The sequence below is a fragment of the Streptococcus fryi genome, from assembly GCF_053206505.1.
The window spans coordinates 1-57,671 of record NZ_JBRUGW010000006.1 but is presented as its reverse complement, the minus strand read 5'-3'; the positions used below and the strand labels follow the sequence as shown (position 1 = coordinate 57,671).

Sequence of the window (57,671 nt, the reverse complement as noted above, 5' to 3'; positions counted from 1 at the left end):
TGAAACAGTTCCTGTAGCTGGTGCAACAGCAGAAGACTTAGCAGAGATGATGGTTGGTCGTTCGGTGTCCTTCAAGACAGAGAAACAACCTCCAAATCCGAAAGATGTTGTCTTATCAATAAAGGACTTGGTTGTTAATGAGAATCGTGGTGTCCCAGCCGTTAAAAATCTATCACTCGATGTTCGTGGTGGTGAAATTGTTGGTATAGCAGGTATTGATGGCAATGGTCAGAGTGAGCTCATTCAAGCGATTACTGGTCTGCGTAAGATTAAATCTGGTACGGTCACGATTAAAGGTGTTGATGTTACTAACTTTAGTTCACGTAAGATCACTGAGTTGAGTGTCGGACATGTTCCAGAAGATAGACATCGTGATGGTCTTGTATTAAATATGACCTTGGCAGAGAATATGGCTTTGCAAACTTACTATAAAGAGCCTTTAAGTAAAAATGGTGTTCTTAATTATCAGAATATCAATGCTTATGCTCGTCAATTGATGGCTGAATTTGATGTGCGCGGTGCTAACGAATTAGTACCATCCAAAGGTTTTTCTGGAGGAAATCAGCAGAAGGCGATTATTGCCCGTGAAGTTGATCGCAATCCAGATCTCCTAATTGTTAGTCAGCCAACTCGCGGATTAGACGTTGGTGCGATTGAATACATCCATAAACGTTTAATTGAAGAACGTGACAAAGGGAAGGCTGTCTTAGTCGTTAGTTTTGAATTAGATGAAATTCTTAATCTTTCAGATAGAATTGCTGTTATCCATGATGGCAAGATTCAAGGTATTGTACTTCCAGAAGAAACCAATAAACAAGAACTCGGTATTCTTATGGCTGGTGGTTCAATTGACAAAGGAGGTAACTAATGTCTAAGAAAACACAGCAAATTGCTGTCCCTTTAATAGCGGTTTTCCTGGGACTTATCCTTGGGGCCATTGTAATGTTTATTTTTGGCTATGACCCTATTTGGGGTTATGAAGGCCTATTTGGCACTGCATTTGGTAGTGTTAAAAATTTAGGTGAAATTTTTAGGGCGATGGGGCCACTTGTCTTGATCGGTCTTGGTTTTACTGTTGCTAGTCGTGCGGGATTCTTTAATGTTGGTTTACCAGGTCAAGCCTATGCGGGATGGATTGCGGCAGGTTGGTTCGCATTAGAACACCCTGAAATGCCTAGACCTTTATTGATTGTGGTTACCGTGCTTATTGCGATGATTGCAGGTGGTATTGCTGGAGCGATTCCAGGCTTCTTACGTGCCTATTTAGGAACTAGTGAAGTTATCGTAACAATCATGATGAACTATATTATCTTGTACGCAGGAAATGCAATCATTCATCATGCTTTCTCAGATGAAGTTATGCGTAGTGTAGATTCTAGTATTCAGGTTAGTGCAAATGCTACTTATCGTACACCTTGGTTATCTGCCTTGACAGACAATTCCCGTATGAATATTGGTATCTTCTTTGCTATTATTGCGATTGTTGTGATTTGGTTCTTGTTAAACAAAACAACACTTGGTTTTGAAATTCGCTCAGTTGGACTAAATAAATACGCTAGTGAGTATGCAGGTATGTCATCTAAACGGACAATTATTTTATCTATGGTGATTTCAGGAGCTCTTGCTGGTCTTGGGGGCGTTGTAGAAGGACTTGGTACTTTTGAAAATGTCTTCGTACAAGCAAGCTCACTATCTATTGGTTTTGATGGTATGGCAGTTAGTTTGTTGGCTGCCAACAACCCAATCGGTATTTTCTTTGCTGCCTTGTTATTTGGAATTTTGACTGTTGGGGCACCAGGTATGAATGTTGCAGGTATTCCACCTGAAGTAGTTAAAGTTGTAACTGCGTCTATCATATTCTTTATCGGAGTATCTTACATTATCGAGCATGTTATCAAACCACGTCAAGCGTCTAAGAAAGGAGGCCAATAATCATGTCATTAGATGTCGTCACAATTCTATCATTGTTGGTTTCATCAATGTTGATTTATGCCACACCATTAATATTTACAAGTATTGGCGGTACTTTCTCTGAGAGATCTGGTATGGTTAACATCGGTCTGGAAGGTATTATGGTTATGGGGGCATTTTCGGGTATTGTTTTCAATCTAGAATTTGCTGAAACTCTTGGTAAGGCAACACCTTGGATTGCTGTTTTAGTTGGTGGAGTAGTAGGTTTATTGTTTTCTTTAATCCATGCAGTAGCTACTGTTAATTTTCGTGCAGACCATGTTGTTAGTGGAACAGTACTTAACCTATTAGCACCAGCCTTATCAATTTTCCTTGTTAAAGCTTTTTATGGTAAGGGACAGACAGATAACATTCAACAATCATTTGGTAAATTTGATTTCCCTATCTTGTCGGATATTCCAGTTATTGGCGATATTTTCTTTAAAAATACTGCTTTGGTTGGCTATATCGCTGTTTTATTCTCATTTGTAGCTTGGTATATCCTTTACAAAACACGTTTTGGCTTACGCTTGAGATCAGTTGGTGAACACCCACAAGCTGCGGATACACTTGGTATCAATGTTTACCAAATGAGATACTTTGGAATCATGATATCTGGTTTTTTAGGTGGTATTGGCGGAGCTATTTATGCCCAACTCATTTCAGTTAACTTCGCAGCAACGACCATTTTAGGACCTGGCTTTATTGCTCTTGCTGCAATGATTTTTGGTAAATGGAACCCAATTGGTGCTATGTTAGCCAGTCTCTTCTTTGGTATTTCTCAAAGTTTAGCTGTTATTGGTAGCCAACTTCCTTTATTATCAAAAATACCAACAGTATATCTTCAAATGGCACCTTATGCTTTAACCGTTGTTGTATTAGCTGTATTCTTTGGGCAAGCAGTGGGACCAAAAGCAAATGGTCAAAATTATATTAAGTCTAAATAATATTAAGAACACCTCTAGGCTTTGCTAGGGTGTTTTTAGTATGGGCAAGTTCGTGAAATATTTCTTTATAAGTCGTTCATCTTGTAAGCGTTTGTTATATATGGTATAATAGAGTAGTAAATTATTACATATTTAGTGAAAAGAGGAATTGATATAATGAGTAAAATCGTTGTTGTTGGTGCAAACCATGCAGGTACATCTGCTATTAACACCATTTTAAATAACTATGGTTCAGAAAACGAAGTTGTTGTGTTCGACCAAAACTCTAACATCTCATTCTTAGGATGTGGTATGGCGCTTTGGATCGGTAAACAAATCTCAGGACCAGAAGGACTTTTCTATTCTGATAAAGAGAAACTTGAAGCAGCTGGTGCAAAAGTTTATATGGAATCTCCAGTTGAATCTATCGACTACGATAAAAAAGAAGTAACAGCAATTGTTAACGGCCAAAAACACGTTGAAAGCTATGATAAATTGATTTTGGCTACTGGTTCACAACCAATCTTGCCACCAATCAAAGGAGCTGAAATTCAAGAAGGTTCACGTGAATTCAAGGCAACTCTTGAAAATCTTCAATTTGTTAAATTGTATCAAAACTCAGCTGAAGTGATTGAAAAACTTAACAACCCAGATATTAAGCGTGTTGCCGTTGTTGGTGCTGGTTATATTGGTGTTGAGCTTGCAGAAGCTTTCGAGCGTTTGAATAAAGAAGTTATTCTTGTTGATATTGCTGAAACATCACTTGGTGGATACTACGATCCTGAATTTACTGATTTGATGAACAAAAACCTTGAAGACCATGGTATTAAATTAGCATTTGGTCAAACGGTAACAGCAGTAGAAGGAAATGGTAAAGTAGAACGTCTTGTAACTGATAAAGAGACATTTGATGTTGACATGGTTATCCTTGCTGTTGGATTCCGTCCAAATACTGCTCTTGGTGATGGCAAACTTGAACTCTTCCGTAACGGTGCTTTCCTTGTTAACAAAAAAGGTGAAACAAGCATGAAAGACGTTTACGCTATCGGAGATTGTGCAACAGTTTACGATAACTCACTTCAAGATACTAATTACATTGCTCTTGCTTCAAATGCTGTTCGTACAGCTATTGTTGCGGCACATAATGTGTGTGGTACAGAACTTGAAACAGCTGGTGTGCAAGGTTCAAACGGTATTTCAATCTATGACCTCAAGATGGTATCAACTGGTTTGACACTTGAGAAAGCAAAACGCTTTGGATACAATGCCGTTGCAACTGATTTCTCTGATCTCCAAAAACCAGAATTCATGGAGCATGATAACCATGAAGTAAAACTTCGTATCGTTTATGACAAAGATACTCGAGTTGTTTTAGGTGCTCAAATGGCTTCTAAAGAAGATATCTCAATGGGTATGCACATGTTCTCATTAGCTATTCAAGAACAAGTGACTATCGAGAAATTAGCTTTGCTTGATATTCTCTTCTTGCCACACTTCAATAAGCCATACAACTACATTACAATGGCAGCTTTAACAGCTAAAGACTAATACCTTTAAAAGCAAACTTCAAATGAGGTTTGCTTTTTATGTGTCTAATGGGAGAGCTGATCAGTTTTTAAAACAGCATTTTAGCTTAATTTTACAAATTGGGAACATTCCTAATTATGCTGATGTGAAGAAGATTGTAAGCTTATGAATAATAAAAACTTCTAGACGCTTATCTAGAAGTTTTTATAGTGCTAGTTATAATATTAGTTTTTTGATGCAGAAGCAAACTCTTCTTTTGCAAATGCTTCTTCAATAATATCTTTTAATTGTTTTGCTGAAGCTTGCATTTTTTGGAGTTCAGCATCGTTAAGGGGAATATTGACTGGACGAACGACACCATGTGCTCCAACAATGGCAGGTTGTCCAATAAAGACATCTTCAACTCCGTCATATTGTCCGTTTTGGAAGACAGATAATGGCAAAACTGCTTTTTCATCGTCAAGAATAGCTTTAGTAATACGAGCTAATGCTACGGCGATACCATAGTAGGTAGCACCTTTTTTGTTGATGATAGAGTAAGCCGCATCACGAACTGAGATAAAGAGATCAACAAGACCTTGCTCATCAATATCACGGTTATATTGTAACCATTCATACAATTTTACCCCGGCTACATTGGCATGTGACCAGACAGCAAACTCTGAGTCTCCGTGTTCACCCATGATATAAGCGTGGACTGAACGCGCATCAATACCAATTTTATCTGCAAGTGCCTGACGGAAACGTGCTGAGTCTAAAGAAGTTCCTGAACCAATAACGCGTTCTTTAGGGAATCCAGAGAATTTCCATGTAGAGTATGTTAACACATCAACGGGGTTAGCAGCAACTAAGAAAATACCATTGAAACCAGAAGCAACAATTTGTGAAACCACTTCTTTGTTGATACGAAGATTTTTTTCGACCAAATCAAGACGAGTCTCACCTGGTTTTTGAGGTGCACCAGCTGTCAACACAACAAGGTCTGCATCATGTGCGTCAGAGTAATCAGCAGCATAGATTTTTTTAGGTGATGTAAAAGCAAGAGCGTGGCTTAAATCCTCAGCATCACCTTGTGTTTTTTCTTTGAAAATATCAATAATACCAAGTTCTTGTGCGATACCTTGTGTAACAAGAGCAAAAGCGTAAGAAGAACCTACTGCACCATCACCGACAAGGATTACTTTTTTATGTTGTTTAGTTAATGACATGTTCTAAACTTCTCCTTTAATTTTTTAGGGAGTATTCCCCACACAGCTATATTTTAGCATGTTACATTGAAAATGTCACGGTTAAATAGAAAAAAATGAAAATTGTTTACAGACAACGCTTACAAAAGTGAAAAAAGCTACTTTTTATGCTATAATAAAGGGAGTTATATCATGAAAGAGGCACGGAATGCAGGACAGAAATTTAGTTGATGTAAATCTGACAACTGAGATGAAAACGAGTTTCATCGATTATGCCATGAGTGTTATTGTGGCACGCGCATTGCCAGATGTTAGAGATGGGTTAAAGCCTGTACATCGCCGTATTTTATATGGGATGAATGAACTGGGTGTAACACCAGATAAGCCACATAAAAAATCAGCCCGTATCACAGGTGATGTTATGGGTAAATACCATCCTCATGGTGATTCATCTATTTATGAAGCCATGGTTCGTATGGCGCAGTGGTGGAGCTATCGCTACATGCTCGTTGATGGCCATGGTAACTTTGGCTCGATGGATGGTGATGGTGCAGCCGCTCAGCGTTACACAGAAGCTCGAATGAGTAAAATTGCACTAGAGATGCTTCGTGACATCAATAAAAATACTGTTGATTTTGCGGATAACTATGATGGTAGTGAACGTGAACCTCTTGTGTTGCCTGCTCGCTTCCCGAACCTTTTGGTGAATGGGGCAACGGGTATTGCTGTAGGTATGGCGACTAATATTCCTCCCCATAATTTGGGTGAAACCATTGACGCTGTTAAGTTGGTGATGGATAATCCTGACGTGACGACACGTGTTCTCATGGAAGTTTTACCAGGTCCAGATTTCCCGACTGGTGCTATGGTCATGGGCAAATCAGGGATACACAAGGCTTATGAAACAGGAAAAGGCTCTATTGTACTTCGATCTCGAACTGAGATTGAGACGACATCATCTGGTCGTGAACGAATCGTCGTAACAGAATTTCCTTACATGGTCAACAAAACCAAGGTGCATGAGCATATTGTCAAGTTGGCACAGGAAAAACGAATTGATGGTATAACAGCCGTCCGTGATGAATCCAATCGTGAGGGTGTTCGTTTTGTCATTGAAGTTCGTCGTGATGCTAGTGCCAGCGTTATCTTAAATAACTTGTTTAAGCTGACAAGCTTGCAAACTAATTTCAGTTTTAATATGTTGGCGATTGAACAAGGCGTACCTAAAATATTGTCGCTCCGCCAGATATTAGATAATTATATCGCCCATCAAAAAGAGGTTATTGTCAGACGTACTGAATTTGACAAGGCAAAGGCTGAAAATCGCGCTCATATTTTAGAAGGTTTGCTCATTGCACTAGACCATATTGACGAAGTCATTCGTATCATTCGTGCTAGTGAGACCGATGAAGCGGCTCAAAAGGAATTGATGGCGAAGTTTGACCTGTCAGAGCGTCAAAGTCAAGCGATTTTGGATATGCGTCTCCGTCGTTTGACAGGATTGGAACGTGATAAAATCCAATCAGAGTATGACGAGTTATTAGCTTTGATTGCTGATTTAACCGATATTCTTGCCAAGCCGGAACGAGTTGTAGCGATTATCAAGGAAGAATTGGATGAGGTTAAGCGTAAGTATAATGACGACCGTCGGACAGAATTGATGGTGGGTGAAGTCTTGTCCATTGAAGATGAAGACCTTATCGAAGAGTCTGATGTGCTTATCACACTTTCTAATAAAGGTTACATCAAGCGTTTAGCCCAAGACGAATTTAGAGCTCAGAAGCGTGGTGGTCGTGGTGTTCAAGGGATTGGAGTTAATGAAGATGATTTTGTCCGTGAACTCTTATCCATGAACACACATGATTATCTGTACTTCTTTACCAATATGGGACGCGTTTATCGTTTGAAAGGGTATGAAGTTCCTGAGTATGGCCGATCTGCTAAAGGACTACCAGTAGTTAATCTATTGAAACTTGATGAAGGAGAAAGTATCCAGACCTTGATTCGTATGGATAGGCAGCTGGATAACGATAAGTACCTCTTCTTTACGACACGTTATGGCGTGGTGAAGCGAACATCGGTTGCTGAATTTGCCAATATCCGTCAAAATGGTCTGAAAGCTCTCAATCTACGTGACGGAGATGCTTTGATTAACGTTCTCCTAACCGATGGTCAAGAAGACATAATCATTGGGACACGATTTGGTTACTCGGTACGTTTTCCAGAGGAATCTGTACGTAGTATGAGCCGTAGTGCCACAGGTGTTAATGGTGTCAAACTCCGTGAGGGCGATAGTGTCGTAGGCGCTGCACGTATCACTGATGATCAAGAAGTGCTTATCATCACTGAAAAAGGTTATGGTAAGCGTACGAGTGCTAGTGAGTATCCAACGAAGGGTAGAGCTACAAAAGGCATCAAGACTGCTAATATCACAGAGAAGAATGGTTACTTGGCAGGTCTAGTAACTGTCTCTGGAGATGAGGATATCATGATTATTACGGATACAGGTGTTATTATCAGGACAACTATCATGACTATCTCACAAACAGGTCGATCTACTCAAGGCGTGAAAGTCATGAGATTAGATGACAATGCTAAAATTGTAACCTTTACAATGGTTGCACCAGAAGATGAAGAAGAGGAATAATATGTCTCGTAAGCTGAAAAATAGCTTAAGAATCAGTTTAATGGTTCTTTTGATGATTATCGGTATAGCTTTAATTTTTAATAGATCTATCCGAAATAGTATCATTGCTAATAATTCAAACAAATATCAAGTCGTAAATGTTAGTAAGGATAAATTAGAGGAAAATAAAACAGTTGAAACAACTTTTGATTTTGAACAAGTTGAATCAGTAAGTACGGAAAGTGTTTTAAAAGCACAGATGGACGCACAAGAGTTACCAGTTATTGGTGGTATTGCTATTCCTGAGTTAGGTATTAACTTACCGATTTTCAAGGGAATGGGAAATACAGAGCTGTTTTATGGTGCTGGTACCATGAAACCAGAACAGGAAATGGGAAAAGGTAACTATGCTCTAGCTAGCCATCATATGTTTGGCACACTAGGTGCTTCACAAATGCTCTTTTCGCCTTTAGAACGTGCTGAAAATGGGATGATAATCTACTTGACTGATAAAGACAAAGTGTATAGCTATGTGATCGATAATGTGTTTACGGTCACACCAGAGCATGTTGAGGTTATTGATGATGTTCCAGGTAAAACACAAGTGACGTTGGTGACTTGTGATGACTTTGAGGCTACAGGGCGTATCATTGTTCACGCAACGTTTAAGGAAGAATTTTCATTTGATAAATCTTCTAAAGAAGTTGTTGACGCCTTCAGTATGACTTATAATCAAGTCAATATCTAAGAAAAAGCTGTCTTTCAGAGTGAAATTCTGTAAGACAGCTTTTTATAATTCTTATGTTAGTTATGTTCGATATATGAGATAAGGCTTTCGACGTCCGTAGTTGGTAATATTCTAACTCTTTTTAAGGTTAGTAATCCATCTGATCTAGAAGCTATTCCTTCATTAGTCGTTAGACCTAGTTTATAAAATTGTTCTGAAATCGTAAGCGTACTATCATTATAGCGTCCTGATGGGTAGGTGATAGCGATACTTATTTGGTCTAACTGGTTATCAAGGTACTGTTTAGATTGCTCTAGTTGGTAGTATTGACTTTGAACGTCTGTTTGTGATAAATCAGGATGAGTAACGGTATGGCTTTCAAAGCTCATGCCGTTGGATTTCATTTCTTTTATTTGTTCTAAGGTTAGGTGACCAATCTGAGCATTTTCTGTAAAGCCAGTGATAACATTATTAGTCGCTTTAACCTCATACTGTTTCATGATAGGATAAGCAATTTGATAGAAATCCCATAGGCTATCATCAAAAGTTAACCAAACAACTTTATCACTCGGAAGACTGTTTTCTGTCAAGGCTCTATACGCTTCATCCGGAGTTAAAAAGTAATAACCAGCTTCTTTGAGCCCTTTGATGTGGCTTTCAAAAACCTCTGGGGCGACGATTAGGTTGGCATTAGGTGCTTCTTCTGGGCCCATGTGATGAATGGCATGATACATCAAAATAGGAATTTTAACGGGTGTATCCTGAGGTTGCCAATCAGTGTTATTATCGTCTATATTGGTTGAAACAGTAGGTGGTGTTTCTTTTTGACTTGTTTTTTTCATCACGCTTTTTGTAATTGTCTGTTCTGGCTTTAAAATCTGTTTGATTGGTTTATAGACAAAATAAGACAATACTGGAAGAAGTAACACGAGAATGATAATAAGTGGCCTTAGGTGTTTTTTAGAATATTTACTGGTTCGTGATTGCATATGCTACGATATCCTCCTTGATTACTACTAGCCATTATAACACGTTTAAGGGGTGTTTTTAACTCCTTTTTACTGTATTTGAAGAAATGTTATACGTGAGGTAAGATGATGACAGCAAAGATTCCCTTGTTAAGTTTTAAGAAAGTTGCTAGTGAGGTGTCCTTTTACTGAAGGAGACTGTGGAGAAAAACTTGACAGTGATAACATTACTGATTACCATTTCAAAAATAGTAGTTTTAATTCAAATAGATAAGGAGCGGTTACTTGTTGAAGGTCATGATTATGAGTTTGTGGTGTCTATTGAGGATAGCTTGTCAGAGGTCAGTATTTCTATTGTTTCTGCCTTGTTTGATGAGACAGACAAATCCTGCTGAAATGTATATCAAGTGAGCATTAAAGACCGATAACCATATAGTATCAGCTAATAAGGAGTTCTAGGATGAGAGCCTTTAACCTGATCAGAGCAAAATGGTGTTTCGTTTTATTATGAAGGAACAGTTGATGACTGGATCTAAGATTTTGTCGAACAAAGAGATACCCTAGTTAGTTAACATTATAGAAATATTATCATGTCAATTTCTATGAAATCACGATTTTTTATCGACATCTTTTCTTTTTTTGTTCGTTAAAAAGTGGTATACTGATAAAAAAACAAGTGGAGGTTTAGGATGAAGCATTCTCGTTGGCATGATTTAATCAAAAAAGAGTTGCCTGATGGTTACTATGCACAGATTAATCAATTTATGGATAAGGTTTACGCTCAAGCAAGGATTTATCCGCCTAGAGATAAGGTTTTTAATGCCATTCAAACGACTGATTTAGGTGATGTCAAAGTTGTGATATTAGGTCAAGATCCTTATCATGGCCCTAATCAAGCCCAAGGACTATCTTTTTCTGTTCCTAATCATATCCCTGCACCACCATCGCTTCAAAATATTTTAAAAGAATTGTCAGACGATATTGGTGTCAAGGCTAACCATGATTTAACAGCTTGGGCAGAACAAGGCGTGCTGTTGCTTAATGCTTGTCTCACCGTTCCAGAACATCAGCCCAATGGTCATGCTAATCTGATTTGGGAGCCTTTCACAGATGCCATCATTAAGGTTGTCAATCAGAAAGATAGCCCAGTTGTCTTTATTCTATGGGGCGGCTATGCTAGAAAGAAAAAGGGACTTATTACTAATCCTAGACACCTCATTATTGAAAGTGCCCACCCAAGTCCCTTATCGGCTTATCGAGGTTTCTTTGGTAGCAAGCCTTTTTCACAGGCGAATGCTTTCTTGAAACAGCATCGATTAGAAGAGATTAACTGGTTAGCTTAAAAAAGGGGAGGATAAAATGTTATTGATAACGAATGGTCGAGTGATTGATCCAAAATCCAATCGTGATGAGGTACTAGACGTTTTAGTAGTTGATGGTCAGATTAAGAAGATTGCCCCTCAGTTAATAGCAGAAGGAGCTCGAGTCATTGATGCTAAAGGTCTAGTTGTTGCACCAGGATTAGTAGATATTCATGTCCATTTTAGAGAACCTGGTCAGACACACAAAGAAGATATTCATACAGGCGCAAAAGCAGCTGCCGCAGGAGGTATCACAACGGTTGTGATGATGGCAAATACTAGCCCAGCCATTTCAACACCAGAGTTGGTTCAAGAAGTATTACAGTCTGCACAAAAAGAAGACATTAATATTCATACCGTTGCGACCATTACTAAGGATTTTGATGGAAAGACGTTGACAGATTTTAAGGGGATACTTGAAGCTGGTGCAATAGGGTTTTCAGATGATGGTATTCCTTTGACAGATAGTAATGTTCTAAAAAATGCCTTAGATTTAGCAAGAGAAAATGATTGCCTCATTAGTCTCCATGAGGAAGATCCAAAATTAAATGGTGTTCTTGGGTTAAACGAACATATTGCTCAATCACATTTTCATGTCTGTGGTGCAACAGGTGTTGCCGAATATAGCATGATTGCCCGTGATGTCATGATTGCATATGATCGTCAAGCTAGACTGCATATTCAGCATTTGTCAAAAGCAGAGAGTGTTAAGGTCGTCGCATTTGCTCAACAATTAGGTGCACAAATTACAGCAGAAGTGACTCCACAACATTTTTCTAAAACAGAAGAGCTTTTGCTCGAAAAAGGTGCTAATGCTAAAATGAATCCGCCTTTGAGATTAGAAAGGGATCGCCAAGCTATTATCGATGGTTTGAAAACAGGTGTTATCACTGTTATTGCTACCGACCATGCTCCTCATCATCCTAGTGAAAAAATGACAAAAGACATTACCAAAGCCCCATCTGGAATGACAGGACTTGAAATATCACTATCGTTAGGTTTAACGCATTTAGTAGCAACAGGAGAACTGACTTTAAGCGAGTTACTCGCTAAGATGACATATCATCCAGCAGAATTATATAGCCTTAATGCTGGTTATTTAGCTGAGGGAGGTCCAGCCGATATCGTTATTTTTGATCCTACAATTGAACGACTTATTTCATCAGATTTTCAATCCAAGTCAATCAATTCACCATTCATCGGAGAAAGATTAAAAGGAAAGATTCATTATACGATTTGTCGTGGGGAAATCATCTATTCTAATCAGAAATAGTCGTTTTTTAGTTCATTTATCATTATTGTTAACTAATATTATTTGTTTTTTATCTTTTTCGTGAACATTTTTCAAAAAAAGGTTCAAAAACATAAGGATAACTGTTATAATATGAGTGTAACATTAAATTAAATCTTTGGAGGAAAAGATGAAAAAGAAATCCTTAGTGATTCCAGCTCTTTCGAGCTTACTCTTGTCAACAGCTATTTTAGCAAGTACAACGGCTTATGCAGAAGAAACTACAGAGCCAGCTGTTGTTACATCTAACACGGGTGCAGAGCCGACAACATCCAACGCTGTTTCAACTGAGACAACAGTCAGCAATGATGTAACTGGTGAAGAATTACCGGTTTTTGATAAAGATGTTGTGATTTTACATACGAATGACATCCACGGTCGTATCGAAGAAAATGCTAAAGCCAGAACTCCTGTTATTGGCTTAGCTAAACTAGATGGTGTTGTCAAGGAAGAAAAAGCTAAGACTGATCAACTAACCTTATTGTTAGATGCAGGAGATGCCTTCCAAGGTTTGCCAATTTCTAATAGCAGTAAAGGTCTTGACATGTTGGAAATCATGAATAACATGGACTTTGATGCGATGGCAGTGGGTAACCATGAATTTGACTTCGATTTAACAACTGTTAATACTTATAAAGAAAAACTTAAATTCCCATTACTAAGTGTCAACACTTATGTTAATAATGTTCGCTTGTTTGAAGCAAGTACAATCATTGATAAGGATAAGACTGTTAAAGGAGATGAATTTGTTGTTATCGGTGTTACAACACCTGAAACTTATACAAAAACACACCCTAAAAATGTGGTAGGTGTAGAATTCAGAGATCCAATTACAGAAGTCAACAACGCTATAGCAGAGATTGAAGCCAAAGCTAAAGCAGAGAATGTTGTCTATAATAACTATGTTATTTTAGCTCATATGGGTATTGATGCAACAACACCTGAAGAATGGAAAGGTAGCACATTAGCCAAAGCTTTAGATGCCAACCCACTATTAGCAGATAAGAAAGTGATTTTAATTGACGGTCACTCTCACACAGTTCATACAGATAAATTTGGTCACGTCGTCTATAATCAAACAGGAAGTTACCTTGAAAACATCGGTAAAATTAGATTATCAAAAGACGGAGTAATTGATGCTCAAAACCTTAGCTATAAAGATGTTAAGGATGTTATTCCAACTGAGAAAATCAGTAAGATGGTAGCAAATGTTAAAGCTAAATTTGATGCCGATAATGCTGTCGTTGTGATTGAAAACAATCCAGTTAAGCTAGAAGGTAATAGAAATCACGTTCGTGTTCGCGAAACCAACCTAGGTAATGCAATTGCAGATTCTCTTTATGAATATGGGCAAACAGGATTTTCACATAAAACGGATATCGCTGTCACAAACGGTGGAGGTATTCGTGAAACGATTAAAGAAAATGCCCCAGTAACAAAAGGTGATATCATTGCTGTATTGCCGTTTGGTAATATTATTTCTCAAATCCAATTAACTGGTCAACAAGTTAAAGAGATGTTTATGAAATCATTCTCTTCACCCCTACAATTAAACAAAGAAACAGGGAAAACAGTTCTTGATGAGAGAGGTTTGCCACTCTTGGAACCAAACGGTCCATTCTTACATACAGCTGGTGTTAAAGTATTTTACGATACGACCAAAGATGCAAATGAGCGTGTGCTGTCTATTCAAGTATTGAATAAAGAAACAGGACAATATGAGCCCCTAGATCTTGAAAAAACTTACTATCTTGCAACTAATGACTTCCTTGCAGCAGGCGGCGATGGGTACAAGATGTTGAATGGCGCGCGTGAAGAAGGTCCGTCAATGGACGAAGTCTTTGCTGAATATCTCAAAAAGGTTGATTTATTGACTTATAAGGAAATCAATCCAAACAAACGTTTAGTAGCCATCAATGAAAAAGATTATAAGGCTCTTTACCCTAAACAGCAGGGAGATGTAAAACATGTAGAGGTTTCTAAAAATCCTCCAACATACGAATTACCAACATATGTGTTCCCACAACCAGAGGGTATCTTGTTAGAAGAACCTAAGGAAGTGGCAACTCCAGAAATGAAGGAAGAGAAAAAAGTAATGCCATTGTCAACGGCTAGTGTATCTAGTGCTTCTCAAGCTAAAGCTACACTTCCTAAGACAGGAGATGTAGGTAGTGTCTTTGCAGTAATTGGTGGCTTATTCAGCTTTATTGGTGCAGGATTTATCACTAAATCTAAAAAAGATTAAACGATTCCATATTAAAAAGGTTGCTTTAAACAACCTTTTTAATATGTCTTCAATTGCCTTTTACACAAATGACAAGTGACTAGCACAAAAATCGAAAGATTAATGCTTGACTTAACGGGGCTTTTGTTTGGTTAGATTTAACCCAAAAGGAACGAGATTTTCCTTCTTTTGTCGGATTCGGTCAATATTTTCCTTGTGTCTTAGAATAATAATCATTGCTAAGGTTAATACGATAAGCGTGAATAACCAATCAAAGCCGTGAATTAGGACATCGATTTGTGGAAAAAGAAAAACTCCGATAATAGCTAAGAAAGCTGAACTGATACTTGAAAAGGAGATCATACTGAACAGATATAGGCTGATCAAGAACCAACTTACCAGAAAAATCAGGAAACTCGGAGCAAAGCCCAATAAAACACCAGCGCTTGTTGCAACTGCCTTACCACCTTTAAATTGCGCGAAAATAGGAAAAGTATGGCCAATAACAGCAAATAAGCCAATGACAATGGGTGAGACCGTTGTAACCCCAAGCCAAATTGGTAAAACCGTTGCTAATGTCCCTTTTAAACTATCAACAATAAGCGTTATGATGCCAGCCTTGACACCTAAAATACGGAAGGTATTTGTGGTTCCAGTGTTACCACTACCGTATTCTCTTAAATTTTTGCCATAGATATATTTGCCAATCCAAAGTCCGGTTGGTATAGAACCGAGCAGGTAGGCTACTAAAAATAAACCCAATATTATCATGCCCTTATTATAGCATATTTTATAGATAATGATACTAATAGCACTTTTTTATAGCTTTTAAACAAAATAATTTTGCAAAAAAGAGGAAAAAACTGTAATATAAAAAAGATGATTATTCTGGAGGTTGGTTTTTGGCTAAGAAAGAGATAACAATTCATAATTATAATGATGATGCCATCCAAGTATTGGAAGGATTAGATGCTGTACGCAAACGTCCTGGAATGTATATTGGATCAACTGATGGAGCTGGTCTGCATCACTTGGTTTGGGAAATTGTCGATAATGCTGTTGATGAGGCCTTGTCGGGTTTTGGAGATAAGATTGAAGTGACCCTTCACAAAGACGGTTCGGTATCTGTATCTGATAGTGGTCGAGGTATGCCAGTCGGCATGCACGCGATGGGGATTCCAACCGTTGAAGTTATTTTTACGGTTCTCCATGCAGGTGGTAAATTTGGTCAGGGTGGCTATAAAACTTCCGGTGGTCTCCATGGGGTAGGCTCGTCAGTAGTTAATGCGCTATCTAGTTGGTTGGAGGTTGAAATCACGCGTGATGGTTCTGTCTATCAGCAACGCTTTGAAGATGGTGGTAAGCCAGTGACAACCTTGACCAAAATCGGCACAGCTCCAAAAACAAAATCAGGGACAAAAGTAACCTTCCTACCTGATGACCGTATTTTCTCGACCACTGATTTCAAATTCAATACTATTGCTGAACGCTTGAATGAGTCAGCTTTCTTATTGAAGACGGTTACTTTATCTTTGATTGACGAACGGAGTGGTGAAGAGGCCGTTTTCCATTATGAAAATGGGGTGCAAGACTTTGTTGCCTACCTCAACGAAGACAAGGAAACCTTAACGCCTGTGATTTATTTTGAAGGGCAAGAAAATGATTTCCAAGTAGAGATTGCTTTACAGTACAATGATGGCTTTTCAGATAATATTTTGTCCTTTGTTAACAATGTTCGCACTAAAGATGGTGGGACACACGAAACGGGATTGAAATCTGCCATTACCAAAGCCATGAACGATTACGCCCGTAAAACAGGGCTTTTGAAAGATAAAGATAAGAATTTAGAAGGCTCAGATTATCGTGAAGGCTTATCAGCAATTTTATCTATCTTGGTACCAGAAGAGCATTTGCAATTTGAAGGGCAGACCAAGGACAAGCTAGGCAGTCCTTTAGCCAGACCAATAGTTGATAGTATTGTTTCTGAGAAATTGACCTTTTTCCTTCTGGAAAATGGTGAATTAGCAGCCAATCTCATTCGTAAGGCCATTCGTGCTAGAGACGCGAGAGAAGCTGCTCGTAAGGCGCGTGATGATGCGAGAAGTGGCAAGAAAAACAAAAAAGATAAAGGGTTATTGTCAGGGAAATTAACCCCTGCTCAATCCAAAAATGCCCAGAAAAATGAGCTTTACTTGGTCGAAGGAGACTCTGCCGGTGGCTCTGCCAAGCAAGGACGTGACCGTAAATTCCAAGCCATCCTCCCACTACGTGGTAAGGTCTTGAATACGGAAAAAGCAAAGATGACCGATATCCTTAAAAATGAGGAAATCAATACCATGATTCATACGATTGGTGCTGGTGTCGGAGCTGATTTTAGTCTAGAAGATATCAACTATGACAAAATCATTATTATGACCGATGCGGATACCGATGGTGCTCACATTCAAACCCTTCTGTTGACCTTCTTTTACCGTTATATGAGACCACTTGTGGAAGCAGGACATGTCTATATCGCTCTCCCCCCCCTTTATAAGATGTCAAAAGGTAAGGGTAAAAAGGAGGAGATTGCTTATGCTTGGTCAGATAGCGAGTTGGAAAATCTTCGCCAGCAATTTGGCAAAGGTGCCTTATTACAACGTTACAAGGGGCTTGGTGAGATGAATGCTGACCAACTCTGGGAGACAACCATGAACCCAGACACGCGCACCCTAATCCGTGTTACGATTGAAGACCTCGCCAGAGCAGAACGTCGCGTCTCTGTTCTCATGGGAGACAAACCAGCCCCACGCCGAAAATGGATAGAAGATAATGTGACCTTTACACTTGAAGAAAATACTTTATTTTAGTCAATAAACTATAATTATGTTAAATAAGGAAGATAAAAATGTTTAAAAAAATGTCTGAAAAAGAGTCATTAAAAGCCCTCAAAAAAGAATTTAATAAATCAGAAGGACTCTTGAATAATAGAGATGAATTGGAAACACTTTTGCAACGAGTGGAAGAAAAGCTTAGTCTTATACCAACCATTGGGAAAAAATTAGCCATTATTCCAACTTTAATATCATTAATCAGAAATTATGTGAAGGGTGAGTATACCGATATTCCAATAGGTAGTATTATTTCAATAATCAGTGCCTTAATCTATTTCCTGTCTCCAATTGATTTTGTTCCTGATTTTATACCTGGAGCAGGTTTGTTGGATGACACTGTTGTTTTAATGACTTGTTTGAAAATGGTAGAGTCGGATGTGTATGAGTATCGTCAATGGCGAAAACGACTCAATAAAGATATCAAATAATCACTTAACACTAAACAATATTATTACGGTCAGGTTGAGTTTATACATTCTAACGAAAGGATATTGCAAAAGTTATTAACTTTTGTCCTGCTATTCTATGTCTAACATTCAAAACATGTCCTTAGAGGACATCATGGGAGAGCGTTTCGGACGTTACTCCAAATACATTATTCAAGAACGGGCTCTGCCAGACATTCGAGATGGCTTGAAGCCAGTGCAACGCCGTATCCTCTATTCGATGAATAAGGATGGTAATACCCACGACAAGGGGTATCGAAAGTCAGCTAAGTCGGTCGGTAATATCATGGGGAATTTCCACCCTCATGGCGATAGTTCTATTTACGATGCTATGGTGCGCATGAGTCAGGATTGGAAGAACCGTGAAATCTTAGTGGAGATGCACGGGAATAATGGTTCTATGGATGGTGACCCACCAGCTGCCATGCGTTATACTGAGGCTCGTTTATCCGAAATAGCCAGCTATTTGCTCGCCGATATTGATAAAAAAACTGTTCCATTTGCATGGAATTTTGACGATACCGAAAAAGAACCGACCGTTCTTCCAGCAGCCTTCCCAAATCTTTTAGTCAATGGGGCAACAGGTATTTCTGCAGGTTATGCCACAGACATTCCACCCCATAATCTTTCAGAGGTCATTGATGCTGTTATTTACATGATTGACCACCCAACTGCTAGCTTGGACAAATTAATGACACTTTTGCCCGGACCAGATTTTCCAACGGGTGGTATTATTCAGGGCAAGGACGAGATTAAAAAAGCCTACGAAACAGGTAAAGGCCGTATTGTCATCAGAAGTCAGACGACGATTGAAACCATCAAGGGAGGCAAGGAACAAATCATTGTGACCGAAATTCCTTACGACGTCAACAAGGCTGTTTTGGTCAAGAAAATTGATGATGTCCGTGTCAATAACAAGGTTCCAGGAATTGCCGAAGTGCGTGACGAATCAGACCGAACAGGACTTCGTATCGCCATTGAACTCAAAAAAGATGCTGATAGTCAGACCATTCTCAACTATCTGTTCAAATATACAGACTTGCAGATTAACTACAATTTTAATATGGTTGCCATTGACCACTTCACACCGAAACAAGTTGGTCTAAAAACCATTCTATCTAGCTATATTAGCCACCGTCAGTCCATTATCTTAGCCCGCTCTAAGTTTGAAAAAGAAAAAGCGGAAAAGCGACTGCATATTGTCGAGGGGTTGATTCGTGTTATCTCCATCTTAGACGAGGTTATTGCCCTTATTCGTGCATCGGAAAATAAAGCTGATGCTAAGGAAAACCTTAAGGTTTCCTATGAGTTTTCAGAAGAACAAGCTGAAGCTATTGTGACCTTACAACTTTATCGTTTGACTAACACAGACATTGTGACCTTGCAAAAAGAAGAATCTGATTTGCGTGATAAAATCATGACGCTTATGGCGATTATGAGTGATGACAAAACCTTGTTTAATGTGATGAAGCGTGAATTGCGTGAGGTCAAAAAAGCTTTTGCGACCAAGCGTCTCAGTGAGTTACAAGACCAAGCAGAAGTCATTGAGATTGACACGACTAGTTTGATTGCTGAAGAAGATACCTATGTTAGCGTGACCAAGGCAGGTTATCTCAAACGCACTAGCCCACGGTCATTCTCTGCATCAACCATTGAGGAGTTGGGTTGTCGTGATGATGATGAGCTAGTCTTCCTATCACAAGCCAAGACAACACAGCATCTCTTGCTCTTTACTAACCTTGGTAATGCCATCTATCGTCCTGTGCATGAGTTGGCTGATATCCGTTGGAAAGATATCGGTGAACACCTCAGCCAGACCTTGACCAATTTTGCTTCAAATGAAACCATTATTCATGTTGACTTAGTTGATACCTTTGAGACAGGGACCTATCTGGCTGTCACTCAAAAAGGTCAGATAAAACGCTTTGAGCGTCAAGAGCTAACGCCGTGGCGCACCTATCGTTCTAAGTCTACCAAATACGCTAAATTAAAAGATGAAGAAGATGCTGTTTTGACCCTCTCACCAATAACAGTGGAAGAGGTAATGTTGGTTACTGAAAAAGGTTATGCCCTAAGGTTCTCAAGTGCAGAAGTGCCTATCATTGGTGCCAAAGCAGCAGGAGTCAAGGCAATCAATTTAAAATCAGATGATAATCTCGTAGCAGCCTTCACACTGACCGGTCAGAGTATCTATATCTTGACACAACGAGGTAGCATCAAACGTATGAATATTGACCAGATACCTGTGACAAGCCGTGCCAATCGTGGTCTTCTTGTTTTAAGAGAGTTAAAAACCAAACCTCATCGTGTCTTTGCAGCGGGAACTGTCAAATCCCCACAAGATGACCTAGATTTATTCAATCTGGTCAGCGAGGTAAAAGAAGAGGTCTTAGAAATCACCTCTAAAACAGGTAAAACGTATCATATCAATTTAGCTAATCTCACAGAATCTGAAAGAACGCATAATGGAGCGTTTATCTCTGATACTATTTCAGATGAACAAGTCGCAAGAGCGACAATAAAGCGTTTTGAGTCATAAGATGAAAAAAACCAATCTAGTACTTGCTAGTTTTGGTTTTTTTGTGTAGAATCAATAAAGAGTAAGGATAGAGAGGTATTTAATATGAGTAAAAAAGACAAGAAGATTGAAATTCAACTGAGTGATCAAAAAGTAAAAGTGAATAATGTGTTTGTAGAAGGCTATCACTTAAGTTTAGGAAAAAAAGTCATTGGTGAGATTGCAGAAATCGATGGTAAATTTGCAGTAGTTAAAAATGAGAATGTTTTAGCCTTTTATAAGGATATTAATTTGGCAATTGAAAATATTATAGAAAGCTTTAATTTAAATCACTAATTATTGATTAAATGCTTTTTGTGGAATTAAACAGCTATTGTTGCAAATAACAGACTAAAAAACTTTACTAGAACTCGTTTCTTAGTAAAGTTTTTTAATCCCTTAGAAGATGGTATATAGCATTTATATGGAAATATGATCATAAAGATAGACTAATGTTTCGGGGTTATAAGATAAATAGTTGGTCGTTATTGTCATTGAAGATGTAACATTTCTTTTTTAGTTTTTTGTTTCACACCTATAGTCATTTTTCCCTACTGCTAAATTCCCAAACTAACTTCCACCGTCTGTTAAAGTGGAAGTTAATCTGATAAAACCTCTAACAACCAGTGGAAATCCGTGTCAGGGTAAGTTCCACTTGTTTTTATAATGGTTGATTTTATTGCATTTTTAGGCGAATTTAGGTTAAAAAAAGGGTACACAAAATCCCCTCATCTGAAAGCGTTTCAGATTAAGTTCCGTTATGGTGGAAGTTAGTGTGAGACGTTTGCGTGGCTTATATTAGGTTAGTTTTTAGAATTTATGTTGGAGTAATTTTGGGGACTGACAGACGTCTTCTGCGGGAATTAAGGAAATGCCAAGAAGTTTAGCCAGTTCTTCGTCATAGGTAAAGGTAAAGAGCTCATAAGCTGATTTCCCATTCAAAGCAGCGCGTTTCACGCTATTGACATGAGAACAGACAAGGTTGATATCGTCCTGAGTTAAGTTATCAAAAGAAGTTCCCTTTGGTAGAATATCGCGAATAAGGGAGTGGTTTTTCTCAATTTTTCCTTTCTGGTCAGAGCGATTAGGGTCACAAAAGAATGGTTTAATCTCACCTCTGATATCCATCTCGATGTCATCAACTCTGGCAAATTCTCCGCCATTATCTGTAAGAATGATAGGGAAAACGTCGAAGAAATTTCTATCAGCCTCATAAAGTGTGTTCTTGATGACATAGAGGTGTTTAGCGACCTCAAGAGCGGTTTTATTGTCCAGAAGTCTAGCGAAGATAAAGTTACAGAAAGACAAATTGAAGGTGAGTAATACTTTTCCGCCAACCCGTCCAAGAACAGTGTCCATTTCAAGCCAAGAGGTCAGCTGTCTATGTGTCAGGTAGTTTTGGAAGTCCTCATAAGAACGCCCTTTTTTAGCTTCTTTAGGGATAGAAGGCAGGTTAGATTTGCGCCTTTCTTTGAATTTTACAGCTCTAGCCAGATCAATAGGAGCGATAGAAAGGTATCCTTTACGGATGTGTCGATAGACGGTCGAGGAACTGACATCAAGGTTATGCGTTTTAAGGATGTGATAGATGTGTTGTCCCTTTTTCACACCATCAGAAATGACTTTATCCATATCCCAGAACGTTTGAGAGTTGAGAGGAGTTCCTTCTCGAGCCTCAACGAGGGTTTGTTCATATTGTTTTTGAGCCTGTTTAGCGAGGTAGAAGATTTTCTTGTAGCCACAATTTTGTCTTCTCTTAGGACATCCGTTACAGACAAATGGAGCTTTATCAAGGAGAGGGCAAGGAAGGCCATCACTGGTAGAGGTTCTGACCTGTCTGTTACGTTTGACCTCTTTGGAAACGGTAGTAGGATCTTTTAGGATAGTTTTTCCAATGGCTTTGAAGGTTTCTCCACGTTCTAAGCCAAGTTGGATGTCATTGCGGTCTGAGAGGGTAAGGTGTTTATATTTTGTCATAGTAAGAACTCATTTCTAACACAAACGTCTCAGACTTAATTCCACCATAAAAATCCGTTTTAGACTAACTTCCACTTCGAAAGATAAAGTGGAACTTACGTTGGGAAATTACCATTTTTCCCTACTAAACATTTTTACCTTGATAAAAAAAGTCTATTATGTTATAATCATGTACTGTAAGGGGTGTCATTTGATGCCCCGAAAATTCATTTTATTTTAAGAAGGAGAACCACTATGGCTTCTAAAGATTTCCACATTGTTGCAGAAACTGGTATTCATGCACGTCCAGCTACTTTGCTTGTTCAGACAGCTAGCAAATTCGCTTCAGATATCACTCTTGATTACAAAGGTAAAGCAGTAAACCTTAAATCTATCATGGGTGTTATGAGTCTTGGTGTTGGCCAAGGTGCTGATGTAACTATTTCTGCCGAAGGTGCAGATGCAGATGATGCTCTTGCTGCTATCGAAGAAACAATGACGAAAGAAGGATTGGCTTAAGACTATGACAGAAATGCTTAAAGGTATCGCAGCATCTGATGGTGTTGCAGTTGCTAAAGCATATCTACTAGTTCAACCGGATTTATCATTTGAAACAGTAACTGTTTCTGATACAAGTGCAGAAGAAGCTCGTTTGGATGCTGCTTTGGCGGCGTCACAAGACGAGCTTTCTCTTATCCGTGAGAAAGCAGTAGATAGCTTAGGTGAAGAAGCAGCAGCTGTGTTTGATGCGCATTTGATGGTTCTATCTGACCCAGAGATGGTTGGTCAAATCAAAGAAACAATTCGTGCTAAACAAGTGAATGCTGAGACTGGTTTGACTGAAGTCACAAATATGTTCGTTGCTATCTTTGAAGGTATGGAAGATAACCCATATATGCAAGAACGAGCTGCAGACATTCGTGACGTTGCGAAACGTGTTCTGTCACATTTGCTTGGCGTTAAATTACCAAACCCAGCTACAATCGATGAAGAGTCAATCGTGATTGCACATGACTTGACACCTTCTGATACAGCACAATTGAATAAAAACTTTGTAAAAGCCTTTGTTACAAACATTGGTGGTCGTACAAGTCACTCTGCTATTATGGCTCGTACTCTTGAAATCGCAGCTGTTTTGGGAACTAACAACATTACTGAATTGGTTAAAAATGGTGATGTACTTGCGGTTAACGGTATTACAGGTGAAGTTGTGATTAACCCATCTGAAGATAAAATCGCTGAGTTTAAAGCTGCAGGTGAAGCTTATGCTGCTCAAAAAGCTGAGTGGGCACTTCTTAAAGACGCAAAAACAGTAACAGCTGACGGTAAGCATTTTGAATTAGCTGCTAATATTGGTACGCCAAAAGATGTTGAAGGTGTTAACGAAAATGGTGCAGAAGCAGTAGGTCTTTACCGTACTGAGTTCTTGTATATGGACTCTCAAGACTTCCCTACTGAAGATGAACAATACGAAGCTTACAAAGCGGTACTTGAAGGTATGAATGGTAAGCCAGTTGTGGTTCGTACAATGGATATCGGTGGTGACAAAGAGTTACCTTATTTCGATCTTCCACATGAGATGAATCCATTCCTTGGTTTCCGTGCTTTGCGTATCTCTATTTCAGAAACTGGTAATCAAATGTTCCGTACACAGTTACGTGCTTTGTTACGTGCCTCTGTTCATGGACAACTTCGTATCATGTTCCCAATGGTTGCTTTAGTTAAAGAATTCAGAGCAGCAAAAGCTATTCTTGATGAAGAAAAAGCTAATTTATTGGCTGAGGGTGTAGCTGTATCGGATAATATTGAAGTTGGTATCATGATTGAAATTCCAGCGGCAGCTATGCTTGCTGATCAGTTCGCAAAAGAAGTTGATTTCTTCTCTATTGGTACTAATGACCTTATCCAATATACTATGGCTGCAGACCGTATGAATGAACAGGTATCTTACCTTTACCAACCATATAACCCGTCAATTCTTCGCTTGATTAACAACGTTATCAAAGCAGCGCATGCTGAAGGTAAATGGGCTGGTATGTGTGGTGAAATGGCTGGTGATCAACAAGCTGTTCCACTTCTTGTAGGTATGGGCTTAGATGAGTTCTCTATGTCAGCAACTTCTGTGTTACGTACTCGTAGCTTGATGAAGAAACTTGATACTACTAAGATGCAAGAATATGCTCATCGTGCATTGACAGAATGTTCAACTGCTGAAGAAGTACTTGAACTCCAAAAAGAGTATCTTTAATCACTTGTTTATCATATCATTTAATCAGTGAGGTTGAGATTGAAGAAATTGTTGTAAAGGCAGTTTTCTTCAATCTTTTTTATATTAATTATTTTATTATGAAGATAGAAAAAACATTTTTCTCATTATCTATTGGTGTTCAATTCACTGAGAAAAGTATGAAATTGCTGTTATGTTAGTGTAAAATAAATCTCGGAAATACTTTACCAAATGCAAAAAGTCCTATATCCTAAGACAAACACCACATTTACCTAGAAGGATATAGAACTTATGACTATTGTAACAAAGATTTCCGAGATTTTAAAGTCTAGCACACACTTATCCGAGATGGAAGAAGCCATAACTGCTGTTATGAGAGATATGACAAGTACTATTCTAAGTGATAGATTAGAAGCCTTAGACAAAGAGTTGATTCAGCCTTATCTTTCAGAAGGTTGGGCAATAGACCGTCGGGAAGAACGTCAGCTGACATTTACCTTTGGGACGGTTGTCTTCAAGCGCCGTAGACTGAGAAAGTCAGGTGAGAAGAGTTTCTTGCCCTTAGACAATGCTCTGGGTTTGACGCCTAGGGAGCACTTTAGTCCAGGTTTCAAAGAGAAGATTAGTGAGTTGGCAACGGGTATGACTTTTCGTCAGGCAAGTAAAACCCTAGACCTCTTGATCGATATTTCTGTGAGCCACCAGACAGTTCATCGTATGACGCAAGATGTGGCTGAACAGATAGCTCAGATCAGGTTATCAGGTTTACAGACCTTGAAGAAACCCAAAGTCCTCTACATAGAGGGAGATGGTGTCTGGGTGGGTTGTCAAGAAAAGCATAAACACCTTGAGTTCAAACGTGGTTTTATTCACGAAGGTATCTCCAGAAAAGGCAAACGAGGGAGTCTTATTAACCCAGTTTACTTTGGGACCTTTGGAACGAGTCGCGACTTATTTCAGATGATTTCGGACTATCTGACTGGGCACTATGACTTGAGCGAGACGCTTATCATTGCCAATAGTGATGGGGGAGCTGGTTACGAGTCGTTTCAATTTGAGTCTATTTTAGGTCGTCATCGTCAGTTTGAGTATTGTTTGGATAGTTATCATATCATGCGCCAAATCACAGGTAAACTTGGCTTTAACAAGTCCCTTCAAGCTGCGGTTAGACAGGCTGTTAAAGCTTATGATGTCGAGGCAGTTAAGCTTTTGTTGGAGACAGAAGAGTCGCTGTTAGAAGATGAGAAACAGCTAGAACGCCTTGAGAGCCTGAGGTCATATTTAGTGCGTCATTGGGAGGCTATCAAACCCTTGTCTGAGCGTGGTTTAAGTGTATCGTCAGGCGTTGGCGTCTGTGAGAGCGGGCACCGCTTTTACACCAACCGTATGAAACGTCAGGGACGCAATTGGCGACAAAAGGGAGCTGAGCATATGTCCATTCTCTTAACATCCCTACGCAATCACGATTTTAAAGACCGTTATAGAGCCAGTCATCAAGAGGTTTTGTTTGACTCTGAGATTAGGGTTAATATGCGACAGATTTTGAAGAAGACTAATCACGACGCTCACACCATTCCACAGGCGACAATCGCTTTGAATGGGGCAACGAGCACACCAATTGGACAACTTAAGAAGTGGATAGAGGGCTTTTAACCTTTTCCGAGGAAAACTTGACACATACTGCTGTTATTATGAAAAGACAGTTATATGGTTTTTTGTTATAATAGGACTGAACTTAAAAAAGGAGGTCTTTATGCAAGAGACTATCATTTTGAATAATGGTGTTGAAATACCCAAACTAGGTTTTGGAACATGGAAGTCAACAGAAGGAGAAGAGGCGTACCAAGCTGTTTTAAAGGCTCTTGAGGTTGGTTATCGCCATATTGACACTGCGAGAATTTATAAAAATGAAGAAAGTGTGGGGCGCGCCATTAAGGATAGTGGTATTCCACGTGAAGACATTTTTGTAACAACTAAATTATGGAATAATGCTCATAGTTACGAGCAGGCCAAAGAGGCATTGGATGCGTCATTATCGCGCTTAGGACTAGATTATGTAGATTTATATCTTATTCATTGGCCTAATCCGCTGATGTTCCGTGAGTCATGGAAAGAAGCTAATGCAGAAACTTGGCGAGCATTGGAAGAAGCATTGGCTGAAGGAAAGGTTAGAGCAATTGGTGTTAGTAATTTTATGGAACATCATCTGGATGCTCTTTTAGAAACGGCTAAAGTAATGCCTGCTGTTAATCAAATCAGGTTATCACCCGGTATTACGCAAGAAAGTATTGTGTCCAAATGCAGAGACTTAGGCATTGTTTTAGAAGCCTATAGTCCGTTTGGTGAGGGAGAACTATTCGGGTTACCTGTCCTAGAGGATATGGCTGAGAAATATGGGGTGTCTGTTGCTAAGTTAGTCTTGGCATGGAGCCTACAACATGATTTTATTCCTCTGCCAAAATCAGTGACACCAAGTCGTATTGAAAGCAACTTTGATGCCTTTGGTTTAGTTATTTCAGAGGAGGATATGGCTATCTTGGACACTTTAGAGGTTCCATCAAGCGCTCCTAATCCTGATACTGTATCATTTTAGTGTTTATCAGTGTTTCTTGAAAGCTATTACTTTTGAGAAACCTTTCTTTTTGAATGAGAGGAAAAATGGTCACAAAATTTAAGAATAGCTATTTTGCTTATTTTTTAATGTATAATTTTTATTTTCTGTCTTGGGCATTATTTTCAACCCTTATATCTGTCAATTTATTGGACTTGGGTTATAAGCCTAGTCAGGTTTCCTTAGTTGTCTCTATTTCTTTTTTGACATCTATGTTGACACAGCCTTTAATAGGGGTATTGACTGATCGTCATAATCATAAGCATGTTTTGGTCGGACTTTTTGCCTTATCGTTGTTAGGAGGTCTTGGTATGGTTTTAGCCAAGTCTTTCTGGGCGATTATGTTTTGTTATAGTTTTGTTATGTTACTGATGAATGGTAGCAATCCCTTGCTTGAACAGTTGGCGACGACAAGTCGATTTCCTTATGGTAAGTTGAGAATTTGGGGAACAATTGGTTTTGCTATTGGTTCTCAGATTGCTGGTTTATTATACCAGTGGATTTCACCAGAGGCAGTTTATTTGGGATTTTCAGCGATGGTTTCTTTAGCCATTATTGGTGTCATGGGAACGGAAATCCATGAGGAGTCTCATGATGAGGAGGAAGTGGCAAAAGTTCCCTTATCTGATTTTCTCAAGAATAAAGGGTTCGTCAGTTTTACAGTGATTTCGATTTTGTTATCTGGCGTGCTCATGACAGGGCATACCTATATCCCTGCTTATCTCGAATCGAGTGGTTTAACCGTAGCTCAGTCTACCACGGTTGTCGCAATATCTGTTATTTGTGAGGCACCATTGACTTACTTCTCATACCTTTTCATGGATAGGTTTAAGACAAAGCAACTCATGTATGCAGCTTTTCTTCTTTTGGTGATTCAATTGGGTGTTTATAGTTTGGACTTAGGACTGATATCAAAAGTAGCAGTAACCTTGTTGTCAAAACATACTGCAGGGATGCTCTTTATTATGGTCAATATGAAGGCGGTTAATTCACTAGTCTCTAAAAAAGTTCTGATCACTTCCTTAGCGATTATGCAAACTGCTCGTAATTTAGGTGCCATTATCTTTCAAAACATTGCAGGGTTTATCTTAGATGACTGGTCTTATCAGTATATGTTTACTTTCTTACTGGTAATGGTTATTGTAATTGCTATTCTTGTTCATTTTTCACCTCTACCTGATGGTACAGATGAAACATTATTCCATTAAGCGATTTATTTCTATCTTTGTAATCTTAATGAGATAGATCAGAAATATGATATTCATTCAAAACTTGAAGAATCATCTTTTAGGGATTGTTCTTCAAGTTTTTTTGATGTCTGTCTATAAAAATTGAGGTATTTTATGCGTTTTATTTAAAAAACATCAGATATTTAGTCTAAAATTAAATAAATACTTAAAAATAGTTAAATAAATATTGACAATTGACAAAGTCAGTATTATAATGTCATTAAGTTATAACTTAATATTTATTAAACAAACGTTTAAGGAGTGGCTTATGAAGAAAATACTGACCAATAAATTGTTTATGTCCACATTTATCTCTGATAAATTGTCAAGTTTTGGTGATGTTCTTTATTACTATGCTTTAATGAACTATGTCTTGTTACTCCCAAATCCGCAATTTGCCCTTGCTATCATTACGTTTTCAGAAACCTTACCGATGTTGACAAGCTTTGCCTTGGGGATTTATGCTGATAAGACACGTCATAAACTGGATATGATTTTTCTGACTTTGGCAGCAAGGACTGCTCTTTATGTGATTGTAGGTCTTTTGATGGGCTTTACGCCTAGTTTGTGGATTGTGCTTTGTGTGAGTGTGATTAACCTTGTATCTGACTTGTTTGGACAGTATGAGAATGGCTTGTTCACCCCTATTGCGTTGCGGATTATTGCTAAAGAAGATAGGGAGCAAGCTCAGGCTTTTAGGCAATCAACTAGTTCTCTCTTGTCTCTCGCTTTTCAGTCACTAGCAGCTATCATTGTCGGTCTCATGTCCTACCGTCATCTTGCTTTCTTTAATGCCAGTACATTTGCAGTAGCAGGTCTTATCATGCTTGTTTTAAAAGCTGATATCTTAAAACTCCTTCATCAAAACCCTATCCAAGTGTCTGAGGACCTTGTCACTAATCGCCAAAATATTTTTAAGGAAATGTGGTCAAGTAGTCAGATGGTCTTACGTGAAATCAAGGCTATTCCAGTCTTACAGCAAGCCCTTATTCTTGGTCCGGCTCTAAATGGTATATACAGTGCGTTTAATGTTATCTTGGTCTATCAGATCAGTCAACATCCAGAAATGGTCATCTATAATGCTTCAACGACAATTGCTGCCTTTTCAACCTGTATGTTATTAGGTCAAGTTCTAGGCTCAAGCTTAGTTATGGGACCTGCTAAAGCAATTGAGATTATCAAGATTTTAAAGCTATCAGCTGTGTTTCCAATCTTTATTTTTTCAGCCTTTGTTTTACACAATAGCTATTTGGTGATGGTATTCTTGTTTGTGGTTTGTGTTTTGACGGGGATGATCAATCCTAAGCTATCTGCCTTGATGATGAATAGTTTACCAGAAGACCGTCTGGCGACGATTGACGCTGGTATAGGAACCTACTTTATGTCCAGTATGTTTGTGATTAGACTCCTAGTGTCAGGCTTGTTGCTCATTTTATCAGCTGACCAAGTGACATGGCTATTCGTCCTAGGTTCTGTTATGATTTTGGTTTACGTTTTTAAGGGGATGTTGGGTCAGAAAAAAAGGCAGTGAAAAAGTCAGCAAAGCTTGGTATAATAAAAGTGGAAAAGAGGTAGTTATGACGACATATCATTATTCACTAACAAAAAGTACCATCGTTGATTACTTGATGGCACCTATCTGTGGCTTATTAGGGAAATCAGAGTTAGAACTAGATTTTCCTAGAACGGCAATTGAATTACTTGGTTCAGCTTATGATGATTTATTTAAGTGCGGTGCTGAACTCGCAGATATGAAAGACAGTATAAAAGAGCATTACTTGATTTATAGAGGGCATTCGGTTGCCTACTATTGTTACCGTCTGGTCTTGAGTAGAGGCATTGAGCCATCAACGATTGAGGAGGCGATTGAGGCGATCGCTCAACTTAGCCCAGAAGACTATCTCTTAGCCTTTGAATTGGCCTTGGGTTATCGTGGCGATATTCAAAAGACAGTGACTTTAGCTGATTATCTTGAGGAGAATATTCTGGAAGCCGATGAGCGTTGGTACTGGTTTCAAGCCTATCACAAGCCAGAGAAAGCTTTGGCCAACATGGTTGCTATCTTGAGAGAAGTGACTGTTCGTTACCGTCCCTATCATGACAAATATGCTAAAGAAATAGCAGCTTATGCTGCTAACCTTAATCTCTATGAGACCATGTCTGCTATCCAAATGGTAGAAGTCTCCAATATGCTAGACAAGCATGAAGGAGGGATAGATGTTTATATTTTATCCCCTATGCATATTAGGTTTTCTTTTCTTAGCAATGAGGATAACGTGTTGCCATTTGATAGTCTCTTTTTTTCAATGAAGGTTGATGACGTGATGAACGCAGCCAATCAGCTTGACTTGTCCAATCTGACAACGATTTTGAAACAATTTGGTGATGAAACCCGCTATCAAGTCCTTTTATCTATTATCGGTGGCAACTTGAAAAATAAGGAGATTGCAGAGCAGCTTGACATCACTGCAGCAGCAGTGTCCTTTCATACCCAAAAACTCTTAAACAGTCAGGTTTTAGTAGTGAATTCAGATAGTGATGGTATCAAGTATCAGATTAACAAGAAGATGTTACTTGAGGTGATTGATAGACTGACAACGGATTTTCACCTAGATGAGCCATAAGCTGTTAGATGAGCTATTAGTATAGTGACTGCTTGATGATGAGCCTTACAGATTGACTTGATTTTTACGACTATTCACCTTATAATAGAAAAAACGTGAAAGGAAAGAATAGCATGAAGTTACTAGAAGAACGTATTTTGAAAGATGGTAATGTCTTAGGGGAAAACATTTTAAAAGTGGATTCTTTTTTAACCCACCAAGTTGATTTTAACCTGATGAAGGAGATTGGACAGGTTTTTGCGGACAAATACAGAGATAGAGGTATTACTAAGGTTGTCACCATTGAGGCTTCTGGTATCGCTCCTGCGGTTTATGTGGCTGAGGCACTCAATGTTCCCATGATTTTTGCCAAAAAAGCTAAGAACATTACCATGACAGAAGGTATCTTGACGGCTGAGGTCTATTCCTTTACCAAGCAAGTGACGAGTACCGTTTCGATTGCAGGGAAATTTTTATCGTCAGATGACAAGGTGCTTATCATTGATGATTTCTTGGCTAATGGCCAAGCAGCTAAAGGATTGATTGATATCATTGAGCAAGCTGGTTCAGAAGTTGTGGCAGTTGGTATTGTGATTGAGAAATCCTTCCAAGATGGGCGTCAATTATTGCTAGATAGAGGCGTAGAAGTTGCGTCCCTTGCCCGTATTGAGAAGTTTGAAAATGGTCAAGTGGTTTTCACTGAAGCAGATTTATAGGATAGATGTTTTTAGACGGTGAGGGAAAGATGAAAATTGTAATAGCTGGGACTGGAGCGATGGGGGCTACTTATGGAGGGCTCTTGGCAAAAGCTGGACATGATGTTGTTTTCTTAGATTCTTGGCAAGCCAATATTGATGCCATCAATGATAAGGGCATTTGTTTGGATAATCTTGGACAGTTGGAGACAATAAATGCTAAGGCTTACTTACCAGAGGAATATCATGATAGTCCAGATTTACTGGTTGTCTTTACAAAATCAATGCAGTTACGAGATATGTTAGACAAGGTTAAACACTTGATTTCTGACAAAACCCATATCCTTTGTCTCTTGAATGGTCTGGGTCATATTGATACCTTGAAGGAATATGTGTCGCTCAATCAAATCATTATGGGTGTGACGGTTGTTACAGCAGGTATGATAGGCCCTGGGCAATTTAAGGTAACCAGTCGAGGTAGGACAGAGTTACAAGATATGGGTGAGCAGAGTAAAGACTTTGTGTTAGATGCGGTGAACCATCTGACAGAGGCTGGACTTCCAACGGAGTATTCAGAAGATATCCTCTATTCCATTTGGCGTAAAGCCTGTCTCAATGGTACGATGAATGCTTGTTGTGCCTTGTTGGATTGTAACATGTTAGAATTAGGTCAGATTAGGCAATCACGGGAGTTACTTGGTCAGATTGTGGCTGAATTTGCTGCTGTTGCCGCTCAAGAAGGAACGATGATTGATGTTGAACAGATGACTGATTTTGTCTGTTGGCATACAACGGAAGCTTTTGGCGGTGTCCACCATTACCCATCAATGCACCAAGATTTAGTCCAAAACCATCGTCTGACAGAGATTGATTACCTTAATGGTTACGTTGCTCGAAAAGGTAAAGCCTATGGTCTTGAAACCAAGTATTGTGAACTAATCACTTTGCTTGTTCATGCTAAGGAGCAATTAGTCATGACAGCTTCTGTATAATTGCAGAAGGTTTAGGGAAAATCTAGTAAACAAAAATACAAAATGTAATGTTTAAGCTAAAATTAAGAATGTAATATTAAAATGCCACTCTGGTAAAAACTGACCAGAGTGGATTGTTATTCTAATTTTCTCACTTGTGTGAATGGGATTTGATATTTACTAACATCATCCCCAAAATAGATAGAGGATATTTTTATGATGAAATAAAAGTATAAATGTCGAACGATTTTAGCTGGTATGTTGCTATGTGTTACTAGTTAAAATTTAGTTGCTTGCACCGTGAAAGATCAACAAAACAGTTCTTCTACAGAAGCATTATAAAACCAAACAAATAAAGGAAGTCGGAAGCAAATTAAAAACAGTTGTGCTAGTCGTTATAGCAATATTGCTATTATCCAGTCAAAACTAAATCAAGATAATTTTGGCACAGGAAGCTTTATTTCACCAAATACTCTAATCACAAACAGACAAAGATATAACAAGCGAACAAAACACATTTTCTAATACCGAATCTAGTTTTGTTCGCTTTTTTCTTGTTTAATTTACTTATAGGACATTGATAAGCATTTAATCCTATTGTTTCCGTTTCATCACACCTTGTGGAAAGTAAGTGCCCTCTGGCATATCATTGATAAAAACATGAATAGCTTCCTTAGGGGCATTCGTGTGCTTGGATACCACCTCAGTCACCTCACGAGCCAAGGCTATTTTTTGCTCTTGTGTGCGTCCCTCAAATAAATCAATCTTAACAAATGGCATAATAGTCTCCTTAAAGTTTATTAGATTTATTGTAGCATAGTCTTTTCAAAGTTTCTAGTTAGCTAAAAGTAGTATCTTATGTTAGTTATTCACTAAACTATTAATTGATAAAATACTCTTACTCAGAGCGTGCCTTATTTTTCTTTTTATGATAAAATAGGTAGGACTATTGATAGAAAAGGTGGCTTGGTTTGGCACAGTTATATTACAAATACGGGACAATGAACTCTGGTAAAACCATTGAAATTTTAAAAGTAGCTCACAACTATGAAGAACAGGGAAAACCTGTTGTGATTATGACAAGTGCTCTGGATACTAGGGATGCCTTTGGTGTGGTGTCTAGTCGTATTGGGATGCGTCGTGAAGCTGTTCCGATTACGGATGATATGGATGTCTATGCCTATATTGAAGGGCTTGACCGTAAGCCATTTTGTGTCTTGATTGATGAAGCACAATTTTTGACGAAAAAGCATGTCTATGATTTTGCTCGAGTCGTTGATGACTTGGATGTTCCTGTTATGGCTTTTGGGTTGAAAAATGATTTTAAAAATGATTTATTTGAAGGCTCTAAGCACTTACTATTATTAGCAGACAAGATTGATGAAATTAAAACCATTTGTCAGTATTGTAGCAAAAAAGCAACCATGGTATTACGCACAGATCATGGGATACCTGTCTACGAAGGTGCTCAAATTCAAATAGGTGGAAATGAAACCTATATTCCAGTTTGCCGCAGGCATTATTTTAAACCAGATATTGACAAAGGATAGAGAGGAAAGACGTTAGAATGAATATCTATGACCAGTTACAAGCCCTAGAGGATCGTTACGAAGAGTTAGGAGAGCTCTTGAGTGACCCAGATGTTGTGAGTGACACCAAACGATTCATGGAGCTATCCAAAGAAGAGGCAGGGACACGTGACACAGTGACCGCTTACCGTGAATACAAACAAGTGATTCAGAATATCTCAGATGCTGAAGAAATGATTAAGGATGCTAGTGGTGACCCAGAACTTGAAGAAATGGCTAAGGAAGAGTTAAAGGAGTCCAAAGCTGCTAAAGAAGTTTACGAAGAAAAATTGAAAATTCTTCTTCTACCAAAAGATCCTAATGATGATAAAAACATTATCCTTGAAATTAGGGGGGCAGCAGGTGGAGATGAAGCCGCTCTCTTTGCAGGTGATTTGTTAACCATGTATCAAAAATATGCAGAAAGTCAAGGTTGGCGTTTTGAAGTCATGGAAGCGTCAAGCAACGGTGTTGGTGGTCTAAAAGAAGTGGTTGCCATGGTGTCTGGTCAGTCTGTTTATTCTAAATTGAAATACGAGAGTGGAGCCCATCGTGTGCAACGTGTACCAGTGACCGAAAGTCAAGGTCGTATCCATACGTCAACAGCTACTGTGCTTGTCATGCCAGAAGTGGAAGAAGTCGAGTACGATATCGATCCAAAAGACTTGCGCGTGGACATTTACCATGCGTCTGGTGCAGGTGGTCAGAACGTCAATAAGGTAGCGACAGCTGTTCGTATCGTTCACTTACCAACCAACATCAAGGTTGAGATGCAAGAAGAGCGTACCCAGCAGAAAAACCGTGAAAAAGCCATGAAGATTATTCGTGCTCGTGTTGCTGATCATTTTGCCCAAATTGCCCAAGATGAACAAGATGCGGAGCGTAAATCAACGATTGGTACTGGAGATCGTTCAGAGCGTATTCGTACTTATAATTTCCCACAAAATCGTGTCACTGACCATCGTATTGGTCTGACATTGCAAAAGTTGGATACCATTTTATCAGGTAAGATGGATGAAGTTGTCGATGCCCTTGTCCTTTACGATCAAACACAGAAATTAGAAGAGTTAAATAACTAATGACCTATGCAGAAGTGTTGGCTAAGCTTGGTCAACAATTAGAAGAATTAGGTGAGGAAAGGTTAGCGTTAGAACTAGCCTTTCGTCATGTCAAAGGTTGGTCTAAGACAGAGTTTGTTTTACAACAACGCACTCAACCAACGATCGATGACGAGCTTTTACTCAATAGCCTTTATGAACAGTTATCTGCTCATATCCCATACCAATATATCATTGGTAAAGCTGAATTTGGAGAGTTAATCTTGACAGTGGACAAGCGTGTCCTTATTCCAAGACCAGAAACAGAAGAATTAGTTGCCCTCATTCTTTCTGAAAATCCGTCCAAGGAGTTATCTGTCCTAGATATTGGAACGGGCAGTGGTGCGATTGCTCTTTCATTGAAGCACCAAAGACCTATGTGGCAGATAACAGCTTCTGATGTGTCGAGAGATGCATTAGATGTAGCTGAAGAAAATGCAGTTCAGAATAAGCTTGATGTGACCTTTGTGCAATCAGATGTTTTTGAAAATATCACTGGTCGCTATGATATTATTGTCTCTAATCCGCCCTATATAGCTTACGATGATAAGGATGAAGTAGGGCTCAATGTCTTGAGCAGCGAGCCGCACCTAGCTTTGTTTGCTGATGAAGATGGTTACCAGATTTACCGTCGTATTATGGAAGATGTAAGCTCTTATCTTACTCCAAAAGGTAAATTGTATTTTGAGATTGGGTATAAGCAAGGTGAGATAATGAAACAATTCACTCAAACTTATTTTCCGAACAAGCGAGTGAGGGTTATCGTAGATAGTTTTGGCAAGGATAGGATGGTGGTTATTGATGATTAAAACTTTAGAGGCTATTCTTGCTAAAGGTGGGGCGGTTATTCTGCCTACTGAAACCGTCTATGGCTTATTTGCCAAAGCCTTGGATGAAGAAGCGGTTAATCATGTCTATGCGTTGAAAAAGCGTCCTAGAGAAAAAGCCATGAACTTAAATGTCTCCTCTTATGAAGATATTGTAAAATTTAGCCAAAATCCCCCAAAATTTCTAAAAAAGGTGTATAATAGATTTATGCCTGGACCGTTAACAATCATCTTGAAATCGAACGAAAATGTTCCGTTTTGGGTTAATTCTGGTCTTGGTACGGTAGGTTTTAGAGTGCCCAGTCACGAAAAAACCTTATATTTAATTGATAAACAAGGTCCACTGATTGGACCTTCAGCTAATATTTCTGGTCAGGATAGTGGCATTTCATTTGATAAGATTGTTTCTGAGTTTGACGAATCCTTGTTTGGCTATAAGGATGATAAGGCGTTAACAGGGCTTGACTCAACGATTTTGGATTTATCAGGAGACAAGGCACGCATTTTGAGACAAGGAGCGATTACCAAAGAAATGATTCATTATCATGTCCCAGAAATTGTATTTTTAGAAGATTAAAGGAGCAGCAGATGATTTTTGATAAGGTAGATTATAAAGCTTTTGATCCAGAGTTATGGGATAGTATTGCAGCAGAAGAAGACCGTCAACAAAATAATATTGAGCTGATTGCATCAGAAAACGTTGTCAGTAAGGCAGTTATGGCAGCTCAAGGTTCTCTTTTAACCAATAAATATGCTGAAGGTTATCCAGGTAAACGTTATTACGGTGGAACTGATTGTGTAGATGTGACTGAAAACTTGGCTATTGAACGTGCTAAGGCTTTGTTTGGGGCTGCATTTGCTAATGTGCAAGCTCATTCAGGTAGTCAAGCTAATACAGCAGCTTATCTTGCTTTAATTGAACCAGGTGATACTGTTCTTGGTATGGACTTATCAGCAGGTGGTCATTTAACACATGGCTCACCGGTGAATTTCTCAGGAAAAACCTATCACTTTGTTGGTTACTCAGTTGATCCTGAAACAGAGCAATTGGACTATGACGCCATTCTTACCTTAGCTGAAGAAGTCAAGCCTAAATTGATTGTAGCTGGAGCGTCTGCATACTCAAGAACGATTGATTTTGCTAAATTCCGTGAAATTGCTGATAAGGTAGGAGCTTATTTGATGGTTGATATGGCTCATATCGCTGGTCTGGTGGCTGCTGGATTGCATCCTAACCCAGTACCATATGCCCACATCACGACGTCTACTACTCACAAAACCTTACGTGGTCCACGTGGTGGATTGATTTTGACAAATGATGAAGATTTGGCGAAAAAAATCAATTCAGCGATCTTCCCAGGTATTCAAGGTGGTCCTTTGATGCACATTATTGCAGCGAAAGCTGTTGCCTTCAAAGAAGCTTTGGACCCATCATTTAAGGAGTATGCTGCCAATGTCATTAAAAATGCCAAAGCTATGGCAGAAGAGTTTTTAGGAGATGATGCTTTTCGTGTGATTTCTGGTGGTACTGATAACCATCTCTTCTTGGTTGATGTGACCAAGGTGATTGAAAATGGCAAGGAAGCTCAAAACCTTCTTGATGAGGTCAATATCACACTCAACAAAAACAGTATTCCTTATGAGACATTATCACCATTTAAAACCTCTGGTATCCGTATTGGTACCCCAGCGATTACCAGTCGTGGATTAGGTGAAAATGAAGCTAGGCAAATTGCCAAGTTGATGATTAAAGCCTTGAAAAACTATAATGACAAGGCTGTATTAGAAAGGGTAAAAGCAGAAGTGAGAGCCATTACAGACGCTTACCCACTTTACGAGAAAGATTAAGACGATGGATTTTTACATAAAGACAATTATCATCCATCAGTTCAGACCAGATGATACAGACTTATTTTTGGCTGATAGACCTATTCAGATAACGCCAAAAATCGATGAGTATTTCCGAAAAAAATTGACCAAGGTTTTTTCTGATGAAGCCAAACGTGGTCAATTTGATGATAATCATGACTTTATGACCTTCTTAACAGATGACTTTTTGGAGTCATCTGTTAAGTTTTCTGAGCTTTGGAAAGAAGAATTTGTCATTAGTGACAATCAAAAAGTTAATGATTTGGTGTTCATCCAGTTTGACAAAGATGGAATAGAGCATTTTGCATTTTTACGCTTAACCTTGCGTGAACAATTTATTCATAATAATGACTTGACCGATTCTCCCTTGAAAATCAGTCAAAATAACTTACCAAGTGCTGCGCAGACTCCTGATGAAGCCTTGGTCATCAATTTAGCGACAAAGCATTATTACCTTATTGAAAAACGAATTAAACATAACGGCTCTTTTGCCAATTATTTTTCAGAAAATTTACTCAATGTTAAGCCAGAACAATCCGTTAAAAAATCCATTAAAATGATGGAGCAAACAGCGCAAAAAATTGCAGAGAATTTCAATCAGGATGATTTTGCTTTTCAAACCAAGGTCAAATCAGCCATTTACCAACATTTAGAGGAAGAGGAATTATCTCCTGAAAAGCTAGCAGATCAGCTTTTTGATGATAATTTGACGGCACGATTGACTTTTGTTGATCAGGTGAAAGAAGCGATTCCAGATCCTATTAAATTGACTGATATTGATTCATCACGCCAATTGAAAAAACGTGAAACACAAAAGCTATCGCTCTCTAACGGTATTGAATTGCTGGTTCCTCATCATGTCTATCAAGATGCAGAATCTGTTGAGTTTATTCAAAATGATGATGGGACTTACTCCATCTTAATTAAAAACATTCAGGACATCCAGAGCCTATGAGACAACTACGACGCTTGTTTGGTTTGCTACTATTGGTTCTCAGTCTTTTTTATACCATAAGAATCTACCATAATGTACAAAGGGTTTTGTCTTATAGACCATTAGTCCACGAGGTTTTGACGCAACATGCTATTCATGTGAATGAGGATTTGATTTTAGCTCTTATTTATACTGAAACCAGAGGGAAAAGCCAGGATGTCATGCAAGCTAGTGAGAGCGTGAGCGGAGCTATAAATACCATTACGGATAGCCGTGAAAGTATTCGTCAAGGAGCGACTTTGGTATCGGAGCATCTAGCGACAGCTAATGACATAGATGTTGATATTTGGACAGCCATACAAGCTTATAATTTTGGAACACCTTACCTTAACTTTGTCGCACAGCATGGAGGCCAATCAACAATAGCTTTAGCAAAACGCTATTCACAAGATGTTGTTGCACCAAGTTTAGGCAATGTGATAGGTGAGACTTACCCTTATTATAGTCCTGTATCGCTGATTTATGGGGGTGGAGAGCTATATCAAAACGGTGGTAATATCTATTATGCAAAAGAAGTTAGGTTTCATCTATACCTTATTAAATTCTTCAGTGTATTTTATTAGCTCATAAAGAGATAGGTTAATCAAAGGTCCTATCTCTTTTTTCTGACTTGCTAATTTAGATAGCTTTTGTTAGAGTAATAATGACTATAATCTTTGTTGGAGAGGTCTGTCTTAATGTCACTAAAAAATGCTTTTAAATCTTATAGGAAAGAAGGAGTACTAGCTCCCTTATTTAAGTTTTTGGAGGCTTGTTTTGAATTGGTAATGCCTTTAATCATGGCTCATATGGTTGATGATATTATTCCCCAAAGCCGTTTAGATTTAATTTGGCAACCTATAGGTTTATTTGTCATTTTGGCATTGTCTGGTGCCTTTATGGCGATTATTGCTCAGTTTTATGCAGCTAAAGCTGCTGTTGGGATTTCCAGTCTTTTAAGTAGGGAGTTGTTTTCTAAGATACTAGCTTTACCGCAAGTAGAGCGTGACCAATTAAATGGTTCAAGCTTAGTCAATAGATTAACGTCTGATGTGTTACAACTTCAAACAGGTATTAATCTATTTTTAAGATTATTTCTAAGAGCCCCCATTATTATCCTTGGTTCTGTGACAATGGCTTTTATCATTAGCCCAGACTTGACGCTGTTTTTTATTGTCATGTTACTCTTACTTACAATTATCGTATGGGGCTTAAGTTTGTGGTTAAAGCCATTTTATCAAGATATTCGATATTTATTAGATAAACTGGTTGTCAAAACACGTGAGCAAATGAGGGGGATGAGGGTGATAAGAGCCTTCAATCACTCTCAGCAAGAACTTGATGGCTTTGGTAAACTTAATCGTGAGTTATTATCCAAACAGATCATAACAGGTCGTCTAGCTGACCTCATTAGTCCTTTAACTTTTGTGGTTGTTAATATCACTTTAGTGTGTCTTTTATGGCGTGGGCATATCCTAGTTAAAACCCAAATTCTCTCACAAGGTGCTATTGTTGCATTGGTTAATTATCTGACACAACTCCTTGGAGAACTGTTAAAATTAGTTCTTCTTCTACAATCACTGAATGAAGCCAATATCAGCCGCCAACGTATTCAGGAAGTTTTGGACTTACCTAGTGAAGAATCGACTGCATTACTCAAAGTAGCAAGAGATGAGCAATATAGTATTGTGATCAAGGATTTGTCGTTTACCTACCCAACAGGTTCATCTCCAGCTTTATCGACTATCCAATTACAATTAAGAAAAGGAGAACACCTAGGCATTATAGGGGGGACAGGTGCTGGAAAATCAACGTTAATTCATCTGTTATCAGGAAACTATATTGTTGACAAAGGAAGGCTATCCCTTTACCATGACAATAATTCTCCACAAACATTAGAAGAATGGCGACAGTGGACTGGTTTGGTCCCTCAAACGGCTGATTTATTTCAAGGTACTATACGAGATAATCTCCTTTTAGGCTCTACTAAAAACCATACTGAAGAAAGTCTTTGGCATGCACTTGACATAGCTCAGGCATCTGAATTTGTTAGCCATCGTGATGGGCAATTAGAGAGTAATGTCCTAGCATTTGGGCATTCTTTATCAGGGGGACAGCGTCAACGGTTGACTATAGCTAGAGCTATTCTTAAACATTCTCCCTTTTTACTACTAGATGATGCTTTTTCAGCTCTTGATCCGTTGACAGAGCAACGGTTATTAGAGGCACTGACCACTGAATTAGCCAATACAACACTTGTCATTGTATCTCAAAAAACAAAGGTTTTACAACGCTTGGATAAGATTTTGGTACTAGATAAGGGACAGCAAGTTGGTTTTGGTAGTCATAATGAGTTGTTAGCTAGTAATGCCATATATCAAGAAATTTATGCTTCCCAAGAAAGATTAGAAAGTGGGGAATTAAATGGTTAATTATAAGCTCTTGTCTCGTATGATGTCCGATATGTACAGTCATATCTTGAGTTTTATTGCCTTATTGGTGCTCTCAGGTCTACAAGTCTTTTGTGCTGTTTATCTCCCTGTATTAACTGGACAAGCAGTTGATTTACTTCCAATTTCTGATAGTGATACTTTGCTGTTAAGATTATTAGTACAAATGGTATGTGTGGCTTTGATCAATGCAATGCTTTTAATGGCTGTATCATTTTTAGCTAACCAAATAGTTTTTAAATACATTCACCATTTACGTCAGCGCTTGATGCAAACCATTCACCTGATATCAATGTCATCTTTAGAGCAACTATCTATTGGTGATTTGGTTAGTCGAGTAACAGCTGATACGGAACAACTGAGTAAAGGACTTCTTTTGGGGATTAAGCAGTTTCTAACTGGTGTCTTAACCATTGCTTTTACTCTATATAGTATGGGGCGTTTAAATAGCACTATGCTTTTAGTGATGCTTGTCTTAACCCCAATATCACTATTTTTAGCTAGAATAATTGCCAAGCGCTCCTATGTTTTTTACCAAAAACAAGTAGAGGCACGTGGTCAACAAACCCAATTAATTGAAGAAGCTGTCAGACAGACAAGTCTTATTCAAAGTTTTAATGCAGCTGAAACATTTAATCAACGGATGACACAACTCAATAATGTTTATGCTGATTCTTCGCTAAAAGCTATTTTTTATGCTTCGATTGTCAATCCTGGCACACGCCTGGTCAACGCTTTGATTTATGCCATTCTAACAGGTTTAGGGATTTATAACATTATTTCAGGACATTTAACAGTCGGACAACTTGTAACCTTTCTAAATTATGTCACTCAATACACCAAACCATTTAATGAGATATCATCTGTTTGGTCAGAATTACAGAGTAGCTTTGCATGTGCGGAACGTCTTTATGACGTATTGGATATGACCAAAGAAGTAGATAGGTCAGAACAATTAGCCGCAAATACCAAAGGGAAGTTGTCTTTTAAAGATGTTTCCTTTAGCTATGATAAAGAAAAGCTAGTTCTCTCTGATGTGACATTAGATATTCCATATGGTTCTAGCGTTGCTATTGTAGGGGCAACAGGAGCTGGAAAATCAACCTTAATACACCTTTTAATGCGTTTCTATGATGTTGATTCTGGTGCGATATTGATAAATGGTCAGGATATCAATCAGTACAGTCGTCAGAGTATTCGTCAACTTTTTGGTATGGTCTTGCAAGATACATGGTTAAAGGAAGCAACAATTGTTGATAACATTGCCTATGGTAATCCCTCAGCCAATAGAGAGGATGTCATTTCTGCTGCTAAAGCGACAGGAGCAGATTTTTTCATTAGACAGTTACCTAACGGATATGATACGATACTGACTGAAAACGCCATCAATCTCTCTGAAGGTCAGAGACAGTTATTGAGTATTACTAGGGTTTATTTGACTAATCCTAACTATTTGATTTTAGATGAGGCGACATCTTCGCTGGATACTCGGACAGACTTGCTTATCCAAAATGCCTTAAAAAAACTAATGACTGGTCGCACAAGTATTGTTATTGCTCATCGCTTATCAACTATTGTCTCGTCTGATATGATTGTAGTAATGGCTAATGGTACTGTCGAAGAAATAGGAACCCATCATGATTTAATGCTAGCAAAAGGAACTTACTATCACATGCAAACAACTCAAGAAAAATGAAAATATGATTATTAAAGGCAGATCAGTAGAGTGTAGACATTTGTATACAAAGAGTTACGTTGTTTCTTGAAATTATGGTATAATGAAACTTATGATACGAGGAAAGGAGATATAATGCTACAGGATAGACGTCATCAGGGGTTAATAGGTTATATGATTGGCTCTGGTATTTTTATTATCATTGGCATAGGGTTTCTCCTTTATTATTTAATGAACTTCGGAGCAAACCAACTATATTCACAGAATAACATTTTAAATCAAGGTTCTCAGCATGGTAATGTTGCTGTTCAAGTCATCTATATTTATCCCAAATCGGTTTCATTAAAAGAACGAGGAACAGAATTATATTTGATAGGATATGCAGACAAAAAGAACACTATTGGTTATATTGGTTTAGAAGCCAAAAAAAATGATAGTATTATCAAACACCTTTATGAAGATAATGATAGTCTGATTGATGCACCTTATCGTTTAGAAGCAGAGGTTCTGCAAATAACTGATTATTTTAAAGGAAAAGATTATTCTAAAAAAGCTAGTCAAATAATTAAGTTAGATAGCACCTTAGGTGAAGAAATGGATAAGGTTCGTTTCGTTTCTCTTTCTCTAGCAAAGAAAAATCGAAATCGCTTTTACCTCGTGACTGTTCTATTTTGGGGAATTGGTCTCGTATTGGCTGGGACTGCTTATTTGAAGCGTTTAAAAAATAGTAGAGCTTTAGATGATTTATTTGATATCTATCCTGAGTTAGATGAGAGTTTGGAACAGACTATTTCCTATGCTCATTTTAGCCTTGATAATGCTGATATTCTAGTCTATAACAACCATTTATTAACGTATGGTAGAGATATCCGTTTGATTGATTTAGATACCGTTACTCACTTCAATCAAGTACATAAAAAAGTCAAGATAAAAGGTCGTGTGTCATACATAGACATGCCGATATTGCGTGTTCAATTTGATCAAGACAAACCTCAGCATATTCGTCTGAAAAATATTGTCCCACTTGATTTGACAGATCTCGTTATTTACTTAAATCGCTATTTCTCACACATTCAAACAGATGAAGTATTAAGCCCAGAAACTGATGAGATAAATAATGATTTGGAAGCTATTGCAGTATCTGATAGCGTTCAAGATGATGAAGAACAAGAAGGTGAGGAAACAGTTCCTGCCATTGACTTAGAGGAACTTGAATAGATTAGTCAGGATATAAAAAGTAAATCTGAAAAAGGATTTGCTTTTTTATTTAGGCCATAATATTTTAATGATAAATGCTTGATAAAATGAAGTAAATAACATAAAACACCGTCTTTATAAACATAATAAAATATATGTTAAATGATTGTGTGCTTTAGCTTGTTAAAAGTGACAAATAAGTAAGTACAGAATAGATAAATACTGGTAATAATAGAAAGTGTTACAAAACGTTTGTAGAATGAGCATAGAATCAATATGAACCCGTCATAATAGTCTAAATGCAGCTTGTACTAAAATTGCCTACTTGGTCTGTAAAAAATTCTTTCATTATACAAAAAACTCCTTTCAATTTTCATAGCATAATGAAAGGAGCCTTGTTATCTTAGTGATGTAAACTAGCTATTCTATTTTAATTCTTTGTTCTTAAAGAGACTATAGCTAAATAAAAGGTAAATGATTGAAAAAAGGATACTCATACCAATTGTTAATGTGCGAATACCACCGATATTTTGTAATGATAAGAACAAGAAATAGTCGTTAGGAATTGAGAAATGAATGATGTTTAATAAAATCAGTTGACAGATATTATCAAATAACAAACTCAATAAGATATAAGTTAAGTAGGCCTGTGTTGTTTTCTTAAAGAAGATAAATAAGGTGATTCCAAGGAGTGAGATACAGGTTATGAGTGGAACTTGATGGATAAAGACATTAACCACTAAAGAAATATCCATCTTACCTCCTAATAGAATTCGACAAAGAGAGGCACTAATGTAGGCTAAAGCGACATAGGCATGATTAAAAATAATTGTGCTGATAACCTTATAGATGAATAACGGGTAACGTTCTTGTCTTTTGATGACAATGTTATTAATGGTACGATAAGTGAAATCCTCACCCAAAAAGATATTTGTTGGAACAATAAAAAATAAGGGCATAATTTGAGCTAATAGCTGCATAATAGAGGCAGTGCTCTTGATTGACTTATCGTCACTGAATAAGAAGGCTGATAGCAAGGAGAGCAAGATTAGAATGACAAGAGATGTCACTAGCTTTTTCTCTCTATGAATCTTGAATAAATCTGCTTTTAAATAATGAATCATCTTATTCTCCTTTCTTAATCAATGTGAGGTAATAATGCTCAAAAGATTGTTTTTGGTGATAAATTTCCTTGAGACCGATGTTGTTGTCAATCACTAACTGGGATATCCAAACGGTATCACAATCAGGTGTTAGAAGGATATAGCATTTCTGGATAGTAAAATCTTCTTTGTGAGAACGTAGTAGTTTAGTTGTTGCTTCTTGATCAGTTGTTTTGAGATAGACATTGCCAGACAACTCTTGAGTGAGTTCTTCTTTTGACAATTGTTTGATAATTTTTCCCTTGTGCATGATGATGTAGCGATCAACGACAAGTTCTAATTCAGATAGGATATGGCTTGAAATCAAAATAGTCATCTGATAATGTTCTCGTAGATTTAAAATGATATTTCTCATTTCCTTGATGCCTACAGGGTCTAAACCATTAATGGGCTCATCAAGAATCAAAAATTCAGGCTTATCAAGGATGGCAATGGCGATTGCCAGACGTTGTCGCATCCCTAGTGAGAAATCTTTAGCTTTCTTTTGTTTGTCGAGGTTAGTCAAACCGACAACAGAAAGGATTTCCTCAAGTTTAGCTTCTGAATAGGCTAAATTCAGTTGTAGGGAGAGATACTTGAGATTATCAATAGCTGATAAGTTTAACTGTAGAGCAGGGGACTCGATTAAGGCACCTATACGAATGATGTGATCTGATTTCATTTCTCCTGATGTTGGCTTAATAAGTCCAGATAAGATACGAAGCAATGTTGTCTTTCCGGCTCCATTCTCACCTACTAAGCCACAAATCTCACCTTTATGGATGGTGAACGAAACGTCATCTACAGCAGTCTGTGTTTGGTAACGTTTGGTAATCTTATCAATTGTTAGAAGTGATGTCATAGTCATTTCCTCATATCATTATTTCTTCTTTTATGATAAACTATTTATGACAAAAAGTAAAAAACGTTACATAAATGTAATTAGGAGTTTTCTATGGAAAGTTATGGAAAAGTTTTTAAAATCCTTCGAGAAGCTAAGAAGATGTCTCTCAAAGAAGTGGCAGGAGACTTTGTGACACCAGCTCAACTATCCCGTTTTGAAAATGGTAAGAGCAATCTATCTGTGGATATTTTCTTCAACTGCTTGAAGCGTATGGACGTTTTACAAGGTGAATTTTCGACTTTTTATAACCTTTACTATGAAAACGAGGATGTTAGATTATCTCCAAATCTTATTAAAGCAATTGAAAATAGAAATACTAGCTATTTTAGAAAACTTATTCAAGAATATGAAAAGCGATTTGAATTAGAGAAACGTCAATCTGACCGAGTTTTGATTTCTGTTTTCCATGTTATGCTGAATAGATGCGACGCTAATCTAGTTATACCTGAGATTGAGAAGCAGGTTATTGCTGACTATTTGATGTCAATTGATGAGTGGTGTTTTTATGAGATATGGATCTTAGGATATTGTGCGAGGGCTTTAAGTACTAAGACGTTGGAGATACTCTGTTCAGAGTTGATAGGTAAAACTCAATTTTATCATGGAATCGTCGAAAATCGCAGACGTGTTTACCGGGTGGCTTTAAATATTGTGGGTCATCTTTTAGATAGAGGTGAAGAAAGAATAGCGGCTAAGATTATACGTTCTATAGATGCTTTAGATATTTTAGAAAACGATTTATCTGAGAGATTACAGTTAAAGTTTTTTAAAGCACATTTGCAATATCTTCAAGGCAATCCTAGAGGTCTAGAGGTCATGAAAGAATGCCAAAAAATGGCTGATTTTCTGGATTGCTATTATTTTTCTAAGCAAATTTCTGACACTATTTCTCAACTTACAGATATGTAACGATTTTCGAATTCTCCAAAATTTTCTGTAAGATAATACTTGTAAAGCTTACAACATTAAACTAAAAGGTTTAACAGAAAGGAAATGACAGATGAAGAATTTGAAAAAGGTGTTACTATTGAGTATTGTCCTTGTGCTTGGAGGTATCTTTGTTTTCAATCAGTTGGAGGGTGAACCAAACAAATCAAAGCCTAACAATGACTTAGTCTTATTTGGCTCCGTTGACTATTCAGAAGGTGATGAAGACTTAGATGACACTGATAAAGACACTGACGATGAAGGAGATGATGAGGGTGACTGGTTAAGTCGTTTGATTGAAACCAACAAAACACCATTCTCAAAAACAGTTGTTAAAGAGTAAAAAATAATCATATACTGAGTTGTAACGCACATTAGCTAACAATGTGCGTTATTTCTATAGTTAAACTTATTGATTAGCTAAAAATCATTTTTAGTTATTTATCTCGAAAAAGTCCAGTTTGTACTTAAATAAAGGCTATTTTGAGAATCTTTCTCTAAAAATTTTTTTAGTTATGAGAGAATAAAAGTGTTGTCATCACTCACAACTTTCCGAAAAACTATAATTTTCTTGAAAAATATTTATTGATCTGTTATACTACTTTAAAAATAACCCGAAAAATTTTTTAGCATTTTAATGTACTTAATTCCTTTGAGAACAGGATTTGGGACACTATTATATCATGTACTTTTGACTTTGCATCAGTTTATTTTTTCGCAAGTAATAAACCTAATTGATAATCAACTAGGTTTGTCTAATATATCAGAAATTGCTTTTCAATTATTGCTGATTCGATTATTTTTCGAACTGTACAAAATGTTCTTTTTTCCGCCTCAACCCTTTGCAGAACAAGCAAGAGGCTTTTTCACGTTTAACATGCATAATTCTGTTACATACTGCCATAATATACCTATGCTCTGGATTCTTTTGGCATATCCACCAAGCCTTTTCAGGTCGTCCCTGTTCCTAGGGAAAATGGTGTCCTCATCCTCAATCAGGGCGACTTCCTTTTGAGCAATTTCGGTCTTTTCCACGATATTGATGTCGTGTTTTTCCTGGTGGGTGCTTTCCTTGATAGCAAAGGCGTTATTGCTTCTATCACCACCATGATTCTTAGTGAAGAGGTGATTTAAACTACTCCTTCATCAATGCCCAACATCAGAGTAAGCGATATAGTATCTAGTGGCTTGGCCATCTTCCTCAGTAACTGTAAAGCTATACCAGTTATCCTCTTCCTCAATAAAGTATTTATCCCAATCAATCATACCTGCATCTTGGTAAAAGATAATGGGGCCATTTTTATCCTTATCAGCATAGACAGGTGTTGATTCATAGAGTTCCAGTGTACCCCCATGACTAGCATCCCAGTAGCCTTTGCCTGGTTCTTTGGCCTTGGTTTCAGAAGCAGGATTATCCTTGTCAATAGGATCAAACGAACGCTCCTCATTGCTTTTTAAAGGCTCTTCACTAACTACCGTAGAGGTGGCATTTTCGGATTTAGAAATATTTTCTGTACTAGCTGAATCATTTTGGCTAGCTACCTTCTCAGTCTTTGTATCCTTTGTCTTTTCTGATTTTTCGTTTTCATATTTATCATTCATAACCTTTTTGGGCGATTTTTCCATTTTAGTAGGTCTAGCAATGTCAATCACTTCCTTGGTAGGATCATCCTTACTCAATAAGAAAACATATGTCGAACCAAGTACTGCCAAAGTAGCAACTACTCCTAGAATAATTTTTGTTACCTTTTTCATAATAAACCTACCTTAGCTTTTGAAATTGTTACCAAATCTAAGTTGAAATCATCATTACTCATATTGAATTCCTCTGTAAATATTATTTTTTTGTTCGAACACCTGTATTTTATAACCCTTAATTCAGAATTTGTTCAGAGAATAGCGATGTCTCATACTTTTTTGACAACAAATCACTTAATTGTTTCTGAACAAATTCTGAATTAAACATTTTAGACTAAAGCCAGTATTAAAGGAGGTTATAAAAATGAAACTACAAATCCAAAACTTATCGAAATCCTATAAGAAACAATCAGTCTTACAAGGAATTTCTTTTGATATTCACAGTGGTAGTATCTGTGGTTTAGTAGGGGTCAATGGGGCTGGTAAATCAACTCTGATGAAAATCATTTATGGTTTAGATAAGGCAGACTCAGGACTAATCTTATATGATGGTAACAATCACATCGCTACCGAAGAAATCGGAGCTTTGATTGAAAAACCTGCTATCTACATGAACCTATCTGCTTTTGATAACTTAAAAACAAGAGCTCTATTATACGGTATCAGCGATGAGCGTATCTATGACGTTTTAGAACTGATTGGTTTATCTCATACAGGAAAGAAAAAAGCTGGTCATTTTTCTTTGGGCATGAAACAAAGACTTGGTTTAGGGATGGCATTATTAACCAGACCAAAATTGTTGATTCTAGATGAACCAACTAACGGCCTTGACCCTGAAGGCATCAACAGCTTACTCCATCTCCTAGTCAAGTTGAAACAAGACGGCATGACAATCCTTATCTCGAGCCACCAATTATATGATGTTAGTAAGGTTGCTGATCACATCATCTTACTCCATCAAGGACACATTCGTTATAATCAACCTTATCATCCAAATGATAATCTCGAAAACATCTTTTTCACAATTGTACACGGAGGAAAACCAAATGATGAGCATTTTACAAGCTGAACACCTGAAAAGAAAAGGGGGCGGAACCTGGAAATTAGTCACTGTACTCCCTCTGCTATCTAATCTCATAGCTTTTCTCCTGGTCGGACCTGAGCTACTCGAAAGTTTTGCCATCTATTGGTGGGAGGCCTTATTCCTCAATTTATTGATCGCTTTACTTGTCCTCAAAGATAACAAAATGGAAGAACTGGCAGGAGGGCGACAAAATATCAAAGGGCTCTCTATAACCTTCAACATTTATTTAGCTAAGATGATGCTCATCGCTAAGGATTGCTTGATAGCTAGTGGTATTTTCCTATTGTTACTCTATGGTATCGGACAAGCCTATATCGGTTTTATCACTCTAAATCTTATCCGCGATGGTGTGACCTTAATCCTGATGCTTCTGGTTTCTCTTTGGACGCTACCATTTCTTTATCTCCTTAGTCAAAAAATTGGCTACTACATCAGTGTCTTATCACATACGCTCTTTGGACTTTTAATCGCTCCTCTTTTGGCTAGAACCAGTGTCTGGTTTGCCCTACCATACACCTATACCTATAAGATTAGCGAACATATTATGGGTTTAAAGCCATCTGGTGATGTTGATCTCAACTTATTGACAAATCATCATAGCCTCTCTGCTCTGATAGTCGGATTTACCTTGATTTGGTTAGCAAGTCTACTTTTCATCCTAAAAGAAAGGGGGAACTAAGATGCTAGCTTGTTTGACCAGTGAATTTCTAAAATTCAAGAACTCTCCTGCTTTACAAGCTATTTCACTACTGACTGGAGCGAAATTACTGATTTTGCCTCTCTATTTAGCTGTTTCTAACAGTAGCTACTCCTGGGAAGCCATAATCTTTCTCCCCCTATTGGCAGATTGCTTAGTCGTCAGTCTAGTGACTATTTTCACCTATGAACAAGAAATGGTCGCTAATCACTGTCAACACTTGAAAGTCAGTCCCTCTATCTGGAAACTCTGCTTATCTAAAATACTTATCATTGACATTCTCTTAGCCTGTCCCACCCTCTTAGTCTGGTTGGCCATTGGAGTCTTGTTTAACATGACTACTAAAGCTTTTCTCATTGGTTGTTTCATCTGGTCTTTTGCTATCTGGTTAAATCATTTCCATAGCCTACTGACTCTCGCCATCAGTCGAACCTCAAATCTTATGATTGCCTTTGTAGAATGTCTGATTGTGATTTTTGCTAGTAATCGGGTATTTTTATCATCACCTTGGATACCTATGGTGTTACCCATTAATAACTTACTGGCTATCCATGATGGTGGTGCAAGTCTAGTCATCATGCCACTCTTGTCATACTTAGCATTAAGCCTAATCTGTAATCTATATTTTATCAGTTATCACAAATAACCCTCAATTCATACTATCTCTGTATGCGCAGTATTCGGATTGTAATGCTATAATATCTTGTATACAGAGAGGATTTGCGGTCAAAAACACCCACTAACCTTTACACTCAAAGAGTCCGAGACAAAAACCTCTCTGCTCAAAAACACAGAGATTCAACACAAAAAGCAACGGCATCAAATCCGTTGCCTTTTTGTGTTAGTCAGGGAGATTTTTGTCTCGGACTCTTGTAACTATTTGGAATAGGGCAGAAGTAAAACTACTTCCGTATCAAAAATATGACCTGAGCTCCCCCAGTCGTAGGATTTTCTAGAATGAGTTGGCCTTGATGTCTGACTGCAACACCTTGAGCAAAAGATAAGCCAATGCCATAGTGCTTCCCGCTTCGTCCATTATCTTCTGTAAAAAAGAGATGGTTAGCTTTTTTGAGGGCTTGGTCTGAGAATGGTTTCCCACTATTCCAAATCGTAAAAGCCAAAAATTCTTCACTATCACTGACGGTCATCTTAACATGTTTATCATGAAGAGTGTGTTGAGCTGCATTGAGCAAAATATTAGTTAAGGCACGTTCCAGATTGAGACGATTCCCTAAAACCATCTTTTGTTCAGAGTGATTGATTAGCTCAAAAACCACACCTTCTGTTTGCATCATATCTTGTATCTCTAGCAATAACTCAGTCAAAAAATCAGAAATGACAATTTCTTCTTGATAATCTCTATCCTCTGCTAATAAGCGAGAATAAGTCATCATCGCATTAAAATACTTCTCAAAAACGGCGATACTGTGATTGATGGAGCCTATAAAATTAGCTTGTTGTTCTGTCACATCTGTCATGTCTAGCAACTCCAAATTCCCCTTGATAACAGTCAAGGGAGTCTTCACATCATGAGCCAAAGCTGAGACTTGGAAGGATAAATCTTTCTTCTACAAGCGTTCTGCTTCAATGAGCTTGATGAGTTCATCATCTTTTTGGTAAAGCATCTCGAGCACCTCTGAGAATTCCGAAAGAGTTGCACTTGCTCTTGGTACTTTGACATCTGGATTGCCAATATTAAGTGAGATAGCCTGAATCAGTCTAAAATGATAGGCAAAATCTCGAGCCAAACGTGAAATGACCCAAACCAGCAACACCATTTCTCCCCCAAAAAATAGCAGGTAGGATACGGTATTAAAAGATACCTGACGTAGAGGAGGATACACAAATTCTGATACCAGTGGCTCTCTAACAACCAAAGCTAAGTCGGTATTACGACTAATTGAATAAATAATGTTATTGCGTTCAAGAGGTTCTGATAATTCAAAAGACCGCTGGTAATATTTAAGTTCCTCTGGTTGATAACTACCAGATAAAACTTGCTCAGACTCTACATCAAAAACCACATAGTCAAAAGATAATCCCGCCATTTGATGCGTAATAGTTTGGATGGTGGCTTGTTCTCTCAGGATAAAATCTGTATCACCACCTGCCGTATTAACTTGACGGGTAACAGCTAAAAGATAACCTAAAATGACCACCGTAATAGCTAGAAGACTCGTTCCTAAAAGAACTTCTCCAACCACTTTAATCAGCCTGCTTCGGACAGAATACGTCTTAGCCATTCCATTGATACCCCATTCCTCTTACAGTTTTGATAGGATTAACTCCAAAAAGGGTAAATTTATGCCTAATCTGATAAACATACTCAGAAATTGAGCGAAACAAGGCATCGGTTTCCTCATGATAGACATGTTCATAAATTTCTTCACGACTAAACACCTTATTTGGACTTCGAGACAAAAGCTCTAATATATCATATTCTCGGCTAGTCAACGCAACTACCTTACCTTTAACACAGACACTTTTTTCTTCTAAATAAAAGGTAAAAGGCCAGCGTTCACGAATAAGCACCTCTTGTTCATCTCTCCGTTTAGCACGTTCCTCCCTCTTTAAATGAGCACTAACTTTAGCAGTCAACTGTTTTAGACTGAAAGGCTTTGTAATATAATCATCTCCACCTAAATTTAGCCCTGAAATAATGTCGTCCTCACTATCTCTAGCACTCACAAAAATAATAGGAACAGTTACCTTATTTCTGATTTGACGACATAGTTGTAAGCCATCAATATTAGGCATCATAACATCCAGTATAATTAAATCAAACGCCAAGAAATCCCTAGAATCCACTGGGAGGGAAACACTCTGCCAAGTAGTGACAGTATAGTTTTTCATTTCTAAAGCTGTCTTCATAAGCTTAAGAATCTCAAAATCATCATCAACCACTAAAATTTTATACATGTTCTTCCCTCCCAACATCTTCTTATCTTTATTGTACACTATTTTGGGATAAAATTGCTAATATTTAGAGAGCGGAAAGGTGCTCCAGTATCATCTGTATCTATCCACGAATTTTGATATAATATTTTAATTGCCTCATCTGGTTGGTCTTTTAAATTATACTTTTCAATAATCAAACTTAGCGCCGCTGAAACCTTAGGAGCTGATATTGAGGTTCCGTAAGCATAGGTATACTTTTTCATAAAAGACCTCCTAAAAAGATCTACATTTCACCTAAACATTACACAAAGTATTTCAGAATTTGTTCAGAATACAAGAGGTTTATTCCATTTCCCAATTTGTAAAATTAAGCTAGACAGAAAAAGCCATCTATGTTAGACTCAGATAAACTACCACATTTGTCTGAAAGGAACTAACATAAATGACCTATACCCATGAACCACAAATGAACTCGTCATGATAGAGGCTTACTACCAAGAAGGTAAAAAAGTGACAGATATTATGAAGGCTCTTGGAAGATCAAAACAGACGATCTACAATGTTATCAACTTTCTCAAAGACGGACATTCCGCCTACGACTATTATGAACACTATAAAGCCAATAAGAAACGCTGTGGGCGGAAGGTAAATAAGTCTTTCGCAAGCTGAAAAAGACTTTATTAAAACCCATTTAGAGCAAAGCTGGAGCCTTGATGTCATTAAAGGAACTTATCCAGATAGGATTTTTTGTTCTATGAGAACTCTCTATCGATTAGCAGACCGTGGTGTTTTCAAGAAAGAAGACCTCCCTTGGAAAGGCAAACGAAAACCAAATGGTCATAGCGAAAAACGAGGAAAACAAGCCTTTCGCAGAGATTTACGTGAAAGAGCTAAACTCTATCCTCATTTTCAGACAGAGTTTGGACACCTAGAAGGAGATACTATTGTTGGCGAGAAACACAAAAGTGCAGTTATTACCTTAGTAGAACGCCTCTCAAAAGCCATCATTACACTGAAAACTAAGGGGCGAAAAGCAAGTGATATTGAGATTGCCATCAATCAATGGCTGTCTCAATTCCCAGAGCATCTCTTTAAGTCGATAACCTTTGATTGTGGGAAAGAATTTTCTAATTGGAAGTCTATTTCGAATGCACATGACATTGATATTTTCTTCGCCGATCCAGGTTGTCCTGGTCAACGAGGTCTCAATGAGCATTCAAATGGCTTATTACGGCAGAATGGACTTCCGAAACAGATGGACTTTACTGGTATTTCTCAGCAGTTTTTATCAGCTATAGCTGATAAAAGGAATAGAATTCCTAGAAAATCCTTGAATTATCAAACACCATACCAAGTTTTTCTGAGTCACTTGAAAAAGTCTATCTTAATTTGACAATTTAGGTTTATAAATATCTCCATAGTATTCAAGAAATTTCTCATTTAGTACTAGTTCTGAATTTACAAATCGATAAATAAAATTTAATCGTTGTTTGCCATCGACTACTTCATAACAAGTTGGATCCATAACATTTCTTCCGGGCACTTCTACAAAATATAGTGGAGGAACAACAATTCCCATTGATAGAGATTCAATAAATGCAATTTGCTTACCATCATCCTAAACATAATTTCTTTGATAATTTGGTTCTCTGTCTAATTGATTTTCTTTGATTTTTTTATTATTTCCCGAATGGACCATGTTTGTTTAGAGATCTTTGTTTTATCTAATTCTTGCCTTTTATTTATAAAATCAACCGCTGCTTCATTTTCATCGATTTCAGTATTTTCGGCTAATTGAATGTCATCTTTGATTTCTTCATCGGTTCCTGTATTAAATACCATTTTATCTCCTCATTTTTTTCTATATCGAACGATAAATATCTTTATCTTCAAAAAACTCAAGTATACTTTGCATCCTTATGTGGTTTTCTATGTATTTTTGTGACTCTTCCCATATGGAAAGTGAATTTTTGGTAGCTATTTCTGAAAGTTTAATTAACTTTTTTTCATCCAAGATTGGAATCCTTACTCCCTCAAGATCCTCTGGATAGACTCTGGACCGAGAACTTGAAGATCCGACACCTAACCTTACAATTTGCTCCTTGACAAATGGGCTTCTTAGAATAGGAACAAGAGCATTTTTATTTTTACAAGAAAAATATCCGTTCTTTTCTTTTAGATTTAAAACATAAATTTCTCCAGATGTAACGAATTTCATGTCAGATTCATACTCAATGTCAGGAATTAACGTAATTCTATTTTTTCTTGGATTAATCCTAGAAAAAAGGATATCTCCAGGTTTAAATTCTACTAAACTAGCACTATTTATTTCCTTGCCGAGTAACTTCCGTATATTAGTGACTGCACCAGTGGATTCACTTATATCCGGAATCTCTAAATAGTAATACTGTTTAGATTCATCAATAGGAATTTTTGGTTGATTAATTGAAACAATTTTTCCAAGTGGAACTGTAGTTTCTAAATTCTTAACATCTACTAAATTAAGAAGATGAGATGCGCCAAGTCTTTTAGATGTGATTTTAGAATTAGAAATCCATGCATACTCTCCACCATTAGGAGTAGTCCTAACTTCCTCATATACATCATCATAATCATTTAAAAACTCATTTAAATCATTTTCACCAATTTTCTTATAGGTCTTTTTCCCTGTTTCAAAACCAATTTCTTTTGCAACACCTAGAAATGCATGTGTTGGAATTTTATAGTTGGGATCTGCTGATTTTTTTCTTACGCCTAATATACAGGTTTTTGAGACGGAGCTTCCCATGGGAATAAATGCCCCTTCAGGAAGTGAAATACTACATAATAAATCAGCCTTTTCTAACAACCAATCCCTGAAGTATTGATAAGATTTATTAGTTAATAAACCTTCAGGTAAGACAATATACATATCGCCTCCCTCTTTTAATAGATTTAAAGATTTTTCTACAAATAATATATCAAGTTCTTCCTTCTGTTTCCCTAATCCCATTTCATACTGTGATAAAACATCAGCAAATTCATACTTAATAGTAAAAGGTGGATTAGCTAGAACCAAATCAAAATGATTGTCCGCTAAATTAGTTGATACTAACGTATCTCCTTGATAAATATTATTCCATCCATCACCATGCATAATAAGATTTATTTTTGCCAACACATGTAAATCTTTATCCGCCTCATGCCCCCAAATATTCTTATCTATTAAATCTTTAAACAATTTCTTCTGCTCAACTTCTGAACTTCGAGAGTTAATAATTTTTTGATTAACATGATTAAAAGCCTGAATTAAGAAGCCACCAGAGCCGCATGCAAGATCAATAAATACATCATCCATCTGAGGATCGGCTAGATTAACCATAAAATCAACTATTTCTCGAGGGGTAAAATATTGGTCAAAATCCCCCCTGAGTGTTCCTTTTAAGAATATTTCGTAAACAGCACCTTTTATGTCCTCACCTGTGCCTAAAAATGAAAATGGCGACAAGTCCTCAACAACTTTCAAGAGCGCTTCATCATCTTCAATCAAAAATATTGCTTCATCACCAGGATAAATACTTGGATATTTTTTTAGAGCTTCATTAAATAGATATTTAAAAGCTTCAACAATGGTAATTTTATTTGCTAGGGATAGTTTTTGCAAATATCGGCTCTTTGTCAACTGTAGTGGGTAGATGAAAAGCTAACATCTGGAGAGAATCAGATTGGTTCTCTCCTTTTTGATGTTCAAGGCAATCAAAATCCTTCTTTTAAAGTTGTCAAAGTTTCGGAAT

Annotated in this window: 51 protein-coding genes and 4 pseudogenes (1 of these 55 running past the window's edge); 39 read left to right on the top strand and 16 right to left on the bottom strand. The window is 37.7% G+C overall.

The genetic code is table 11. The features are described 5' to 3' along the window. The 4 genes from ACVRZH_RS02980 to nox form a co-directional block, all read left to right on the top strand. Positions 1 to 868, top strand: partial view of an ABC transporter ATP-binding protein gene (locus ACVRZH_RS02980; RefSeq protein ID WP_447453841.1) — the 3' portion only. It extends 659 nt beyond the left edge of the window; only the last 868 of its 1,527 coding nucleotides appear in the window; its start codon lies beyond the left edge, outside the window; the stop codon is at positions 866 to 868. Beyond that, the gene (locus ACVRZH_RS02975) at positions 868 to 1,932 is read left to right on the top strand and encodes an ABC transporter permease (protein ID WP_447453840.1); all 1,065 of its coding nucleotides are present in this window, start codon (positions 868 to 870) and stop codon (positions 1,930 to 1,932) included. The genes ACVRZH_RS02980 and ACVRZH_RS02975 overlap by 1 nt, the downstream gene beginning before the upstream one ends. Positions 1,933 to 1,934: 2 nt before the next feature. Further along, positions 1,935 to 2,897 (top strand): ABC transporter permease, encoded by a 963-nt coding sequence (locus ACVRZH_RS02970; protein WP_447453839.1) that lies wholly within the window; start codon positions 1,935 to 1,937, stop codon positions 2,895 to 2,897. A gap of 156 nt (positions 2,898 to 3,053) precedes the next feature. Next, the gene (gene nox, locus ACVRZH_RS02965; RefSeq protein ID WP_447453838.1) at positions 3,054 to 4,424 is read left to right on the top strand and encodes a H2O-forming NADH oxidase; all 1,371 of its coding nucleotides are present in this window, start codon (positions 3,054 to 3,056) and stop codon (positions 4,422 to 4,424) included. 203 nt (positions 4,425 to 4,627) lie between these two features. Here nox and ACVRZH_RS02960 read toward each other — a convergent pair whose 3' ends face one another. After that, complete coding sequence (locus ACVRZH_RS02960) at positions 4,628 to 5,611, bottom strand: L-lactate dehydrogenase (protein ID WP_447453837.1); 984 nt, start codon at positions 5,609 to 5,611, stop codon at positions 4,628 to 4,630. 187 nt (positions 5,612 to 5,798) lie between these two features. On the opposite strand from ACVRZH_RS02960, the gene gyrA reads away from it, so the two are divergent. Both gyrA and ACVRZH_RS02950 read left to right on the top strand, forming a co-directional pair. Further along, positions 5,799 to 8,237, top strand: a complete 2,439-nt coding sequence (gene gyrA / locus ACVRZH_RS02955; RefSeq protein WP_447453836.1) for a DNA gyrase subunit A — start codon at positions 5,799 to 5,801, stop codon at positions 8,235 to 8,237. Beyond that, positions 8,221 to 8,964, top strand: a complete 744-nt coding sequence (locus tag ACVRZH_RS02950; RefSeq protein ID WP_447453835.1) for a class A sortase — start codon at positions 8,221 to 8,223, stop codon at positions 8,962 to 8,964. The genes gyrA and ACVRZH_RS02950 overlap by 17 nt, the downstream gene beginning before the upstream one ends. 56 nt (positions 8,965 to 9,020) lie before the next feature. Here ACVRZH_RS02950 and ACVRZH_RS02945 read toward each other — a convergent pair whose 3' ends face one another. Beyond that, complete coding sequence (locus ACVRZH_RS02945; protein ID WP_447453834.1) at positions 9,021 to 9,932, bottom strand: polysaccharide deacetylase family protein; 912 nt, start codon at positions 9,930 to 9,932, stop codon at positions 9,021 to 9,023. A 191-nt stretch (positions 9,933 to 10,123) separates the two neighbouring features. Here ACVRZH_RS02945 and ACVRZH_RS02940 point away from each other — a divergent pair, with 191 nt between their 5' ends. From ACVRZH_RS02940 to ACVRZH_RS02925, 4 genes are all read left to right on the top strand, one after another. Further along, entirely contained in the window at positions 10,124 to 10,306 is a 183-nt protein-coding gene (locus ACVRZH_RS02940) for a hypothetical protein (protein ID WP_447453833.1), read from the top strand. Between the two features lie 294 nt (positions 10,307 to 10,600). Further along, complete coding sequence (locus ACVRZH_RS02935; RefSeq protein ID WP_447453832.1) at positions 10,601 to 11,254, top strand: uracil-DNA glycosylase; 654 nt, start codon at positions 10,601 to 10,603, stop codon at positions 11,252 to 11,254. Between the two features lie 16 nt (positions 11,255 to 11,270). Next, complete coding sequence (locus ACVRZH_RS02930) at positions 11,271 to 12,545, top strand: dihydroorotase (protein ID WP_447453831.1); 1,275 nt, start codon at positions 11,271 to 11,273, stop codon at positions 12,543 to 12,545. 148 nt (positions 12,546 to 12,693) lie between these two features. Next, positions 12,694 to 14,808, top strand: coding sequence for a 5'-nucleotidase C-terminal domain-containing protein (locus ACVRZH_RS02925; protein WP_447453830.1), 2,115 nt, complete (start codon positions 12,694 to 12,696; stop codon positions 14,806 to 14,808). Between the two features lie 111 nt (positions 14,809 to 14,919). Here the strand turns inward: ACVRZH_RS02925 and plsY are convergent, their stop codons facing one another. Beyond that, positions 14,920 to 15,558, bottom strand: a complete 639-nt coding sequence (gene plsY / locus ACVRZH_RS02920) for a glycerol-3-phosphate 1-O-acyltransferase PlsY (protein WP_447453829.1) — start codon at positions 15,556 to 15,558, stop codon at positions 14,920 to 14,922. Positions 15,559 to 15,689: 131 nt separating this feature from the next. Here plsY and parE point away from each other — a divergent pair, with 131 nt between their 5' ends. The 4 genes from parE (at position 15,690) to ACVRZH_RS02900 (ending at position 20,957) form a co-directional block, all read left to right on the top strand. Continuing rightward, entirely contained in the window at positions 15,690 to 17,633 is a 1,944-nt protein-coding gene (gene parE, locus ACVRZH_RS02915) for a DNA topoisomerase IV subunit B (protein ID WP_447453828.1), read from the top strand. A 38-nt stretch (positions 17,634 to 17,671) separates the two neighbouring features. Beyond that, positions 17,672 to 18,085, top strand: coding sequence for a YkvA family protein (locus tag ACVRZH_RS02910; protein WP_447453827.1), 414 nt, complete (start codon positions 17,672 to 17,674; stop codon positions 18,083 to 18,085). A 97-nt stretch (positions 18,086 to 18,182) separates the two neighbouring features. Beyond that, positions 18,183 to 20,642, top strand: a complete 2,460-nt coding sequence (gene parC, locus ACVRZH_RS02905; protein WP_447453826.1) for a DNA topoisomerase IV subunit A — start codon at positions 18,183 to 18,185, stop codon at positions 20,640 to 20,642. Between the two features lie 84 nt (positions 20,643 to 20,726). Further along, positions 20,727 to 20,957 (top strand): DUF2969 domain-containing protein, encoded by a 231-nt coding sequence (locus ACVRZH_RS02900; RefSeq protein ID WP_447453825.1) that lies wholly within the window; start codon positions 20,727 to 20,729, stop codon positions 20,955 to 20,957. A gap of 513 nt (positions 20,958 to 21,470) precedes the next feature. Here ACVRZH_RS02900 and ACVRZH_RS02895 read toward each other — a convergent pair. Then, a complete protein-coding gene (locus tag ACVRZH_RS02895) occupies positions 21,471 to 22,637 on the bottom strand; it encodes an IS30 family transposase (RefSeq protein ID WP_447453824.1) in 1,167 nt (388 codons plus the stop codon). Between the two features lie 234 nt (positions 22,638 to 22,871). On the opposite strand from ACVRZH_RS02895, the gene ACVRZH_RS02890 reads away from it, so the two are divergent. The 9 genes from ACVRZH_RS02890 (at position 22,872) to ACVRZH_RS02850 (ending at position 32,973) form a co-directional block, all read left to right on the top strand. Next, positions 22,872 to 23,135: a phosphocarrier protein HPr gene (locus ACVRZH_RS02890; RefSeq protein ID WP_003064009.1), complete on the top strand. Its 264-nt coding sequence runs from the start codon at positions 22,872 to 22,874 to the stop codon at positions 23,133 to 23,135. A 4-nt stretch (positions 23,136 to 23,139) separates the two neighbouring features. Beyond that, positions 23,140 to 24,864, top strand: coding sequence for a phosphoenolpyruvate--protein phosphotransferase (gene ptsP, locus ACVRZH_RS02885; RefSeq protein ID WP_447453823.1), 1,725 nt, complete (start codon positions 23,140 to 23,142; stop codon positions 24,862 to 24,864). 270 nt (positions 24,865 to 25,134) lie between these two features. Next, a complete protein-coding gene (locus ACVRZH_RS02880) occupies positions 25,135 to 26,496 on the top strand; it encodes an ISLre2 family transposase (RefSeq protein ID WP_447453822.1) in 1,362 nt (453 codons plus the stop codon). Positions 26,497 to 26,596: 100 nt separating this feature from the next. Then, the gene (locus tag ACVRZH_RS02875; RefSeq protein ID WP_447453821.1) at positions 26,597 to 27,436 is read left to right on the top strand and encodes an aldo/keto reductase; all 840 of its coding nucleotides are present in this window, start codon (positions 26,597 to 26,599) and stop codon (positions 27,434 to 27,436) included. 65 nt (positions 27,437 to 27,501) lie between these two features. Beyond that, positions 27,502 to 28,662 (top strand): MFS transporter, encoded by a 1,161-nt coding sequence (locus ACVRZH_RS02870; protein WP_447453820.1) that lies wholly within the window; start codon positions 27,502 to 27,504, stop codon positions 28,660 to 28,662. A gap of 289 nt (positions 28,663 to 28,951) precedes the next feature. Next, complete coding sequence (locus tag ACVRZH_RS02865) at positions 28,952 to 30,214, top strand: MFS transporter (RefSeq protein ID WP_447453819.1); 1,263 nt, start codon at positions 28,952 to 28,954, stop codon at positions 30,212 to 30,214. Between the two features lie 46 nt (positions 30,215 to 30,260). Then, a complete protein-coding gene (locus ACVRZH_RS02860) occupies positions 30,261 to 31,307 on the top strand; it encodes an ArsR/SmtB family transcription factor (protein ID WP_447453818.1) in 1,047 nt (348 codons plus the stop codon). A 113-nt stretch (positions 31,308 to 31,420) separates the two neighbouring features. Next, positions 31,421 to 32,002 (top strand): xanthine phosphoribosyltransferase, encoded by a 582-nt coding sequence (locus tag ACVRZH_RS02855; RefSeq protein ID WP_447453817.1) that lies wholly within the window; start codon positions 31,421 to 31,423, stop codon positions 32,000 to 32,002. Between the two features lie 29 nt (positions 32,003 to 32,031). Further along, a complete protein-coding gene (locus ACVRZH_RS02850; protein WP_447453816.1) occupies positions 32,032 to 32,973 on the top strand; it encodes a 2-dehydropantoate 2-reductase in 942 nt (313 codons plus the stop codon). Between the two features lie 573 nt (positions 32,974 to 33,546). On the opposite strand, the gene ACVRZH_RS02845 is transcribed toward ACVRZH_RS02850, so the two are convergent. After that, positions 33,547 to 33,732, bottom strand: a complete 186-nt coding sequence (locus ACVRZH_RS02845; RefSeq protein WP_447453815.1) for a 4-oxalocrotonate tautomerase — start codon at positions 33,730 to 33,732, stop codon at positions 33,547 to 33,549. Positions 33,733 to 33,923: 191 nt separating this feature from the next. Here ACVRZH_RS02845 and ACVRZH_RS02840 point away from each other — a divergent pair, with 191 nt between their 5' ends. From ACVRZH_RS02840 to ACVRZH_RS02795, 10 genes are all read left to right on the top strand, one after another. Next, entirely contained in the window at positions 33,924 to 34,502 is a 579-nt protein-coding gene (locus ACVRZH_RS02840) for a thymidine kinase (protein ID WP_447453814.1), read from the top strand. A 17-nt stretch (positions 34,503 to 34,519) separates the two neighbouring features. Beyond that, positions 34,520 to 35,599, top strand: a complete 1,080-nt coding sequence (gene prfA, locus ACVRZH_RS02835; RefSeq protein WP_447453813.1) for a peptide chain release factor 1 — start codon at positions 34,520 to 34,522, stop codon at positions 35,597 to 35,599. Next, the gene (gene prmC, locus ACVRZH_RS02830) at positions 35,599 to 36,426 is read left to right on the top strand and encodes a peptide chain release factor N(5)-glutamine methyltransferase (protein ID WP_447453812.1); all 828 of its coding nucleotides are present in this window, start codon (positions 35,599 to 35,601) and stop codon (positions 36,424 to 36,426) included. Before prfA ends, prmC begins: the two co-directional genes overlap by 1 nt. After that, positions 36,419 to 37,021, top strand: coding sequence for an L-threonylcarbamoyladenylate synthase (locus ACVRZH_RS02825; protein WP_447453811.1), 603 nt, complete (start codon positions 36,419 to 36,421; stop codon positions 37,019 to 37,021). The genes prmC and ACVRZH_RS02825 overlap by 8 nt, the downstream gene beginning before the upstream one ends. 11 nt (positions 37,022 to 37,032) lie before the next feature. After that, positions 37,033 to 38,292 carry a serine hydroxymethyltransferase gene (gene glyA / locus ACVRZH_RS02820; RefSeq protein WP_447453810.1) on the top strand — a complete coding sequence of 420 codons (1,260 nt, stop codon included), beginning with the start codon at positions 37,033 to 37,035 and terminating at the stop codon, positions 38,290 to 38,292. Positions 38,293 to 38,296: 4 nt separating this feature from the next. Beyond that, complete coding sequence (locus ACVRZH_RS02815) at positions 38,297 to 39,268, top strand: nucleoid-associated protein (RefSeq protein ID WP_447453809.1); 972 nt, start codon at positions 38,297 to 38,299, stop codon at positions 39,266 to 39,268. Next, entirely contained in the window at positions 39,265 to 39,870 is a 606-nt protein-coding gene (locus tag ACVRZH_RS02810; protein ID WP_447453808.1) for a lysozyme family protein, read from the top strand. The genes ACVRZH_RS02815 and ACVRZH_RS02810 overlap by 4 nt, the downstream gene beginning before the upstream one ends. A gap of 114 nt (positions 39,871 to 39,984) precedes the next feature. Next, the gene (locus tag ACVRZH_RS02805; protein ID WP_447453807.1) at positions 39,985 to 41,718 is read left to right on the top strand and encodes an ABC transporter ATP-binding protein; all 1,734 of its coding nucleotides are present in this window, start codon (positions 39,985 to 39,987) and stop codon (positions 41,716 to 41,718) included. Further along, positions 41,711 to 43,432: an ABC transporter ATP-binding protein gene (locus tag ACVRZH_RS02800; protein ID WP_447453806.1), complete on the top strand. Its 1,722-nt coding sequence runs from the start codon at positions 41,711 to 41,713 to the stop codon at positions 43,430 to 43,432. Before ACVRZH_RS02805 ends, ACVRZH_RS02800 begins: the two co-directional genes overlap by 8 nt. A 114-nt stretch (positions 43,433 to 43,546) precedes the next feature. Beyond that, positions 43,547 to 44,629 (top strand): hypothetical protein, encoded by a 1,083-nt coding sequence (locus tag ACVRZH_RS02795; RefSeq protein WP_447453805.1) that lies wholly within the window; start codon positions 43,547 to 43,549, stop codon positions 44,627 to 44,629. A 404-nt stretch (positions 44,630 to 45,033) separates the two neighbouring features. Here the strand turns inward: ACVRZH_RS02795 and ACVRZH_RS02790 are convergent, their stop codons facing one another. Further along, positions 45,034 to 45,732, bottom strand: a complete 699-nt coding sequence (locus ACVRZH_RS02790) for an ABC transporter permease (protein WP_447453804.1) — start codon at positions 45,730 to 45,732, stop codon at positions 45,034 to 45,036. A 1-nt stretch (position 45,733) separates the two neighbouring features. Beyond that, the gene (locus ACVRZH_RS02785) at positions 45,734 to 46,618 is read right to left on the bottom strand and encodes an ATP-binding cassette domain-containing protein (RefSeq protein WP_447453803.1); all 885 of its coding nucleotides are present in this window, start codon (positions 46,616 to 46,618) and stop codon (positions 45,734 to 45,736) included. An 87-nt stretch (positions 46,619 to 46,705) separates the two neighbouring features. On the opposite strand from ACVRZH_RS02785, the gene ACVRZH_RS02780 reads away from it, so the two are divergent. After that, entirely contained in the window at positions 46,706 to 47,563 is an 858-nt protein-coding gene (locus ACVRZH_RS02780; RefSeq protein ID WP_447453802.1) for an Rgg/GadR/MutR family transcriptional regulator, read from the top strand. A 91-nt stretch (positions 47,564 to 47,654) separates the two neighbouring features. Beyond that, positions 47,655 to 47,924 carry a hypothetical protein gene (locus ACVRZH_RS02775; RefSeq protein ID WP_447453801.1) on the top strand — a complete coding sequence of 90 codons (270 nt, stop codon included), beginning with the start codon at positions 47,655 to 47,657 and terminating at the stop codon, positions 47,922 to 47,924. A 453-nt stretch (positions 47,925 to 48,377) separates the two neighbouring features. Here ACVRZH_RS02775 and ACVRZH_RS02770 read toward each other — a convergent pair. Together ACVRZH_RS02770 and ACVRZH_RS02765 are read right to left on the bottom strand one after the other, a co-directional pair. Beyond that, positions 48,378 to 48,521: pseudogene (locus tag ACVRZH_RS02770) on the bottom strand (zinc-ribbon domain-containing protein); the annotation flags it as partial. Between the two features lie 206 nt (positions 48,522 to 48,727). Then, entirely contained in the window at positions 48,728 to 49,336 is a 609-nt protein-coding gene (locus ACVRZH_RS02765; RefSeq protein WP_447453800.1) for a hypothetical protein, read from the bottom strand. Positions 49,337 to 49,583: 247 nt separating this feature from the next. Between ACVRZH_RS02765 and ACVRZH_RS02760 the strand changes: the two genes are divergently transcribed. The 3 genes from ACVRZH_RS02760 to ACVRZH_RS02750 are packed head-to-tail and all read left to right on the top strand — an operon-like array spanning position 49,584 to position 51,646. Continuing rightward, entirely contained in the window at positions 49,584 to 50,288 is a 705-nt protein-coding gene (locus ACVRZH_RS02760) for an ATP-binding cassette domain-containing protein (RefSeq protein ID WP_447453799.1), read from the top strand. After that, positions 50,266 to 50,982 carry a lantibiotic immunity ABC transporter MutE/EpiE family permease subunit gene (locus tag ACVRZH_RS02755; RefSeq protein ID WP_447453798.1) on the top strand — a complete coding sequence of 239 codons (717 nt, stop codon included), beginning with the start codon at positions 50,266 to 50,268 and terminating at the stop codon, positions 50,980 to 50,982. The genes ACVRZH_RS02760 and ACVRZH_RS02755 overlap by 23 nt, the downstream gene beginning before the upstream one ends. 1 nt (position 50,983) lies before the next feature. After that, on the top strand, positions 50,984 to 51,646 hold the full coding sequence (locus ACVRZH_RS02750; protein ID WP_447453797.1) for an ABC-2 family transporter permease: 663 nt from the start codon (positions 50,984 to 50,986) through the stop codon (positions 51,644 to 51,646). 256 nt (positions 51,647 to 51,902) lie between these two features. On the opposite strand, the gene ACVRZH_RS02745 is transcribed toward ACVRZH_RS02750, so the two are convergent. The 5 genes and pseudogenes from ACVRZH_RS02745 to ACVRZH_RS02725 form a co-directional block, all read right to left on the bottom strand. Then, on the bottom strand, positions 51,903 to 52,391 hold the full coding sequence (locus ACVRZH_RS02745) for an ATP-binding protein (RefSeq protein ID WP_447453851.1): 489 nt from the start codon (positions 52,389 to 52,391) through the stop codon (positions 51,903 to 51,905). Beyond that, positions 52,386 to 52,541 (bottom strand): annotated as a pseudogene (locus ACVRZH_RS02740) (histidine kinase dimerization/phospho-acceptor domain-containing protein); the annotation flags it as partial. The pseudogene ACVRZH_RS02740 and the gene ACVRZH_RS02745, both read right to left, overlap by 6 nt. Positions 52,542 to 52,568: 27 nt before the next feature. After that, positions 52,569 to 53,243 (bottom strand): hypothetical protein, encoded by a 675-nt coding sequence (locus tag ACVRZH_RS02735; protein ID WP_447453796.1) that lies wholly within the window; start codon positions 53,241 to 53,243, stop codon positions 52,569 to 52,571. Further along, positions 53,236 to 53,919, bottom strand: coding sequence for a response regulator transcription factor (locus ACVRZH_RS02730; protein ID WP_447453795.1), 684 nt, complete (start codon positions 53,917 to 53,919; stop codon positions 53,236 to 53,238). The genes ACVRZH_RS02735 and ACVRZH_RS02730 overlap by 8 nt, the downstream gene beginning before the upstream one ends. A gap of 38 nt (positions 53,920 to 53,957) precedes the next feature. After that, positions 53,958 to 54,155 (bottom strand): annotated as a pseudogene (locus ACVRZH_RS02725) (S8 family serine peptidase); the annotation flags it as partial. A gap of 185 nt (positions 54,156 to 54,340) precedes the next feature. On the opposite strand from ACVRZH_RS02725, the pseudogene ACVRZH_RS02720 reads away from it, so the two are divergent. Continuing rightward, positions 54,341 to 55,291, top strand: a pseudogene (locus ACVRZH_RS02720) (IS30 family transposase). Positions 55,292 to 55,551: 260 nt separating this feature from the next. Here the strand turns inward: ACVRZH_RS02720 and ACVRZH_RS02715 are convergent. After that, positions 55,552 to 55,740, bottom strand: a complete 189-nt coding sequence (locus tag ACVRZH_RS02715; protein WP_447453794.1) for a hypothetical protein — start codon at positions 55,738 to 55,740, stop codon at positions 55,552 to 55,554. A 19-nt stretch (positions 55,741 to 55,759) separates the two neighbouring features. Continuing rightward, entirely contained in the window at positions 55,760 to 57,541 is a 1,782-nt protein-coding gene (locus ACVRZH_RS02710) for an HsdM family class I SAM-dependent methyltransferase (RefSeq protein WP_447453793.1), read from the bottom strand. Positions 57,542 to 57,671 lie beyond the last annotated feature (130 nt).

What these genes read in the sequence shown, in the direction of transcription:
- ACVRZH_RS02895 (WP_447453824.1), bottom strand. Translation starts at nt 22,637, where the DNA reads ATGACAAAATATAAACACCTTACCCTCTCAGACCGCAATGACATCCAA.
- ACVRZH_RS02845 (WP_447453815.1), bottom strand. Translation starts at nt 33,732, where the DNA reads ATGCCATTTGTTAAGATTGATTTATTTGAGGGACGCACACAAGAGCAA.
- ACVRZH_RS02735 (WP_447453796.1), bottom strand. Translation starts at nt 53,243, where the DNA reads ATGGCTAAGACGTATTCTGTCCGAAGCAGGCTGATTAAAGTGGTTGGA.
- ACVRZH_RS02900 (WP_447453825.1), top strand. Translation starts at nt 20,727, where the DNA reads ATGAGTAAAAAAGACAAGAAGATTGAAATTCAACTGAGTGATCAAAAA.
- ACVRZH_RS02715 (WP_447453794.1), bottom strand. Translation starts at nt 55,740, where the DNA reads ATGGTATTTAATACAGGAACCGATGAAGAAATCAAAGATGACATTCAA.
- ACVRZH_RS02815 (WP_447453809.1), top strand. Translation starts at nt 38,297, where the DNA reads ATGGATTTTTACATAAAGACAATTATCATCCATCAGTTCAGACCAGAT.
- ACVRZH_RS02765 (WP_447453800.1), bottom strand. Translation starts at nt 49,336, where the DNA reads ATGAAAAAGGTAACAAAAATTATTCTAGGAGTAGTTGCTACTTTGGCA.
- ACVRZH_RS02760 (WP_447453799.1), top strand. Translation starts at nt 49,584, where the DNA reads ATGAAACTACAAATCCAAAACTTATCGAAATCCTATAAGAAACAATCA.
- ACVRZH_RS02950 (WP_447453835.1), top strand. Translation starts at nt 8,221, where the DNA reads ATGAAGAAGAGGAATAATATGTCTCGTAAGCTGAAAAATAGCTTAAGA.
- ACVRZH_RS02745 (WP_447453851.1), bottom strand. Translation starts at nt 52,391, where the DNA reads ATGACTTATTCTCGCTTATTAGCAGAGGATAGAGATTATCAAGAAGAA.
- ACVRZH_RS02750 (WP_447453797.1), top strand. Translation starts at nt 50,984, where the DNA reads ATGCTAGCTTGTTTGACCAGTGAATTTCTAAAATTCAAGAACTCTCCT.
- ACVRZH_RS02875 (WP_447453821.1), top strand. Translation starts at nt 26,597, where the DNA reads ATGCAAGAGACTATCATTTTGAATAATGGTGTTGAAATACCCAAACTA.
- ACVRZH_RS02855 (WP_447453817.1), top strand. Translation starts at nt 31,421, where the DNA reads ATGAAGTTACTAGAAGAACGTATTTTGAAAGATGGTAATGTCTTAGGG.
- ACVRZH_RS02775 (WP_447453801.1), top strand. Translation starts at nt 47,655, where the DNA reads ATGAAGAATTTGAAAAAGGTGTTACTATTGAGTATTGTCCTTGTGCTT.
- ptsP (WP_447453823.1), top strand. Translation starts at nt 23,140, where the DNA reads ATGACAGAAATGCTTAAAGGTATCGCAGCATCTGATGGTGTTGCAGTT.
- ACVRZH_RS02870 (WP_447453820.1), top strand. Translation starts at nt 27,502, where the DNA reads ATGGTCACAAAATTTAAGAATAGCTATTTTGCTTATTTTTTAATGTAT.
- ACVRZH_RS02930 (WP_447453831.1), top strand. Translation starts at nt 11,271, where the DNA reads ATGTTATTGATAACGAATGGTCGAGTGATTGATCCAAAATCCAATCGT.
- ACVRZH_RS02890 (WP_003064009.1), top strand. Translation starts at nt 22,872, where the DNA reads ATGGCTTCTAAAGATTTCCACATTGTTGCAGAAACTGGTATTCATGCA.
- ACVRZH_RS02755 (WP_447453798.1), top strand. Translation starts at nt 50,266, where the DNA reads ATGATGAGCATTTTACAAGCTGAACACCTGAAAAGAAAAGGGGGCGGA.
- plsY (WP_447453829.1), bottom strand. Translation starts at nt 15,558, where the DNA reads ATGATAATATTGGGTTTATTTTTAGTAGCCTACCTGCTCGGTTCTATA.
- ACVRZH_RS02860 (WP_447453818.1), top strand. Translation starts at nt 30,261, where the DNA reads ATGACGACATATCATTATTCACTAACAAAAAGTACCATCGTTGATTAC.
- ACVRZH_RS02810 (WP_447453808.1), top strand. Translation starts at nt 39,265, where the DNA reads ATGAGACAACTACGACGCTTGTTTGGTTTGCTACTATTGGTTCTCAGT.
- ACVRZH_RS02910 (WP_447453827.1), top strand. Translation starts at nt 17,672, where the DNA reads ATGTTTAAAAAAATGTCTGAAAAAGAGTCATTAAAAGCCCTCAAAAAA.
- glyA (WP_447453810.1), top strand. Translation starts at nt 37,033, where the DNA reads ATGATTTTTGATAAGGTAGATTATAAAGCTTTTGATCCAGAGTTATGG.
- ACVRZH_RS02805 (WP_447453807.1), top strand. Translation starts at nt 39,985, where the DNA reads ATGTCACTAAAAAATGCTTTTAAATCTTATAGGAAAGAAGGAGTACTA.
- prmC (WP_447453812.1), top strand. Translation starts at nt 35,599, where the DNA reads ATGACCTATGCAGAAGTGTTGGCTAAGCTTGGTCAACAATTAGAAGAA.
- ACVRZH_RS02970 (WP_447453839.1), top strand. Translation starts at nt 1,935, where the DNA reads ATGTCATTAGATGTCGTCACAATTCTATCATTGTTGGTTTCATCAATG.
- ACVRZH_RS02975 (WP_447453840.1), top strand. Translation starts at nt 868, where the DNA reads ATGTCTAAGAAAACACAGCAAATTGCTGTCCCTTTAATAGCGGTTTTC.
- ACVRZH_RS02925 (WP_447453830.1), top strand. Translation starts at nt 12,694, where the DNA reads ATGAAAAAGAAATCCTTAGTGATTCCAGCTCTTTCGAGCTTACTCTTG.
- ACVRZH_RS02825 (WP_447453811.1), top strand. Translation starts at nt 36,419, where the DNA reads ATGATTAAAACTTTAGAGGCTATTCTTGCTAAAGGTGGGGCGGTTATT.
- ACVRZH_RS02785 (WP_447453803.1), bottom strand. Translation starts at nt 46,618, where the DNA reads ATGACTATGACATCACTTCTAACAATTGATAAGATTACCAAACGTTAC.
- ACVRZH_RS02850 (WP_447453816.1), top strand. Translation starts at nt 32,032, where the DNA reads ATGAAAATTGTAATAGCTGGGACTGGAGCGATGGGGGCTACTTATGGA.
- ACVRZH_RS02880 (WP_447453822.1), top strand. Translation starts at nt 25,135, where the DNA reads ATGACTATTGTAACAAAGATTTCCGAGATTTTAAAGTCTAGCACACAC.
- ACVRZH_RS02865 (WP_447453819.1), top strand. Translation starts at nt 28,952, where the DNA reads ATGAAGAAAATACTGACCAATAAATTGTTTATGTCCACATTTATCTCT.
- ACVRZH_RS02790 (WP_447453804.1), bottom strand. Translation starts at nt 45,732, where the DNA reads ATGATTCATTATTTAAAAGCAGATTTATTCAAGATTCATAGAGAGAAA.
- ACVRZH_RS02730 (WP_447453795.1), bottom strand. Translation starts at nt 53,919, where the DNA reads ATGTATAAAATTTTAGTGGTTGATGATGATTTTGAGATTCTTAAGCTT.
- ACVRZH_RS02945 (WP_447453834.1), bottom strand. Translation starts at nt 9,932, where the DNA reads ATGCAATCACGAACCAGTAAATATTCTAAAAAACACCTAAGGCCACTT.
- parC (WP_447453826.1), top strand. Translation starts at nt 18,183, where the DNA reads ATGTCTAACATTCAAAACATGTCCTTAGAGGACATCATGGGAGAGCGT.
- prfA (WP_447453813.1), top strand. Translation starts at nt 34,520, where the DNA reads ATGAATATCTATGACCAGTTACAAGCCCTAGAGGATCGTTACGAAGAG.
- ACVRZH_RS02780 (WP_447453802.1), top strand. Translation starts at nt 46,706, where the DNA reads ATGGAAAGTTATGGAAAAGTTTTTAAAATCCTTCGAGAAGCTAAGAAG.
- ACVRZH_RS02935 (WP_447453832.1), top strand. Translation starts at nt 10,601, where the DNA reads ATGAAGCATTCTCGTTGGCATGATTTAATCAAAAAAGAGTTGCCTGAT.
- ACVRZH_RS02960 (WP_447453837.1), bottom strand. Translation starts at nt 5,611, where the DNA reads ATGTCATTAACTAAACAACATAAAAAAGTAATCCTTGTCGGTGATGGT.
- gyrA (WP_447453836.1), top strand. Translation starts at nt 5,799, where the DNA reads ATGCAGGACAGAAATTTAGTTGATGTAAATCTGACAACTGAGATGAAA.
- ACVRZH_RS02800 (WP_447453806.1), top strand. Translation starts at nt 41,711, where the DNA reads ATGGTTAATTATAAGCTCTTGTCTCGTATGATGTCCGATATGTACAGT.
- nox (WP_447453838.1), top strand. Translation starts at nt 3,054, where the DNA reads ATGAGTAAAATCGTTGTTGTTGGTGCAAACCATGCAGGTACATCTGCT.
- ACVRZH_RS02795 (WP_447453805.1), top strand. Translation starts at nt 43,547, where the DNA reads ATGCTACAGGATAGACGTCATCAGGGGTTAATAGGTTATATGATTGGC.